49 protein-coding genes (1 of these 49 running past the window's edge) are annotated in these 56,264 nt (G+C 67.2%); 18 read left to right on the top strand and 31 right to left on the bottom strand.

Translation table 11 applies throughout. From position 1 onward, the window contains the following. Positions 1–48: 48 nt before the first annotated feature. From AC56DV_RS32055 to AC56DV_RS32045, 3 genes are all read right to left on the bottom strand, one after another. Entirely contained in the window at positions 49–1,428 is a 1,380-nt protein-coding gene (locus AC56DV_RS32055) for an aspartate aminotransferase family protein (RefSeq protein WP_496318241.1), read from the bottom strand. Between the two features lie 135 nt (positions 1,429–1,563). After that, on the bottom strand, positions 1,564–2,514 hold the full coding sequence (locus tag AC56DV_RS32050; RefSeq protein ID WP_496318240.1) for a 2-hydroxyacid dehydrogenase: 951 nt from the start codon (positions 2,512–2,514) through the stop codon (positions 1,564–1,566). Positions 2,515–2,516: 2 nt separating this feature from the next. Next, the gene (locus AC56DV_RS32045) at positions 2,517–3,377 is read right to left on the bottom strand and encodes a GNAT family N-acetyltransferase (RefSeq protein WP_496318239.1); all 861 of its coding nucleotides are present in this window, start codon (positions 3,375–3,377) and stop codon (positions 2,517–2,519) included. A 253-nt stretch (positions 3,378–3,630) separates the two neighbouring features. Here AC56DV_RS32045 and AC56DV_RS32040 point away from each other — a divergent pair, with 253 nt between their 5' ends. Then, a complete protein-coding gene (locus tag AC56DV_RS32040) occupies positions 3,631–4,032 on the top strand; it encodes a copper resistance CopC family protein (RefSeq protein ID WP_496318238.1) in 402 nt (133 codons plus the stop codon). A gap of 61 nt (positions 4,033–4,093) precedes the next feature. On the opposite strand, the gene AC56DV_RS32035 is transcribed toward AC56DV_RS32040, so the two are convergent. Beyond that, positions 4,094–4,867 carry a ferredoxin--NADP reductase gene (locus AC56DV_RS32035; RefSeq protein WP_496318237.1) on the bottom strand — a complete coding sequence of 258 codons (774 nt, stop codon included), beginning with the start codon at positions 4,865–4,867 and terminating at the stop codon, positions 4,094–4,096. A gap of 238 nt (positions 4,868–5,105) precedes the next feature. On the opposite strand from AC56DV_RS32035, the gene AC56DV_RS32030 reads away from it, so the two are divergent. Further along, positions 5,106–6,824 (top strand): mechanosensitive ion channel family protein, encoded by a 1,719-nt coding sequence (locus AC56DV_RS32030; RefSeq protein ID WP_496318236.1) that lies wholly within the window; start codon positions 5,106–5,108, stop codon positions 6,822–6,824. On the opposite strand, the gene AC56DV_RS32025 is transcribed toward AC56DV_RS32030, so the two are convergent. Beyond that, on the bottom strand, positions 6,821–8,185 hold the full coding sequence (locus AC56DV_RS32025) for an amino acid permease (RefSeq protein WP_496318235.1): 1,365 nt from the start codon (positions 8,183–8,185) through the stop codon (positions 6,821–6,823). The genes AC56DV_RS32030 and AC56DV_RS32025 overlap by 4 nt on opposite strands. 72 nt (positions 8,186–8,257) lie before the next feature. Then, a complete protein-coding gene (locus tag AC56DV_RS32020) occupies positions 8,258–9,193 on the bottom strand; it encodes a LysR family transcriptional regulator (RefSeq protein ID WP_496318234.1) in 936 nt (311 codons plus the stop codon). Between the two features lie 103 nt (positions 9,194–9,296). Here AC56DV_RS32020 and AC56DV_RS32015 point away from each other — a divergent pair, with 103 nt between their 5' ends. Together AC56DV_RS32015 and AC56DV_RS32010 are read left to right on the top strand one after the other, a co-directional pair. Beyond that, positions 9,297–10,157 carry a type 1 glutamine amidotransferase domain-containing protein gene (locus tag AC56DV_RS32015; protein WP_496318233.1) on the top strand — a complete coding sequence of 287 codons (861 nt, stop codon included), beginning with the start codon at positions 9,297–9,299 and terminating at the stop codon, positions 10,155–10,157. 152 nt (positions 10,158–10,309) lie between these two features. Next, positions 10,310–10,492, top strand: a complete 183-nt coding sequence (locus AC56DV_RS32010; protein ID WP_496318232.1) for a hypothetical protein — start codon at positions 10,310–10,312, stop codon at positions 10,490–10,492. 87 nt (positions 10,493–10,579) lie between these two features. Here the strand turns inward: AC56DV_RS32010 and AC56DV_RS32005 are convergent, their stop codons facing one another. Next, complete coding sequence (locus tag AC56DV_RS32005; protein WP_496318231.1) at positions 10,580–11,929, bottom strand: MFS transporter; 1,350 nt, start codon at positions 11,927–11,929, stop codon at positions 10,580–10,582. 128 nt (positions 11,930–12,057) lie between these two features. Here AC56DV_RS32005 and cyoA point away from each other — a divergent pair, with 128 nt between their 5' ends. Genes cyoA through AC56DV_RS31970 form a run of 7 tightly spaced genes read left to right on the top strand, consistent with a single transcriptional unit; the run spans position 12,058 to position 18,800 of the window. Continuing rightward, positions 12,058–13,059: a ubiquinol oxidase subunit II gene (gene cyoA / locus AC56DV_RS32000; RefSeq protein ID WP_496318230.1), complete on the top strand. Its 1,002-nt coding sequence runs from the start codon at positions 12,058–12,060 to the stop codon at positions 13,057–13,059. Next, complete coding sequence (gene cyoB / locus AC56DV_RS31995) at positions 13,043–15,037, top strand: cytochrome o ubiquinol oxidase subunit I (RefSeq protein WP_496318229.1); 1,995 nt, start codon at positions 13,043–13,045, stop codon at positions 15,035–15,037. Before cyoA ends, cyoB begins: the two co-directional genes overlap by 17 nt. Beyond that, complete coding sequence (gene cyoC / locus AC56DV_RS31990) at positions 15,030–15,641, top strand: cytochrome o ubiquinol oxidase subunit III (protein ID WP_057156436.1); 612 nt, start codon at positions 15,030–15,032, stop codon at positions 15,639–15,641. Before cyoB ends, cyoC begins: the two co-directional genes overlap by 8 nt. After that, positions 15,638–16,042: a cytochrome o ubiquinol oxidase subunit IV gene (gene cyoD / locus AC56DV_RS31985; RefSeq protein ID WP_496318228.1), complete on the top strand. Its 405-nt coding sequence runs from the start codon at positions 15,638–15,640 to the stop codon at positions 16,040–16,042. Before cyoC ends, cyoD begins: the two co-directional genes overlap by 4 nt. Further along, entirely contained in the window at positions 16,039–16,896 is an 858-nt protein-coding gene (locus AC56DV_RS31980) for an SURF1 family protein (protein ID WP_496318227.1), read from the top strand. The genes cyoD and AC56DV_RS31980 overlap by 4 nt, the downstream gene beginning before the upstream one ends. A gap of 15 nt (positions 16,897–16,911) precedes the next feature. Further along, complete coding sequence (locus AC56DV_RS31975) at positions 16,912–18,231, top strand: ATP-binding protein (protein ID WP_496318226.1); 1,320 nt, start codon at positions 16,912–16,914, stop codon at positions 18,229–18,231. Positions 18,232–18,233: 2 nt separating this feature from the next. Then, a complete protein-coding gene (locus tag AC56DV_RS31970) occupies positions 18,234–18,800 on the top strand; it encodes a response regulator transcription factor (protein ID WP_496318225.1) in 567 nt (188 codons plus the stop codon). 1 nt (position 18,801) lies between these two features. On the opposite strand, the gene AC56DV_RS31965 is transcribed toward AC56DV_RS31970, so the two are convergent. Together AC56DV_RS31965 and AC56DV_RS31960 are read right to left on the bottom strand one after the other, a co-directional pair. Beyond that, positions 18,802–19,299, bottom strand: coding sequence for a hypothetical protein (locus AC56DV_RS31965; protein WP_496318224.1), 498 nt, complete (start codon positions 19,297–19,299; stop codon positions 18,802–18,804). Between the two features lie 87 nt (positions 19,300–19,386). Further along, positions 19,387–20,028: a calcium-binding protein gene (locus tag AC56DV_RS31960; RefSeq protein WP_496318223.1), complete on the bottom strand. Its 642-nt coding sequence runs from the start codon at positions 20,026–20,028 to the stop codon at positions 19,387–19,389. A 286-nt stretch (positions 20,029–20,314) separates the two neighbouring features. Here AC56DV_RS31960 and AC56DV_RS31955 point away from each other — a divergent pair, with 286 nt between their 5' ends. Both AC56DV_RS31955 and AC56DV_RS31950 read left to right on the top strand, forming a co-directional pair. Further along, positions 20,315–20,734, top strand: a complete 420-nt coding sequence (locus AC56DV_RS31955; protein WP_496318222.1) for a glutaredoxin family protein — start codon at positions 20,315–20,317, stop codon at positions 20,732–20,734. Between the two features lie 48 nt (positions 20,735–20,782). Continuing rightward, positions 20,783–21,622, top strand: a complete 840-nt coding sequence (locus AC56DV_RS31950; RefSeq protein WP_496318221.1) for an arylamine N-acetyltransferase family protein — start codon at positions 20,783–20,785, stop codon at positions 21,620–21,622. Positions 21,623–21,667: 45 nt separating this feature from the next. Here the strand turns inward: AC56DV_RS31950 and AC56DV_RS31945 are convergent, their stop codons facing one another. The 16 genes from AC56DV_RS31945 to AC56DV_RS31870 all read right to left on the bottom strand — a co-directional run bounded on the left by AC56DV_RS31945 (position 21,668) and on the right by AC56DV_RS31870 (position 44,245). Further along, positions 21,668–22,435, bottom strand: coding sequence for a trypsin-like serine peptidase (locus AC56DV_RS31945; protein WP_496318220.1), 768 nt, complete (start codon positions 22,433–22,435; stop codon positions 21,668–21,670). A 41-nt stretch (positions 22,436–22,476) separates the two neighbouring features. Further along, positions 22,477–22,830 (bottom strand): hypothetical protein, encoded by a 354-nt coding sequence (locus AC56DV_RS31940; RefSeq protein ID WP_496318219.1) that lies wholly within the window; start codon positions 22,828–22,830, stop codon positions 22,477–22,479. Between the two features lie 270 nt (positions 22,831–23,100). Continuing rightward, positions 23,101–25,101, bottom strand: coding sequence for a TonB-dependent receptor plug domain-containing protein (locus AC56DV_RS31935; protein WP_496318218.1), 2,001 nt, complete (start codon positions 25,099–25,101; stop codon positions 23,101–23,103). Between the two features lie 247 nt (positions 25,102–25,348). Next, on the bottom strand, positions 25,349–26,203 hold the full coding sequence (locus AC56DV_RS31930; RefSeq protein WP_496318217.1) for a citrate synthase family protein: 855 nt from the start codon (positions 26,201–26,203) through the stop codon (positions 25,349–25,351). Next, the gene (locus AC56DV_RS31925; RefSeq protein ID WP_496318216.1) at positions 26,203–27,054 is read right to left on the bottom strand and encodes a citrate synthase family protein; all 852 of its coding nucleotides are present in this window, start codon (positions 27,052–27,054) and stop codon (positions 26,203–26,205) included. Before AC56DV_RS31925 ends, AC56DV_RS31930 begins: the two co-directional genes overlap by 1 nt. Before the next feature lie 11 nt (positions 27,055–27,065). After that, positions 27,066–27,818 (bottom strand): SDR family oxidoreductase, encoded by a 753-nt coding sequence (locus tag AC56DV_RS31920; protein ID WP_496318215.1) that lies wholly within the window; start codon positions 27,816–27,818, stop codon positions 27,066–27,068. A gap of 10 nt (positions 27,819–27,828) precedes the next feature. Then, entirely contained in the window at positions 27,829–29,715 is a 1,887-nt protein-coding gene (locus AC56DV_RS31915) for a thiamine pyrophosphate-binding protein (RefSeq protein WP_496318214.1), read from the bottom strand. A 222-nt stretch (positions 29,716–29,937) separates the two neighbouring features. Beyond that, a complete protein-coding gene (locus AC56DV_RS31910) occupies positions 29,938–32,067 on the bottom strand; it encodes a TonB-dependent receptor plug domain-containing protein (protein WP_496318213.1) in 2,130 nt (709 codons plus the stop codon). Positions 32,068–32,097: 30 nt separating this feature from the next. Further along, positions 32,098–36,600, bottom strand: a complete 4,503-nt coding sequence (locus tag AC56DV_RS31905; protein WP_496318212.1) for an EAL domain-containing protein — start codon at positions 36,598–36,600, stop codon at positions 32,098–32,100. Positions 36,601–36,648: 48 nt separating this feature from the next. After that, positions 36,649–37,800: an ABC transporter substrate-binding protein gene (locus tag AC56DV_RS31900; RefSeq protein WP_496318211.1), complete on the bottom strand. Its 1,152-nt coding sequence runs from the start codon at positions 37,798–37,800 to the stop codon at positions 36,649–36,651. A gap of 179 nt (positions 37,801–37,979) precedes the next feature. Then, positions 37,980–38,939 carry an ABC transporter substrate-binding protein gene (locus AC56DV_RS31895; protein ID WP_496318210.1) on the bottom strand — a complete coding sequence of 320 codons (960 nt, stop codon included), beginning with the start codon at positions 38,937–38,939 and terminating at the stop codon, positions 37,980–37,982. A gap of 157 nt (positions 38,940–39,096) precedes the next feature. Continuing rightward, positions 39,097–39,765: a hypothetical protein gene (locus tag AC56DV_RS31890; RefSeq protein ID WP_496318209.1), complete on the bottom strand. Its 669-nt coding sequence runs from the start codon at positions 39,763–39,765 to the stop codon at positions 39,097–39,099. A gap of 40 nt (positions 39,766–39,805) precedes the next feature. Next, the gene (locus AC56DV_RS31885) at positions 39,806–40,666 is read right to left on the bottom strand and encodes a DMT family transporter (RefSeq protein WP_496318208.1); all 861 of its coding nucleotides are present in this window, start codon (positions 40,664–40,666) and stop codon (positions 39,806–39,808) included. 74 nt (positions 40,667–40,740) lie between these two features. Next, positions 40,741–42,267, bottom strand: a complete 1,527-nt coding sequence (locus tag AC56DV_RS31880; protein ID WP_496318207.1) for a PA domain-containing protein — start codon at positions 42,265–42,267, stop codon at positions 40,741–40,743. Continuing rightward, complete coding sequence (locus tag AC56DV_RS31875; protein ID WP_496318206.1) at positions 42,254–43,297, bottom strand: choice-of-anchor J domain-containing protein; 1,044 nt, start codon at positions 43,295–43,297, stop codon at positions 42,254–42,256. Before AC56DV_RS31875 ends, AC56DV_RS31880 begins: the two co-directional genes overlap by 14 nt. Positions 43,298–43,420: 123 nt before the next feature. Further along, the gene (locus AC56DV_RS31870) at positions 43,421–44,245 is read right to left on the bottom strand and encodes a crotonase/enoyl-CoA hydratase family protein (protein WP_496318205.1); all 825 of its coding nucleotides are present in this window, start codon (positions 44,243–44,245) and stop codon (positions 43,421–43,423) included. A gap of 87 nt (positions 44,246–44,332) precedes the next feature. On the opposite strand from AC56DV_RS31870, the gene msbA reads away from it, so the two are divergent. Then, complete coding sequence (msbA, locus tag AC56DV_RS31865) at positions 44,333–46,177, top strand: lipid A export permease/ATP-binding protein MsbA (protein WP_496318204.1); 1,845 nt, start codon at positions 44,333–44,335, stop codon at positions 46,175–46,177. On the opposite strand, the gene AC56DV_RS31860 is transcribed toward msbA, so the two are convergent. Further along, positions 46,174–47,268, bottom strand: a complete 1,095-nt coding sequence (locus tag AC56DV_RS31860) for an AI-2E family transporter (RefSeq protein WP_496318203.1) — start codon at positions 47,266–47,268, stop codon at positions 46,174–46,176. The genes msbA and AC56DV_RS31860 overlap by 4 nt on opposite strands. Before the next feature lie 57 nt (positions 47,269–47,325). Then, positions 47,326–48,198, bottom strand: coding sequence for a c-type cytochrome (locus tag AC56DV_RS31855; protein ID WP_496318202.1), 873 nt, complete (start codon positions 48,196–48,198; stop codon positions 47,326–47,328). A 131-nt stretch (positions 48,199–48,329) separates the two neighbouring features. Between AC56DV_RS31855 and AC56DV_RS31850 the strand changes: the two genes are divergently transcribed. From AC56DV_RS31850 to AC56DV_RS31840, 3 genes are read left to right on the top strand one after another with little or no spacing between them, the layout of a single operon-like run. Further along, on the top strand, positions 48,330–48,677 hold the full coding sequence (locus tag AC56DV_RS31850; protein WP_496318201.1) for a c-type cytochrome: 348 nt from the start codon (positions 48,330–48,332) through the stop codon (positions 48,675–48,677). Between the two features lie 2 nt (positions 48,678–48,679). Then, positions 48,680–49,774 carry a cytochrome c oxidase subunit II gene (locus AC56DV_RS31845; protein WP_496318200.1) on the top strand — a complete coding sequence of 365 codons (1,095 nt, stop codon included), beginning with the start codon at positions 48,680–48,682 and terminating at the stop codon, positions 49,772–49,774. Continuing rightward, entirely contained in the window at positions 49,771–52,320 is a 2,550-nt protein-coding gene (locus AC56DV_RS31840) for a cbb3-type cytochrome c oxidase subunit I (RefSeq protein WP_496318199.1), read from the top strand. The genes AC56DV_RS31845 and AC56DV_RS31840 overlap by 4 nt, the downstream gene beginning before the upstream one ends. Here the strand turns inward: AC56DV_RS31840 and AC56DV_RS31835 are convergent. After that, positions 52,317–53,060, bottom strand: coding sequence for a DUF481 domain-containing protein (locus AC56DV_RS31835; RefSeq protein ID WP_496318198.1), 744 nt, complete (start codon positions 53,058–53,060; stop codon positions 52,317–52,319). The genes AC56DV_RS31840 and AC56DV_RS31835 overlap by 4 nt on opposite strands. 105 nt (positions 53,061–53,165) lie before the next feature. After that, positions 53,166–53,930: an SDR family oxidoreductase gene (locus AC56DV_RS31830; protein ID WP_496318197.1), complete on the bottom strand. Its 765-nt coding sequence runs from the start codon at positions 53,928–53,930 to the stop codon at positions 53,166–53,168. A gap of 109 nt (positions 53,931–54,039) precedes the next feature. Here AC56DV_RS31830 and AC56DV_RS31825 point away from each other — a divergent pair, with 109 nt between their 5' ends. Continuing rightward, positions 54,040–54,972: a LysR family transcriptional regulator gene (locus AC56DV_RS31825; protein WP_496318196.1), complete on the top strand. Its 933-nt coding sequence runs from the start codon at positions 54,040–54,042 to the stop codon at positions 54,970–54,972. Here AC56DV_RS31825 and AC56DV_RS31820 read toward each other — a convergent pair. Both AC56DV_RS31820 and AC56DV_RS31815 read right to left on the bottom strand, forming a co-directional pair. Beyond that, positions 54,969–55,439, bottom strand: coding sequence for an Lrp/AsnC family transcriptional regulator (locus AC56DV_RS31820; RefSeq protein ID WP_496318195.1), 471 nt, complete (start codon positions 55,437–55,439; stop codon positions 54,969–54,971). The genes AC56DV_RS31825 and AC56DV_RS31820 overlap by 4 nt on opposite strands. Before the next feature lie 364 nt (positions 55,440–55,803). Beyond that, on the bottom strand, positions 55,804–56,264 hold the 3' end of the coding sequence (locus AC56DV_RS31815) for an NCS2 family permease (protein ID WP_496318194.1). 838 nt of this gene lie beyond the right edge of the window; 461 of the gene's 1,299 nt are visible here — the last part of the coding sequence; the start codon falls outside the window, past its right edge — the gene reads right to left on this strand; its stop codon occupies positions 55,804–55,806.

The raw sequence follows: 56,264 nt of genomic DNA, 5'->3' as shown, positions 1-56,264 counted from the left end.
CTTTTCAATCGATTGTAGCACGCGGCCGTGCTGAAAACAGCGGCCGGCTCAGCCGAGCGCGCGCGCCACCTCCGGCTGCGCCAGCACCTGGTCCAGCGTGGCGCGCAGGCGGCCGAACAGCAGCTCGAATTCGGCTTCGGTGTAGCACAGCGCAGGGGCGAAGCCGAGGATGTTGTCGCCGAAGGCGCGGAACACCAGCCTCTGTTCATATGCCGCCTGGGCGATGCGTTCGTGCAACCGCAGCGCCGGGTCGAACTGGCGTTTGCTGTCCTTGTCAGCCACCAGTTCCAGCGCGCCGAGCAGGCCGCGGCTGCGGGCGTCGCCCACCAGCGGGTGCGCCAGCAGGTCGCGCAGGCCCTGTTCGAATTGCGGCGCGCGCGCCGCGCCGTTGGCCAGCAGGCCGCCTTCGTGGTACAGGCGCAGCACTTCGAGGCCGATGGCGGCGCTGACCGGGTGCGCGGAATAGGTTTGCCCGTGGCCCACGGCGATGTCGGGACCCGCGCCTTCGGCGATGGCCTGGTAGAGCGCGTCCGACATCATCAGTGCGCCCATGGGGGCGTAGCCGGCTGTCAGGCCTTTGGCCATCGTCATCATGTCCGGTTCCACGCCTTCGTCGGCGCAGGCGAACAGCGGCCCGGTGCGGCCGAAGCCGGTGATTACCTCATCGACCACGAACAGGATGCCCAGTTCGCGGCAGCAGTCGGCCATGGCTTTGAGCCAGCCGCGCGGCGGCACGATGACGCCGCCAGAACCCTGTATCGGCTCGCAGAAGAAGGCCGCCACCCGGTCCGCACCCAGCTGCGCCACCTTGGCGCGCAGCTCGGCCACCGAGGCCGCGATCAGCGCCCGCGGGTCGTTCCCGAGCGGGTTGCGGTAGGGGTAGGGCGACGGGATATAGTGCTGCGTGGGCAGCGGCAGGTTGAAGTGGCGCTGGAATACCGGCAGCGCGGTCAGCCCCGCGCCCACCGAGGACGAGCCGTGGTAGCCGCGCTGCAGCGAGATGTATTCAGTGCGCTGCGGCTGGCCGATGGCGTTGTAGTAGTAGGTGATGTAGCGCACCGCTGCGTCCACCGCGTCCGAGCCGCCGAGCGTGAAATAGACGTGGCGCAGCGAGGCGGGCGCCAGTTCCACCAGGCGCGCGGCCAGGCGGATGGCCGGCTCCGATCCGTAGCTGAAGTAGCCGGTGGCATAGGGCAGGATGCGCATCTGCTCGGCGGCGGCCTGCACGATGCTGTCCTGGCCATAGCCGGTGTTGACGCACCACAGGCCGGAGAAGGCGTCCAGCAGTTCGCGGCCGTCCGCATCGCGCAGGTAGGCGCCGTGGCCGGACTGCAGGATGGTGGCGCCGCGCTTTTCGTGGGCGCGGAAGTTGGTGACGGGGTGGATCAGGTGCTGGCGGTCCAGCTCAAGCAAGGTAGTTTGTGGCATGTTGGCGTCCATTTGTCCGTGTGATGGTCTGACACCATCTTAGGGCGGGAGCCGCAGCGGGTGCTTGCAAGTGGGGCGCCCCGAATCGGTGGAAATTGCGAATTTGGGGCGGGGGCGGCAGATTCTGCTGCGGCCCTAGTAGCCGCGCTGGCGCTCCACCAGCCCTTCCAGCGGCTGGCCGGCCTGGTGGCGGCGCAGGTTGCCCAGCACGGCGCGTACGGCGCCGGCGGGCTGCGTCATGCTGGCGATGTGTGGCGTGAGCACCACGGACGGGTGGCGCCACAGCGCGTGGCCGGGCGGCAGCGGCTCGGGCTCGCACACGTCCAGCACGGCCTGCGCCAGGCGGCCTTCGTCCAGCGCGGCCAGCAGGTCGTCCTGCACCAGGTGGCCGCCGCGCCCCACGTGCACCAGCGCGGCGCCGCGCGGCAATTGGCGGAACAGGTCGCGGTTCAGGATGCCGCGCGTGTCGTCCGTCAGAGGCAGCAGGCAGACCAGGATGTCGCAGCGCGACAGGAAGCCGGGCAGCGCGGCCGCGCCGGCGTAGCAGTCCACGCCGCCAACGTCGTGCTGCGAGCGGCTCCAGGCGGCGCAGGGAAAGCCCAGGCTGCCCAGCTGCGCCAGCACCGCGCGCGGCAGCACGCCCAGTCCCAGCACGCCGACGCTGCGCGTGGAGGCGGGCTGCACGCGCAGCGCGCGCCAGACTCCGGCGCGCTGCTGGGCGGCGTAGGCCTGCCATTCGCGGTGGATGGACAACACGGCCAGGGTCACGTATTCCACCATGCCGGCCACGATGCCCGGTTCCACCATGCGCACCAGCGGCAGGCGCGCCGGCAGGGCTTCCAGGTCGAATTGGTCGATGCCGGCGCCAACCGAGAACAGCACTTCCAGGCCGGTGTAGGCGTGCAGGTCTTCCGGCGGCAGCCAGGCGGCCAGGTAGCGCACGCGCGCGGGGTCGCCCACGTCGGGCCAGATGCGGAAGTCGATCTGCGGCGCCAGTTCGGCGAACAGCTGGCGCCATTCCGCGCCGCGCGCGGGATCGGCCTTGTAGACGAAGGTGCCGGGCGCCAGATCGTGCAGCGCGTCCACGTTCAGCCCAGCGCCTGGTTGATAATGGCGAACATGCGCACGCCCGGATCCGGCTGCGGCGCCTCGCCGCGGGCCATGGCCAGAACGCTATCCACCTGTACCAGCCCAAGTTCGGTGAGCCAGGGACTGAGGCCGCTGGCGCCGGTGACGTCGATGCGGATGAAGGCGCCGCCGTAGGTGCCGGTCCAGTGGCTGATGAGCGCCTTGGCGCGGTCGATGTCGGGTGCGATCACAGGGCCGATGGCGTAGCCGTGGCCGAAGCGGCGCAGCATGGCGCAGCCTATCACTTCGTCGTAGCGGTCTATCACCACGCCCTCGGCCACTTCCTGCATGGCAGCCAGCACGGTGGCGCGCGGCATCCCTGCTGCGCGCGCGGCCAGTGCGGCCAGGCGCGCGCCGTCGCGCGAACCGAGCGGACGTATGCGCTCGCCCGGCTGCAGCGGCATCAGCGGCGATTTGAACACCGTGCCCTGGTGCTGGTGGATCTGGCCGACCGCTTCGAAGCCGAGCTTCTGGTACAGCGGCTTGCCGGCTGCGGTGGCATGCAGCAGCACGGTGCGCTTGCCCAGTTCCGCCATCACCAGCGCCATCAGGTTGCGGCCCACGCCCTTGCCTTGCCATTCAGCGGCCACGATCACCATGCCCACCGACGCGAATTCCGGGCCATGGCTCCAGCACATCACCGTGCCCACCAGGCCGGTGCTGTCTTCGGCCACGTAGCCGGCGCCCAGGCGCTGCACGAAGCGCCAGTCGTCCAGGCGGTGCGGCCAGCGCACCGCAAGCGACAGCTTGTGCGCCGCTTCGATGTCGTCCTCGGTCATGCGCCGGTAGCGCAAGGCCGCTTCTGTTTTCAGCTCTGTCACGATTCCTCCGTGGTGATGCCGCGATTCGGAAGCGGCGTGCAGCCATGCTAACCCAGGCCGCACGGGCCGCGCCAGCGCCGGCGACAGAACGCTAGAAAGTCGCGGCGCAGCCCGTCGTTGCAGCACTTTGTGCCGAATCGGCGGGCGTTTTTTTCCATCCCTGTCAAGTGTGCGGAAAGCGGCAAAAAGCGTTTGCGCGGAGCGGCGAACAGGGCTTATCGTAACGCCAGCCAATTACACGAATGGAGCAAACATGAAACGAGTGCATACCCTGGCATCGGCCGCCGCCATGGCCGCAGCGCTGGCCGCCTCCGTGCTGGCCAGCCCGCTGGCTCACGCGCATGCCGCGCTGAAAGCTTCGCAGCCTGCCGCCAACGCCGTGCTGGAACAGGCGCCGCGTGACATCCAGCTGACTTTCAATGAAAAGGTGGAACCGGCTTTCAGTTCCATCGTGCTGCAGGATGCGGGCGGCAAGGATGTCGCCGCCGGCAAGGCGAAGGTGGACGCTGCCAATCCACTGCTGTTGAAGCTGGACCTGCCCGCGCTGGCGTCGGGGGCCTACAGCGTCCGCTGGGTGGCGGTGGGGCCGGACGGCCATCGCCGCAGCGGGCAGTTCGGCTTTACGGTGAAGTCAGCCGCGCCGGATCGGCATTGAGCAAAAAAAAGCCCCCGCGCAAGGCAGGGGCTTTCTGCAGGCCTGCAACGCAGGCTGCGGATTACTTCTCGGCGAAGGCGCGTTCGATGACGAAGTCGCCGGGCGTGGAGGTGTTGCCCTCCTTGAAGCCGCGCGCTTCCAGCATTTCCTTCAGGTCGCGCAGCATGTCGGAGCTGCCGCAGATCATCACGCGGTCTTCTTCCGGGTTCAGCTCAGGCACGCCCAGGTCTTCGAACAGCTTGCCGCTCTCGATCAGCGCGGTGACGCGGCCCATGTTCTTGTACTCTTCACGGGTCACGGTCGGATAGTAGCGCAGCTTGCTGGTCACCAGTTCGCCCAGGAACTCGTGGTTGGGCAAGTGCTCCACCAGCATGTCGTGGTAGGCCAGTTCGTCGACCTGGCGCACGCCGTGCACCAGGATCAGCTGGTCGAACTTGTCGTAGATTTCCGGATCGCGCACGATGCTCAGGAACGGCGCCAGGCCGGTGCCGGTCGACAGCATGTACAGGCGCTTGCCCGGCAGCAGGTAGTCGGACACCAGCGTGCCGGTCGGCTTGCGGCCGACGATCACGGTGTCGCCCACCTGCAGGTGCTGCAGGCGCGAGGTCAGCGGGCCGCCCGGGACCTTGATGCTGAAGAATTCGAGGTGGTCTTCGTAGTTGGCGCTGGCGATACTGTAGGCGCGCAGCAGCGGCTTGCCGTCGACGCGCAGGCCGATCATGGTGAAGTGGCCGTTGGAAAAGCGCAAGGCAGGGTCACGCGTGGTGGTAAAGGAGAACAGGGTGTCCGTCCAATGGTGCACGCTTAAAACCTTCTCCTCGTTCATGTTGCTCATTATCTGATCCCGATTGACTAAAAAGTGAAAGCACCAGGCCCCGCGCGGTGGGCGTTTGCTTGGCAATCGGCTGAGCAGGGGGACGGCGCCATAGAAAATTAGTGGCGTAACTGACATTGTAACGGATCACGGCCCATCCTGTCTTGCGGGGCTAGCGACAGCTTAATCATATGCTTATGCAGTGCAGCATGGCGTTTGCGTGGCATGATGGCGGTTTGACAACCATTGCTACTGTCCCATGCTCGCTCCTTTTCGTTTGCTGCATGCTCTTCTGCCCATTCTGCTGCTGTCGCTGCTGTCACTGCCGCCGGCGCTGCGTGCCGCCGAGCCGCCCCAGCCTGCTCCCGGCGCAGCCGCCCCCGCTGCTTCGGCCCCGGGCCCGGCTGCCGGTCCGGCGTCCACCGCCGCTCCCACCTCGGCGCTGACGTTCGTCAACCGCAGCGTGTTCGTATTCCGCGCGCCTCTGGCGGGTTATCCGCCGTCCGACCGCGCCACCGGCGCGCTGCGGCGCCTGGAGGCCGCCATGGCCAAGGGTGGGCCGCTGAAACCCGGCATCCGCAGCATCCCTGAAGGTACGCAAGTGCTGTTGGACGGCATCCAGCTGTTCGTGGTGACGCCCGCCGACATCAACCTGCTGGCCGGAGACAGCACCGACAGCGTGGCCGGCACCGCCGCCGCGCAACTGGGCATGGCGCTGGCCGAGCACCAGGAGCAGGGCAGCTTGCGCTACCTGGCCGTTGCCGCCGCTTACTGCGCCGGCGCCACGCTGGTGTATGCGCTGCTGCTGCGCGCCCTGGCGCTGCTGCACCGCTGGGCCGCGCGCCGCAGCGCCACGCTGCTCGGCATGCGCCTGCGCGACGTGCGCCTGAAAAATGTGCGCGTGCTGGACGCCGAACACTACATCGCCTTCGCGCGCCACCTGCTCAACGCCGCGCTATGGCTGCTGTTCCTGATGGCCACCTATCTGTGGCTGGCGTTCGTGCTGGGCCGCGTGCCTTTTACCCGCGCCTGGGGCGAGCGCCTGAGCGATTACCTGCTGGAGGTGGCGGGCGACGTCGGCCGCGCCGTGGCCGGCGCGCTGCCCGGCATGGTGCTGGTGCTGATCATCTTCGCCTTCGCGCGCCTGGTGGCGCTGACCGCCTCGTCCTTCTTCAAGCGCTTTGAAACCGGCGAACTGCAATTGGGCTGGCTGGACCGCGACACCGCGCTGCCCACGCGCCGCATCGCCAGCGTGGTGATCTGGCTGTTCGCGCTGGCCATGGCCTATCCCTACCTGCCGGGCGCGCACACGGCCGCGTTCCAGGGCTTGTCGGTGCTGGTGGGCCTGATGGTGTCGATCGGCGGCTCCAGCGTGGTGGGCCAGGGCGCCAGCGGGCTGATACTGATGTATACGCGCGCGCTGCGCAAGGGCGAGTACGTCAAGGTGGGCGACAGCGAAGGCACGGTGCTGGAGGTTGGCATGTTCGAAACCCGGCTGCGCACCGGCCTGGGCGAGGAAGTGGCGCTGCCCAATGCCTGGGTCATGGGCCAGACCACCAAGAACTACTCGCGCGCCCATGCCGGCACCGGCTTCGTGCTGGACGCCAGCGTCACCATCGGCTACAACACGCCGTGGCGCCAGGTGCACGCCATGCTGGAACTGGCGGCCGCCCGCACCGAGGACGTGGCGCCGGCGCCCAAGCCCTACGTGATGCAGGTGGCCTTGCATGACTACTATGTGGAGTACCGGCTGGTGGCGTATGCCAAGGCGGAATCGCCGCGCAAGCGGGTGGAAGTGCTGAACCAGCTGCACCAGCACATCATTGACGTGTTCAACGAGTTCGGCGTGCAGATGATGTCGCCGCACTACATGGCGGACCCGCCGGCGCCGATGGTGGTGCCGAAGCAGCACTGGCACCTGGCGCCTGCCAGGGGGCCGGACGACAATCCGTCCGGCGCCAGTCCCAGGAAGGATTAAGCGCTGGCAGCCTGGGTGCTGCGCTGCTTGCTCCAGTAGCCCACACCCAGCACCAGCAGCCAGGCCGGAATCAGGTAGACCGACAGGCGCAGGTCCGGCGTCAGGTACATCACCACCAGGATGGCGGCCAGGAAGGCCAGGCACAGGTAGTTGGTGAGCGGGTAGCCCAGGCTGCGGAAGCCGGTGACCTTGCCTTCCAGCTGCTTCTGCGCGCGGAAGCGCAGGTGGATCCAGCTGATCATGCCCCAGTTGATGATGAGCGCCGAGACCACCAGGCCCATCAGCATGCCGAAGGCCTGGCCCGGCAGGAAGTAGTTCACCACCACGCAGATGCCGGTGGCCACCGCCGACACGCCCAGCGCCGCCAGCGGCACGCCGCGCTTGTTCACCTTGAGCAGCGAGCGCGGCGCGTTGCCTTGCTTGGCCAGGCCGAACAGCATGCGGCTGTTGCAGTACACGCAGCTGTTATACACCGACAGCGCAGCCGTCAGCACCACGATATTGAGCACATTGGCCACCACGTTGCTGTTCAGCGCGTGGAAGATCAGCACGAAGGGGCTGCCGCCGGTGACCACCTTGGTCCACGGGTACAGCGACAGCAGCACGCCCAGCGCGCCGATGTAGAAGATCAGGATGCGGTAGATGGCCTGGTTGGTGGCCTTCGGGATGGTCTCGGACGGGTTGGCCGCTTCGGCGGCGGTGATGCCCACCAGCTCCAGCCCGCCGAACGAGAACATGATCACCGCCATGGCCATCACCAGCCCCGCAAATCCGTTCGGGAAGAAGCCGCCGTGCTGCCACAGGTTGGCCACGGTGGCTTCCGGGCCGGCGGTGCCGGACACCAGCAGGTAGACGCCGAAGCCGATCATGGCCACGATGGCGACCACCTTGATGATGGCGAACCAGAACTCCATCTCGCCGAAGGCCTTCACGTTGGCCAGGCTGATGCTGTTGATGATGATGAAGAAGGCCAGCGCCGACACCCAGGTCGGAATGGCGGGCCACCAGTACTGCACGTAGATGCCGACCGCGGTCAGCTCGGCCATGCTCACCAGCACATACAGCACCCAGTAATTCCAGCCCGCGACGAAGCCGGCCATGTTGCCGCAGTACTTGTCGGCGAAGTAGGAGAAGGAGCCGGCCACCGGCTCGTCCACCACCATCTCGCCCAGCTGGCGCATGATCAGGAACGCGATAAAGCCCGCCACCGCATAGCCCAGCAGCACCGAGGGACCGGCCATCTGGATGGTCTGCGCAATGCCCAGGAACAGGCCGGTGCCGATGGCCCCGCCCAGCGCGATCAGCTGGATGTGGCGGCTCTTCAGGCCGCGTTTCAGTTCATTCTTCCCGTCTTCAATCATGTCTCATGGTCCCTGATCGTTTTAAAGGCGTGTTGATGTGGATATTCATGCAACACGCGGAAGCCTGTGATTCTAAAGCATAGGGGGCGGGGCGTGGGGCGGCAAAATGGCCGCATTGGCGGTAAGTGTGTCTATCAGCGCACGGGATGCGGCGGAAAGGCCACGGTGCGGCGGGTAGATCAGGGAAAACGGCCGGGTGCAGCCCCAGTGCTGCTGCAGCACCGGCGCCAGTTGGCCGCTGCGCAGGCGCTCGTCGGCGATGAAGCGGTAGGTCTGGCAGATCCCCAATCCCTGCTGCGCCAGCGTGACCACGCCCAGCACGTCGTCCATGATGCGCATGCGCGCGGCGGGCAGCCATTCCACATCCCGGCCGCCGTCGCGCAGCTGCCACGGCGCCGGCTTGCCGGTGCTGGGCATGGTGAACGGCAGGCAGGCGTGCCCGGCCAGGTCGGCGATGGTGGCCGGCGTGCCGGCGCGGGCCAGGTAGGCGGGCGCGGCCACCAGGCATAGCTGGGCGTCCTCCAGCGGCCGGGCGATCAGGCTGCTGTCCGGCAGCGCGCCCTGGCGGATGGCCATGTCGTAGCCCTCCTGCACCAGGTCGACATTGCGGTTGGCGATGCTCAGCTCCACCATCACTTTCGGGTGCTGCTCCATGAAGGACTGCAGCAGCGGCGGCAGGCGGTAGTGGCCGTAGGTGGTGGGCGCGCTCAGGCGCACCGTGCCGGACAGCTCGCCGCCCTGGTCGCGCAGCGAGCGTTCGGCGTCCGCCATCAGGGTGAAGGCGCTGCGGGCCTGGTCCAGGTAGGCCTTGCCGGCGTCGGTCAGGCTCAGGCGGCGGGTGGTGCGGCGCATCAGCTGCACGCCCAGGCGGGCTTCCAGGCGCGCCACCGCGCGGCTCAGCACGGACGCGGTGGTGCCCAGGGCCACGGCGGCGGCGCTGATGGTGCCCTTGTCGGCGATGACGAGGAAGGCTTCCACGTCGCCCAGGTAGTCGAATTGGCGCGGCATTATGCTCTTTCGGGAACAAATGATTTGAGATGGTGGTTATTTATTGTCGCCATCGATGCGAATAGAGTAGCGGCTATCAACCTAGCCCACAAGGAGTTTTGCCATGAAACCATCGATTCGTACCGCCGTTGCCGCCGCCATGCTCGGCCTGTCCGCCGCCGGCGCGCACGCGGCCAACGTGCTGGTCGTGCTGTCGGACGCGTCCCAGCTGGACCTGCGCGGCCAGCGCGTCTATGAAACCGGCTTTTACGCCAACGAGCTGATGCAGCCTGTCAAAAAGCTGCTGGACGCCGGCCACACCATCACCTTCGCCACGCCGCTGGGCAAGGCGCCCGCCGTGGACCGCAATTCGCTGGACGCCTCGCTGTTCGGCGGCGAGGCCGCCATGCAGGAGCACCTGGCGCTGCTGGAAAAGCTGAAGCTGACCTCGGTGTCGGCCTCGCCGGTGGTCAGCCTGGCGCGCGTGGAGCAGGGCGGGTACGCGCAGTATGACGCGGTCTATATCCCGGGCGGGCACGCGCCGATGCAGGATTTGATCCGCAGCCCGGCCGTGGGCCGCTTGCTGGCCTACTTCCACAAGGCAGCCAAGCCGACCGCACTGGTCTGCCACGGCCCGGCCGCGCTGGTGGCCGCGCTGGACCAGCCGGAAGCGTTCGTCGGCAAGCTGGAAGCCGGCGCCAAGGTTGCCGGCAAGGACTGGATCTACGCCGGCTACCGCATGACGGTCATCAGCAACGCGGAAGAGGAGGCCGGCAAGGGCTATCTGAACGGCGGCGTGATGAAGCTGACGCCCCAGACGGCGCTGGAGCGCGCGGGCGGCAAGTACAGCAGCGGCCCGAACTGGGCGCCGCACATCGTGTCGGACCGCGAGCTGATCACCGGCCAGAACCCGGCCTCGGCGGTGGGCGTGGCCGATTTGCTGCTGGCCCGCCTGCCAACTGCCGCACTCAGCCACACTAAATAGCGAATTGGTATTAACACCTTGGTCTGGGGCGTGCTACTATTTCCAGCACTGTCCCAGAACAGCGTACCAAGCGCCCAAACCGCAGCGCGTCCTCCGTGCAGAGCAAGCACATGCCTACCCAGCTCCGTAGGCAGCCCGAGGGAGTCAGTACCATGAGCAGCTGCAAAAGAAGCAACCACGACCTTGCCAAGGTGATCGAAGAAGCCCGGCGCATCGACGCCGCCAAAGGCGCCGCCAACGCCTGGGCCTATCTGCTGGCTCATTCCGTGGATCCCCAAACCATACTGCGCGTCCTGTCCGGCAACGCTGTGCGCCGCAATAGCAGCTTGCATTAAGCCGCGTTGTAATTTAAGCAGCGCTTAAACAGAGAACGGGCTCGCGACTTTCGTCGGGAGCCCGTCTTTTTTCTCAATCAACAACGCTTAGTCGCGAATCTCCAGCGCACGGTTCAGGCTCAGGGCGGCCAGGGAGCCGACCGCGCCGGACAGCAGGTACAGGCTGACGTAGGCCAGGCCGAAGTTGGCCGACAGGCCCAGCGCCACCAGCGGGGCGAAGCCGGCGCCGACCAGCCAGGCCAGGTCGGACGTCAGCGCCGCGCCGGTGTAGCGGTACTTGGTCTGGAAGTTGGCCGTCACGGCGCCGGCGGCTTGGCCATACGACAGGCCCAGCAGCAGGAAGCCCACCATCAGGAAGGTGTTCTGGCCGGCCTCGCCGCCGTCCATCAGCATCGGCACGAAGCCGCTGAACACGGCGATCAGCGCGGCCAGGGTGCCCAGCGTGGTGCGGCGGCCGAAACGGTCGGCCAGCAGGCCGGAGACGATGATGCCGAGCGCCGCCAGCACCGCGCCTATCATCTGCAGGCCCAGGAAGTCGCTCAGCGAACGGGTGGAGTACAGGTTGATCCACGACAGCGGGAACACCGTCACCAGGTGGAACAGCGCGTAGCTGGCCAGCGCAGCCAGCGCGCCGATCAGCACGTTGCGGCCTTGCGACCGCGCCAGTTCCATTACCGGGGTCGGGTCCAGCTCGTGCTCGTCCAGCAGCTTGGTGTATTCAGTGGTGGACACCAGGCGCAGGCGGGCGAACAGGGCCACCACGTTGATGGCGAAGGCCACGTAGAACGGATAGCGCCAGCCCCAGTCGAGGAATTCCAGCGTGTTCAGCTCGGCCAGCAGGAAGGAGAACAGGCCGGCCGCCAGGATGAAGCCGACCGGCGCTCCCAGCTGGCCCAGCATGGCGTACCAGCCGCGCTTGTTCTGCGGCGCGCTCAGCGCCAGCAGCGACGGCAGGCCGTCCCACGAGCCGCCCTGGGCCACGCCCTGGCCGATGCGCAGCACCGACAGCATGATGATGGCCGTCATGCCCCAGTCCGCGTATTCGGGCAGGAAGGCGATGCCGGCGGTGGAGGTGCCTAATAAGAACAGCGCGCCGGTCAGCTTGGCTTCGCGGCCGAAGTGCCGCTGTAGTGCCATAAACAACACGGAACCGAGGGGGCGCGCGATAAAGGCGAACGAGAAGATGACAAACGAGTAGAGTGTGCCGTCGAGGCGGCTTTCGAAGGGGAAGAAGACCTGCGGGAAGACCAGCACCGAGGCGATGGCGTAGACGAAGAAGTCGAAGTATTCGGATGCCCGGCCTATCACAACCCCGATCGCTATTTCTCCGGGTTCGATGTGCCCATCCCTGGCATTAATATTCCGCGCCCCCTGACTGGTTTGACGCGATGGATGTTCGGCGGGAAGATCGCCGTTGAATGTTGTCGTCGTGGCCATATTCCTTGTCTCGCTTATTAGTTGTACAACGGTCCATTCCCGGGGGTAGGACAAAGTGTCCAATGTCCAGGAGCAGCCGTTGTGGTTACAGTACCATGTTATTCATTTTATGTAACGTACATAACCGCATGAAATCTCCCTTGAACCATCGTGGATTGGCTCTTTTGCCACTGTTGTTGCTCGCAGGCTGCAACACCGTGGTAATGAACCCGTCCGGCGATATCGCCGCGCAGCAGGCCCGCCTTGTGGTGGTGTCCACCTTGCTGATGCTGCTGATTGTCGTCCCAGTCATCGCACTGACCCTGTTCTTTGCGTGGAAGTATCGCCAAAGCAACACTAAAGCCAAATATGAACCCGATTGGGATCATTCCACCAAGCTCGAACTCGTGATCTGGGGCGCACCGCTGCTGATCATCATCGTGCTGGGCCTGCTGACCTGGATCAGCACCCACAAGCTGGACCCGTACCGTCCGCTGGACCGCATCGACGAGAAGCGTCCGCTGGCCGCCGGCGTCAAACCGCTGGAAGTGCAGGTGGTGGCGCTGGACTGGAAATGGCTGTTCATTTATCCGGAGCAGGGCATCGCCACCGTGAATGAGCTGGTGACGCCGGTCGACGTGCCTGTACGTTTCAAAATCACCGCCTCGAACGTGATGAATGCCTTCTACGTGCCAGCCCTGGCCGGCATGATCTACGCGATGCCCAGCATGGAAACGCAGCTGAACGCCATCATCAACAAGGCCGGCGTGTACGACGGCTTCTCGGCCAACTACAGCGGCCACGGCTTCTCGCACATGCGCTTCAAGTACCACGGCGTCAGTAACGGCGACTTCGACGCCTGGGTGGCCAAGGTCAAGGCGTCCGGTTCCAGCGGCGCCGTGGCGCTGGACCGCGCCAATTACCAGGTGCTGGAGAAACCGAGCGAAAAAGAGCCGGTGCGCTACTACCCGACCGTTTCGGCCGACCTGTACGACGCGATCCTGAACCGCTGCGTCGGCGACGGCACCACCTGCATGAACAAGATGATGGCGGATGACATCGTGCGCGCGAAAACCGCGGCCGAGCTGTGCAATACGCCGACTCCCGTGCCCAATCTTTCCATGAAGAGCAATAATGCAACACAATACTGACCTCATCTTCGGACGGCTAAGCTGGGACGCGATTCCCCTGCATGATCCGATCCTGCTGGCGACTTTCGTCGGCGTCGTGCTGGGCGGCACCGCGCTGCTCGGCGGCTTGACCTACTTCCGCCTGTGGGGCACCTTGTGGCGCGACTGGATCACCAGTATCGACCACAAGAAAATCGGCATCATGTACATGATCCTCGGTTTGATCATGCTGCTGCGCGGCTTCGCCGACGCGCTGATGATGCGCGCCCAGCAAGCGTTCGCCTTCGGCGACTCGACCGGCTTCCTGCCGCCGCACCACTACGACCAGATCTTCACCGCCCACGGCGTGATCATGATCTTCTTCGTGGCAATGCCGTTCGTGACCGGCCTGATGAACTACGTGGTGCCGCTGCAGATCGGCGCGCGCGACGTGGCCTTCCCGTTCCTGAACAACTTCTCCTTCTGGATGACCGCCTTCGGCGCCGTGCTGGTGATGGCTTCGCTGTTCGTGGGCGAATTCGCCCGCACCGGCTGGCTGGCCTACCCGCCGCTGTCCGGCATCCTGGCGTCCCCTGACGTGGGGGTGGACTACTACATCTGGTCATTACAGGTGGCCGGGGTCGGCACACTGCTGTCCGGCGTCAACCTGGTGGTCACCATCGTGAAAATGCGCGCGCCCGGCATGGACATGATGAAGATGCCGGTGTTCACCTGGACCGCCCTGTGCACCAACGCGCTGATCGTGGCCGTGTTCCCTGTGCTGACCGCCGTGCTGGGCATGCTGTCGCTGGACCGTACCTTCGGCACCAACTTCTTCACCAACGAGCTGGGCGGCAACCCCATGCTGTACGTGAACCTGATCTGGATCTGGGGCCACCCCGAGGTGTACATCCTGGTGCTGCCGGTGTTCGGCGTGTTCTCGGAAATCGTCTCGACCTACTGCGGCAAGCGCCTGTTCGGCTACACCTCGATGGTGTACGCCACCGTCGTGATCACCATCCTGTCCTACCTGGTATGGCTGCACCACTTCTTCACCATGGGCTCCGGCGCCAGCGTGAACTCGTTCTTCGGCATTACCACGATGATTATCTCGATCCCGACCGGGGCCAAGATCTTCAACTGGCTGTTTACCATGTACCGCGGCCGCATCCGCTTTGAAGTGCCGATGCTGTGGACCATTGGTTTCATCATCACCTTCGTGATCGGCGGTATGACCGGCGTGCTGCTGGCCGTTCCTCCAGCGGACTTCGTGCTGCACAACTCGCTGTTCCTGATCGCGCACTTCCACAACGTCATCATCGGCGGCGTGGTGTTCGGCGTGTTCGCCGCCATCAACTACTGGTTCCCGAAAGCGTTCGGCTACAAGCTCAACGAGTACTGGGGCAAGTGGTCGTTCTGGCTGTGGTTCGTGGGCTTCTACTTCGCCTTCATGCCGCTGTACGTGCTGGGCCTGATGGGCGTAACCCGCCGCATGAGCCACTTCGACGATCCATCGCTGCAGATCTGGTTCCAGATCGCCGCCGTGGGCGCGGTGATGATCGCCGGCGGTATCGGCGCCATGCTGATGCAGTTCTGGGTCTCGTTCCGCGACCGCAAGCAAAACCTGGACGTCACCGGCGACCCATGGAACGGCCGCACGCTGGAATGGTCGACCTCGTCGCCACCGCCGGACTACAACTTCGCGTTCACCCCGCGCGTGCACGACAACGACACCTGGGCCGACATGAAGAAGAACGGCTACCAGCGTCCGCTGAAGGACTACGTGGCGATCCACATGCCCAAGAACACCTGGGCCGGCTTCGTGATCGCCGCGATCAGCGGCCTGGTGGGCTTCGCGCTGATCTGGCAGATGTGGATCCTGGCCGGCCTGTCGTTCGCCGCCATGATGGCCGCCATCATTGTTCACACGTTTAACTACAAACGCGATTACTACATTCCTGCGGAAGAAGTGGTCCGCACCGAAAATGCTCGCACCCAACTGCTGAATGCCCATGTCTGACGCTACTTTGAACCCGAGCTCGCGCTACTTCGTGCGCGAGCACCATCCGGAAAACGGCACCCTGCTGGGTTTCTGGATCTACCTGATGAGCGATTGCCTGATCTTCGCCGTCCTGTTCGCAACCTACGCCGTGCTGGGCCGCAACTACGCGGGCGGCCCGACCGGCGCCGAGCTGTTCGACCTGAAGCTGGTGGCATTGAATACCTCGATGCTGCTGCTGTCGTCGATCACCTACGGCTTCGCCATGCTGGAAGCGGGCCGCAAGCGCCTGGGCGCCACCATGGGCTGGCTGATCGTCACCGGCCTGTTCGGCGCGGCCTTCATCTCGCTGGAACTGTACGAATTCATGCACCTGCTGCATGAAAACGCCGGTCCGCAGCGCAGCGCCTTCCTGACCTCGTTCTGGGCGCTGGTGGCCACCCACGGCTTGCACGTGACCTTCGGCATCGTCTGGCTGGTGACGCTGCTGTTCCAGCTGAAGAAGCACGGCCTGACGCATGAAAACATGCGCCGCATGACCTGCCTGTCGATGTTCTGGCACTTCCTGGACGTGGTCTGGATCGGCGTGTTCACCTTTGTTTACCTGATGGGAGTTCTGCCATGAGCGATCACAATCACGACCACCATGGCCATGACGATCACGGCCACGGCCACCACGGCCATGACGACCACAACCACGGCAGCCTGAAGTCCTACACCATCGGCTTCATCCTGTCGGTGATCCTGACCGCCATTCCGTTCTGGCTGGTGATGGGCAACGTGTTCGCCAACCCGGCCACCACCGCCTTCACCATCCTCGGCTTCGCCGCCGTGCAGATCGTGGTCCACATGGTCTACTTCCTGCACATGAACGCGAAAGTGGAGGGCGGCTGGTCGATGCTGGCCATGATGTTCACGCTGATCCTGGTGGTCATCGTGCTGGCCGGTTCGATCTGGGTCATGTACCACATGAACGCCAACATGATGCCAAGCATGGACGCGCACCAAATGCGCAACATGCCATGATGTCCGCACCGCGCTCCGCCGCTGCGCCGCGCCTGCGATCGGCAGGCCTGCGCTACACGCTGGCGGGCTGCGCGGTGCTGGTGATTGCAGTACTGCTCGCGCTGGGCACGTGGCAAGTCCAGCGCCTGCAATGGAAACTGGCCCTGGTGGAACGCGTCAATGCGCGCGTGCACGCCGAGCCGGTTCCCGCCCCCGGCCCGCAGGACTGGGCCAAGGTCTCCGCAGAGACCGATGAATACCGCCATGTCCACCTGACCGGCGTGCTGCTCCCCGAATACTCCACCAAAGCGCAGGCGACCACCGAACGTGGCCCTGGCTATTGGCTGCTCACGCCGCTGTGCCTGGCGGACGGCAGCAACGGCGTCAGCGTCGTCATGATCAACCGCGGCTTCCTGCCGCTGGACGCTGCCGCCAAACTCGAATCCAGCCTGTCCAACAGCGTGCCGGCCGGCACCGACGCCTGCGCCGCCGCCGCCCTGGCCGGCCGCGCCCCGGTGCGCCTGAACGGCCTGCTGCGCATCAGCGAAGTGGGCAAGGGCCCGCTGGGCCTGCGCGCCAACGAACCGGCGCAGAACCGCTGGTATGCGCGCGACGTGCACGCCATGGCCGCCGCGCGCGGCCTGCACACGGCGCGCGTGGCGCCATACTTCGTCGACGCCGGCGCCGGCCAGTACGTGGCCGACCTGGACCCGGCCGCGCGCCCCTACGGCGGCATGACGGTTATTTCTTTCCCGAACAACCACCTGGTTTATGCTCTCACCTGGTACGCGCTGGCTGTTATGATGGCGGCCGCGCTGGCGTGGGTGATCCGCGACGAGCGCCGCCGCGCGCGCAAGGACGACGCGGACGCATAAACCGGGCGAGGGACCATGTCGGGCCAAATACTTTCGATAGCAAAATTACCTTCCTTCCTGGCCAAGGCCAGCGCGGGTCAGGCGGCGGGACACCAGAACATGCAGCAGCTGATCCAGCTGCGCTGGATCGCCGTGGTCGGCCAGGTGACCACCATCGCGGTGGTGGCCTGGGGCTTCGGCATCAAGCTGCCGCTGGTCTACATGCTGGAAGTGCTGGCCTGCCTGATCGCCTTCAACGTGGCCAGCCAGCTGCGCTGGCACGAGGAATGGGCGGTCTCGAACGCCGAACTGTTCATCGCCATGCTGGTGGACGTGGCCAGCCTCACGGCCCAGCTCTACCTGAGCGGCGGCACCTCCAATCCCTTCGTCTACCTCTACCTGTTGCAGGTGATCCTGAGCGCCGTGCTGCTGGAGGCCTGGTCCACCTGGACCATCGTCGCCATCGCCAGCGCCTGCCTGGCCGGGCTGTCGGTGTGGTCCAAGCCGATCGCGCTGCCGCTGTTCCACGAGCGCGGCTACTTCAGCCTGTACATCCAGGGCATGCTGATCTGCTTCGCGCTGAACGCGGCGCTGCTGGTGGTGTTCATCACCCGCATCATGAGCAATCTGCGGGCCGGCGACGCCATGCTGGCCAGCATGCGCCAGCGCGCCGCCGAGGAAGAGCACATTGTCCGCATGGGCCTGCTCGCCTCGGGCGCCGCGCACGAACTGGGCACGCCGCTGGCGACCTTATCGGTCATACTGGGGGACTGGCGCCGCATGCCGGAATTCAGCAAGAACCCGGAGCTGCTGGAGGAAATCGGCGAAATGCAGGCCCAGCTGGCGCGCTGCAAAGCCATCGTCAGCGGCATTTTGCTGTCGGCGGGCGAGGCGCGCGGCGAATCGTCGGCCCGCACCACCATCAACACCTTCCTTGACGAGCTGGTGGCGGAGTGGCGCGACAGCCGGCCGGTGGCCGCGTTCGAGTACGACAACCGGATTGCCGACATGCCGGTGGTGTTCGACTCGGCGCTGAAGCAAATGATCTGCAACGTGCTGGACAATGCGCTGGAAGCGTCGCCGGAATCGATCCGGCTGGAAGCGACGTGCGAAGACGGGGCGCTGAAGCTGCTGGTCAGCGACAACGGCCCCGGCTTCGCGCCCGAGATCCTGGAACAGTTCGGCAAGCCCTACAATTCAAGCAAGGGCAAGCCGGGCCGTGGCCTGGGCTTGTTCCTGACGGTGAACGTGGCGCGCACCCTGGGCGGCACGGTCACGGCCAGCAACCGCCCCGAAGGCGGCGCCGCCGTGCTGCTGAGCTTGCCGCTCACGGCCATTGCAGTGGAAGAGGAATAGGAATGACCGCAGACGAAGTACAAGAAGAAGTACCAGAAGAAGTCCGCCAGCTCATCATCATCGAAGACGATGCCGCCTTCGCGCGCACGCTCGGCCGTTCGTTCGAGCGGCGCGGCTACCAGGTGCTGCTGGCGGCCAGCCTGGAGGAGGCCGAAGCGCTGCTGGAGGACAATTCGCCCGGCTACGCGGTGGTGGATCTCAAGCTCAAGAACAACACTTCCGGCCTGCTGTGCGTGCAAATGCTGCACGCGCACGACCCGGACATGCTGATCGTGGTGCTGACCGGCTTCGCCAGCATCAACACGGCGGTCGAGGCGATCAAGCTGGGCGCCTGCCAGTACCTGGCCAAGCCGTCCAACACGGACGACATCGAAGCGGCCTTCGCCCACGTGGCCGGCAGTGCGGAAGTGGAAATGACCAACCGTTCCACCTCCATCAAGACGCTGGAATGGGAACGCATCCACGAAGTGCTGGCCGAGACCGACTTCAACATCTCCGAGGCGGCGCGCCGCCTCGGCATGCATCGCCGCACCCTGGCGCGCAAGCTGGAAAAGCAGCGCGTCAAATAGTTTATTCGGCCATGCGTGCGCGGGCCAGCGCCCAGTCCATGTCGCGCACCATCTCGTTCAGGCCGCGCGCCGTTACTTGCGGCAAGGCCGGCTCCAGCAGCGGCGCGGGCGCTTTCACCGGGCCTTGCGCGTACACCACTTCGCCCTTGATCGCCTTGGAAAGCTCGGCCAGCCGCGTCTGCGCCAGCGCCAGGCCCTCGCCATCCTCCGTCAGCTTGAGGTTGAGGTTCTGCTGGGTGCTGGCACTGCCCGACGCATACACGGTGGCCAGAACCTGGCCGTTCGAGACGATTTGCGCATAGACAGGGTCCGGGTTGTTCTGCGCATGGCGGACGGCAGCGGCTTCGCGAGCCTGCATCTGCTCGTCGCGCAGTTTTAATTCTGCTATTTGTTCTGCGCTGGCGGGAATAACGAAGCCTGGTTTCTTTTGCGCCAACTCGGCGATGGACGTGACACTGCCTTGCACGCGGTAAGGACTGGCGGAATCGATGCGGGACATGTGGTCGCCTCCTGGATTAACTACGGTTTAAATAGCGTCTTAAAACAAACGGCGCCGGCGGAAATAAATGCCGGCGCTTGGCCTGATTTAAATCAGCTGCATCAGGTCAACCCACTGATTGTCGGCAGTGTACACCCATTCAATGAAAGTGTTGGCGTCGCCGGCATAGAAATCCTGGATAATCACGCCGTCATCCATCACGCCGTCGGCAAAATCGGCGGTGCTGCCCAGCCACAGCTCATTCGTGCCGGCCGGGCGGTAAGCGGCCAGCTGGGCCAGGGTAATGCCGGTGAACTGGAGAACGTCCGAACCGCCGCCATAGCCCGGGTTCAGCGCTTCGGAAGCGCCGTCGTTGATGGTGTCGACGCCGCTGTTCAGGGTGTGGACATACAGGTCGTCGCCCAGCCCGCCGTGCATGCGGTCATTGCCGGCACCGCCGTTCAGCACGTCCGAACCGGCATCTACGCTGCCGCCGTGGATAAAGTCGTCGCCGTCGCCGCCGTACAGGGTGTCGCTGCCGGCCTGGCCGACCAGAGTATCGTCGCCGGCATAGCCGTAGAGAATATCGTCGCCCGTGCCACCTTGAATAATGTCGACATAGGAGCTGCCATAGACCGTGTCATTGCCGCCCAGTGCATTATATCCGTGTGCGGTGGCCGGATAAACCGGGGCGCCGAAGGTGCTCATGTAAAAAGTGTCGGCCGAGTTGGTTCCAGTGCCAGATGCCATGTTTTATCCTGTCGGTTAAATTGTTGGAATTAATGCGCTTATTAATCAAGCGGATGAATATTGACGCAAGGAATTATTGCCTGTCAATATATTTTTATATTGATAATTAATAGTTTATTGCAAGCCGCCCACGCTCCCACCTGGCGGCGTTTCCCTTGCCTTGCAGACGCGCGAACTGGTTCGCCGGCAGGCGCAGGTTCGCCTGTTCGCGACGCAAGTAGGTGCGGGCCGGCGATTACGCGGGAAAGTAAGACACTTCGGGCAAAAGTTGAGATAACATAAAGGGATGAAAGACATCGAATACACCTTTTGCCCGAAGGCCAGCAAGGTGCCTTGGTTCGCAGTGGCGGCTGCATGCTTGCTGCTGGCTTTCATATTCTTTGGCGGTGTCGGCAAGTTGCGCAACCTGGCGAGCAATGAAGTCTCGCCCGCGCAGATCGCCGCTCTGGCCGGGCAGGTGCGGCCGGGCGAGGTGACGATGTACACCACAGACGGCTGCCTGTACTGCAACTTGGCCACGAAATGGCTGACGCAGCGCAGCTTCGCCTACACCGAGTGCAATATCAGCGCCAGCGGCGCGTGCGCCAGGGCCTTCAAGGCCTACGGCGCCAGGGGCACGCCCTTCCTGGTGGTGCGCGGCGAGCAGATGCGCGAAGGCTTCCAGCCCGACGTGTTCCTGAACATACTGCGCCAGCGGCCGGGCTGACCGGAAAGTGCTATCCTTTTCGCCATATTGTTAAATGGAGCGAAATCGATGCAACAGTTCCTGGATTCCTACTGCGCGCGCATAGGCTACACCGGCGAGCGCGCGCCCACGCTGGGCGCGCTGCGTGCCTTGCAGCAACTGCACCCGGCCGCCATCCCCTTTGAAGCCCTCGACCCGCTGCTGCACCTGCCGGTGGACCTGGCGCCGCAGGCGGTGGACGCCAAGCTGATCGCGGCCGGGCGCGGTGGCTATTGCTTCGAGCAGAACAGCCTGTTCCAGCGGGTGCTGGAAGCCATGGGTTTCAGCGTGGAGGGCTTGATTGCGCAGGTGCGCTGGCAGCTCGGCCCGGAAGCGGCGCTGCGGCCGCGCACGCACATGGTGCTGCGGGTGACCATCGACGGCACGCCGTGGCTGGCCGACGTCGGCTTCGGCAGCTGCGTGCTGACGGCGCCGGTGCGCTTCGATCTGGCCGGGCCGCAGGAAACGCCGCACGAGCGCTTCCGCCTGAGCGCGGCCGGCAACGAGCAGTTGCTGGAAGTGGAGATCGGCGCTGGCGACGGCGCCGCGTGGCAGCCGGTGTACCGGATCTCACCGGCGCTGCAGACGGCGGGCGACTACGACATGGCCAACTATTACACGGCCACGCACCCGGATTCGCATTTCCGGCACAAGCTGATCGTGGCGCGCACCACGCCGCAGGCGCGCTACGCGCTGCTGCAGAACCGCCTCAGCATACGCGGCGGCGATGGCAGCCTCGCGCGCAGCTATCTCGACGCGGATGGACTCGAGCAGGCGCTGCGCGAGCTGTTCCTGCTGCCAGTGGCGCCGGCCTGGCGGCCGGTGCTGGAAGCGGCTGCCGCCACCGCCTGGGACGACGCCGCGCGCTGAGCCGGCGGGGGCCGGGGCCTGAGGCGAGCGCCCGGGGCGGCGCCGTCAGCAGCCTTGCGCGGTGCACAGCGCGGCGATATTGCCGCTGGTGAAGCGCGGGCCGTTGAAGGTCTGGCCGAAGGTGCCGGTGCAAGTGGTGCCGTCGTAGCCGTGCACCACGGAGTCGACGTGGTTGCCGCCCCGGTAGTCGCGCAGCCATGGCCCGCCGCTGGAACCGAAGGTCATCGAGCAGCCGGTGTTGAGTACCGAGGTGCCGCCGCAGCTGCCGCTGGGGTTGAAGCTCTCCGAGGCGCACAGCTGCAGCGTGTGGCCGCCGCCCAGGTTGCCCGGATAGCCGAGCGCGTGCTGGCTGAGCACGCTGCCGTAATTCCACGAGCGCCCCAGCCAGCCGGTGTAGTAGGTGACGCCGCGCCCGGCCGAGTCGTTCTGCAGCGCGATCAGGCACACGTCGGACGCCACGTCGCCGTTGTTGATCCAGCTGGTGAGGATGCGCGCCTGCGACCAGGTGAACACGCCGAACGGCGCGTTGCCGCTGTTGTAGGCCGGCGCGAAGGCCCAGCCGCCGATCCAGTTGTTGGTGGAGCGATTGTAGCAGCAGTGCGCGGCCGTGACGATGATGTTGTTGCCGCTGATGACGGAGGCGGAGCAGCTGCCGGCGTTGGTGAACAGCTTGCCGATCGCGCGCGGCGTATTGCTGTTGTTGGTTTCCTGGTATTGCGTGAAGATGTCGGCCGTGGCCTGCGCCGGCCCGGCGAGCGCGAACGCGGCAATCCCGGCCAGCGCCGCGAACGCCATGATGGTGTGCTTGTCCATATCAGATCTCCCTGTCGAGTTTGGCTTGGCGTGCGATGGGCTTAGCGCTGATTCCGGTCGGGCGCTTTCCAGTCGTCCGGGTGCAGGCGCCGGGCCTCCTCGTCGGCTTTGGGATCGGGCGCGCCGCCTTCGGCGTGCTCGGTCTTGGCGCCGGCCAGCGCTTTTTTCTCCGCCGCCGTCTGGGCCTTGCGCTTGGGTTTGCCCTTGGTGGCGTTCCAGTCCAGCGGCTTGGCGTTCAGCCTTTCCTCGCGCGTCTGGTAGGACGGCTCGGCCAGGGCGCGGGCCGGGTCGGTGTCGCGCTTGATGCTGGTGGTGGGGTCTTGCGGCGCTGCGAGGGCGGGGCCGGCCATGAACAGGGCGGTCAGGGCAGCGAGGGATGATGATGTCGTCGACATATACGCCTCCTTTAGGTGAAGCGGGCGGTCCGGCCCCGCTTGCTAAGGTTCAGCGTACGCCGTTGTGGCGGATATTCAATCGTTTGTCTCGGTCGGATTGACGCAGGTCATGGCGCGTCCAGTTCGCCGATGGCCGCCTTCAGCGCCTCGAAGGTGTCACGGCGCACCGTGCGCGACAAACGGCAGCGCAAACTGGCAACGTTTGGGATGGCCGCACAGGCGGTCGCTGATCCGGCCGCGGCAGGCCGCCGGATCAGGGGCAGGGGAGGCTTACAGCTTGTAGCTGGCCTGCAGCGAGAAGCTGCGGCCGGCCAGCGGCAGGTCGAACGGCAGCGCCAGGCCCGGCGCCAGGGTGGGTTCACGGGCGTCGGCGTCGAACAGGTTGCGCACGGCGGCCGAGAAGTTCCAGTGATTCTTGCCGCGCCGGGTGGACAAGGTCAGGTCCAGCGTGTGGTAGTTGTCGATGGGCTTGCGCAGGTCGCCGGCGGCGCGCTTGCGGTCGGCCACCCAGTTCAGCTGCGGCGACAGGGTGTAGCCGCCGGCAAACTGCCAGTCGGCGCGGGCGAACACGTGGTGGTGCGGCGCGTAGCCGGCGTCGGTGTCGGTGGCCTTGTCGACCGAGCGCTGCCAGGCGTAGTTGCCCACCACGCGCAGTTCGCGGTTCACATTCCAGTTGCCTTCCAGTTCCAGGCCGTGGCCCACCTGGCTGCCGGTGTTGGCAAAGGTGGAGCCGGTGCCGGCCACCGCATTGGGCACCAGGCGGATGATGTTGCCCATGGCGTAGCGGTACAGGGTCAGGTTGACCTGCGCGTCGGACTGGGCTTGCCAGGAGAAGGCGGCCTCCAGCGTGCGGTCGGTCTCGGGTTTTAGGTTTGCGTTGCCGCGCGCAACCGGGTTGGCCAGGCTGTACGCTTCGTTAAAGGACGGTGCGCGGAAGGCGCGGCCGTACAGCAGCTTGGCGGTCAGGTCGAACGTGGCATCCCATACCAGCGCCATGCGCGGGTTGGTGGCGCCGCCGAAATCGGAATAACGGTCGTGGCGCACGCCGGCGGTCAGGGTCCAGTCGGTGGCCATGCGCCATTCGTCCTGCGCGTAAATATAGTCGATGCGGCGGAGATGAGGACGCATGAAGGGGTTGCTTTCGCTGAAGTCGGCCAGCGCTGGCAGCGGTACCGGCGTACCGTTCGCCGTGTACGTGAAGTTGCGCCGCTCCTGCGTGCGGTAGAGGTCCAGCTCGTCGTGGCCCACGCCGATGCGCACGTGATGGCCGGTAAAGCCGCTGTAGTCGGCGTAGCCGGTCAGGCGGGTGGCGCGCTCCCAGGTTTCGGGCGCGCCTATCATTCCGTTGGGGAATGCCCCGGTGGGGAAGCGCGTGCCGGGCGGCAGCAGTACATAACCCTTGAGTTCCTGCACGTACGACTGCGTGCTGATACTCACGCCCAGGCCCCAATCGCGCGTGAACTGTGGGTTGGCCCAGGCCAGGCTGGTGTTGATGCGTTCGCTGCGGCCTGTGCCGACCGGGTCGAGCGCGGAGGCGATGCCGGCTCCGCTGCCTTGCTTGTCGCGCAGCTTGTAGCCGAAGCGTGCGCGCCATTGGCCATAGGTCGCTTCCAGGTTCAGATCGACTGCATCGCCGCCCACATTGACGCCGCCGGGCGCCAGGCTTGCGCGGGTGCCGAGCAGCGTGTCGTTGCGGGTTTGGGCGTCGGCTTCGATGATTCGGTGCTGCCCGTCGGTGGTGCCGGTGCGCAGGAAGGCGGCGACCTCGACCGGGCCGACTTTGCCGCCGTGCTGTACCCAGGCGTCGCGCGACTGGAAGGAGCCAAGCCGCGCACCGACCTCGGTGCCGGCCGCTTCGGCCGGGCCCTTGGTGATGATGTTGATGACGCCGGAGAACGCGTCCGATCCGTACAGCGCGGAGCCCGGACCACGGATGATTTCAATGCGCGAAATGTGTTCTACCGGGAAGCTGCCCCAAACATTGCCTTTGTTGCCGATGTAGAGCGTGGTGACCGGCACGCCGTTCTGCAGCACCAGCACTTGCGGCGCGTACTGGCTGAACACGCCGCGCATGATGTACAGCGGCGTATAGCTGTTGGGGCTGCGCGAAATGTGCAGGCCCGCCACGGTTTCCAGCACGTGGTCGAGGTCGGTTGCGCCCATGGCGGCGATGTCGGCCGCCGTCACGACCGAGGCCACGGCCGGCGCGCGGCGCAGCGACTGCAGGTTGCCGGTGGCGATGCTGACGCTGTCGGCGTCGCCGTAGACCATAGTCAGTTCGTCCTCTTCGCTACTGGGGCCTGCTTGGGCATGCGCCTGGGATTGGGCCGCCAGGGCAGGCAGGGCCAGGGCCACTGCCAGCCAGCAACGGGATAGGCGGGACGATAAGCGGGATGCGCGCACAGACTTCAAATCCAATCTCCAGATTGTGATATTTTTCCCATTGTAGCGTGGCACTCTTTCCTCATGGGACAAAACAGCAAGAACTGTTGCAAGCTTGCAGCTTGCAAGTAGACCACTAGGCCGCTGCTTGCATCCGCTCCGGTTTCCAGGCGCGCGGCGCCGGTCCCGTATAGTCGACCGCGCTGCACGGCGTGGCGAACAGCACCCGTTCCGGCTTTTCGGCCGCTTCCACCACGCACGGCGCCATGCCGGCGATGAAGATCGGCATGCGCAGCAGTTGCAGCTCGCGCACCGACATGCCCATGTCGGCGATGATGGCCGCGTGCAGGCCCGAATAGTTCATGTGCAGTTGCCCGTAACGGCTCAGCAGCACCTGCTCCACCTGCCAGGCCAGCGCCAGGTGCGGGCCGTTGTGCAAGCCGAGGCGCTCGGCCAGCGCCATGATAAAGGGAATCCGCTCGTCGTGGGAGTTGATCGGACGGCCAAAACCGTAGATCTTGCTGCGTTCGGTCTCGGCCCACACCACGTCGGCCAGCGGCGCGCCGGCCTGCACCTGGCGCAGGGCGTTCTGCAGGAAAGTCATGCACAGCATGGTGGCCTGCCCGCCGTAGGTGGTCGCCTCCGATACCGCCATGCCGGCCACGATGCCCAGCGAGGCGCTGCTGCGCGCGCTGCCCGCCAGCGCCGCCACGCGGTTGTTCCACAGGCGCGCGTCCGGATAGGAGGTGTGGGTCCACATCGCCTGCACCAATTCGGCCTGGGCTTCGGTAAGGTGGCGGCCGGTGATGCCGTAGGCATACAGCTGCACCCACTGCAGGTCGCACAGTTCGCGGTGCAGGTCGTGGCCGCGGAACACCGCGTGGCTGCCGGGGAAGGCGGCGCCGACCTTGGTATGCAGCTGGCCGGCGTGGTGCTGCAGCAGCGCCGGGCCGCTCAGCACTTCATTAATGTGGCTGTGATTGCGCGGCATTATGCGGCCTCCCTCAGGGCTGGGGCTGCGGGCACCGGCGGCGTGGCGGCCGGGTCGAGCTCCAGTTTGTAGAACGGGAACTGCTTGAAGCCGACCGCCTTCTGTTCCAGCGCGTGGGCGGCGGCGCCGGGCAGGCGCAGCAGCAGGTACAGCATTTCGCCCTCGTCCGGGCTGAAGCCCAGGTCGCCGAACACGCAGGCGGCCACGCCGCACATGGCCAGCGGCAGGCCGGCGGCGGTGCGGGCCTGCTCCAGGCCGGCGTGCAGCCAAGCCGTTTGCGGTCCCGCGCCCATGCGGTCCAGCGCGGCGAGCAGCTGGCGCACCGGCAGCGGCGTGGAGACGCCGTGCGGATCGAAGCCGGGAAGATGGGCTTGCTCCGGCCAGACGTCGACCGGATCGTTGGCGCTGGCGGCGTGGTGGGCGCGCCATGCGTCCAGATCGGCGCCGCAGCGGCGCCACATGGTCATGGCGTCGTGCACCTCGCGCGCGCCGCCGGAGCGGCCGGCGCCCACGGCCAGCGCGGCCATCAGGGACGAGGCGGCGGTCGAGCCGCCCGCGCCGCCGCACATGGCGGCGTGCACCGAGCCGTCGCGCGGACCAGGATTGGCCAGCGCCACGGCCAGCGCCTCCAGGATGTCCAGTTCCGCGCCGGCCGGCAGTTCGCTGCGCAGCAGCAGCCACAGCATCTCTATCCAGCGCGCCTGGCCGGCCATGGCGCCATAGACGTCGTAGCCGCGGCAATAGGCGGCGCGGGTGGCGAAGGGATTATCCGCCTCCGGCACTTCCTGCCAAATGGTGGTGTGGATCAGGTCTTTGGGCGAAGGCACAGCGGCCTTTTGATGGGTAGTCAAGTCGTTCTCCCTCACAGCAGACTCATGCCGCCGTCGACCACGATCTCGTCGCCCACCATATAGGACGAGTCGTCGCAGGCCAGGAACAGCGCGGCCTTGGCCACTTCATCCGCCGTGCCGAAGCGGCGGCTGGGCGATTTCTCGGCGATGGCCTGCTTCTTTGCGGCCGCCACTTCGGGCGGCAGGCCCAGGCGGTCGAACATGGGCGTGGCGATCGGTCCGGGGCTGATGGCGTTCACGCGGATGCGGCGCCCCACCAGTTCGAGTGCCAGCGACTTCACCAGCGAACGCAGGCCGGCCTTGGCGGCGCCGTACACGCTGAACATCGGCGAGCCGAGTTGGTTCGTGATGGAAGTGGTCACGATGATGCTGCCGCCGCCCGCGCCGAACAGGGGCAGCGCTTTCTGTATGGTGAAGAACACGCCTTTCAGGTTGACGCCGATCTGCTCGTCGAAGGCGGCTTCGCTGGTGTGTTCGATCGGTGCCGGTTTGGCGACGCCGGCGTTGATGAACAGCACGTCCAAGCGGCCGTAGTGCGCGCGGACCCGCGCCATCACATCATCGATGGCGGCCAACTGGCCGGCATCGCTGCGTATCAGCAGGGCCTTGCCGCCCAGTGCGGCACCGGCCTGCTCGAGCGCTTGCTCGTCGCGTCCGGTAATGGCCACTTGCGCTCCCTGGGCCTGGAACAGCTGCGCGCTGGCCAGGCCGATGCCGCTGCTGCCGCCGGTAATTAGGACGATTTTGTCTTGTAGTTTTTGCATGGCGTCCTCCTTATTGTCCATCGTCCATCAGCACGCGCAGGCGGCTGCCCATGGGGGGCACTTCCTCCGGGTCGATGTAGACGTCCAGCAGGGTCGGGCCAGGGTAGTTGCAGATGCCTTTGATATCCAGCGCCTGCAGGTCCTTGGCCGAACGGATGGTGTGGCCGCGGCCGCCCAGCGCGCGCGACAGGGCGGCGAAATCGGTGGGCGGCAGTTCGTAGCCGATCTGCTCGGCGCCGCCGAGACGCTGGCCGTGCTTGACCATGCCCAGCGCGCGGTCGTTGAGGACCACGAAAATCACGCACTGCTGCTCGGCCACGGCCACCGACAATTCCTGGCCGCTCATCAGCATGCTGCCGTCGCCGGTGATGCACACCACCGGCGCGTGCGGGTTGCCGGCCGCCGTGCCGATGGCCGCGCCGATGGCCCAGCCCATGGGGGCGAAGTGGCTGGTCAGGCGCAGCCAGCCGCCGGTGCTGCGGCGCTTGCCCAGGTCGCGCGGGCGTTCGCCGTCGGCGCTGCGGCGCTCACCCATGCGGCGGTCCTGCGGCTGCAGGTAGTGCGCGGCCCAGGCGATGCTGTTGCCGGCGTCGGCCAGGAAGCGGGTGCTGTGCGGGAACAGGTCGCCCAGCTCCTTCATCAGGCGCTGCGGCTTGATCGGGCTGGCGTCGCTGAAGTAGGCGTGCGGCGCTTCCAGCATGTCCGAGGTGCGCCAGGCCTTGAAGGACAGCTCGCGCATGGCGCGGCGGTGCGCCGTGGCCTGCTCGTCCTGCGGATTTTCCTGCTGGATGTGGCCGACCAGGCGGTCGAACACCAGGCCCAGGCTGCCGCGCAGGTGCAGGCGCGCCATCGGCGTGCGCGCCAGGTGCTCTTCCGATTCGTCGATGTGGACCAGGCGGTTGTTCAGCAGGCTCTCGCACCAGCCGCCGGTGTTCCATTCGCCCATGCTGGTGCCGGCGGCCATGATCAAGTCCACCGACGGATCGCGCAGGGCCGCTTCGGCCGTGGCGTGGCCGCCGAAGCCGAACACGCCGCGGTACAGCGGGTGCTGCGGACTGACCAGGCCCTTGGCGTCCGGCGTGGTGACGAAGGTGGCGCCCTTCAGGGTGGCGAACTGCAGGATGGAATGGATCGACTCGCCGCAGCCGGAACCGACCAGCACCACCACGTTGCGGGCGCGCGCCAGCAGGGCGCGCAGGCGCTCGACGCCGGCTTCGTCCATCAGGGCGGCCGGCTCCAGCAGGCTGTTCATGTCGTAGCTCGGCACCCGCACATTGCTGGGGGCGCGGAACACGTCGACCGGCACGCTCAGGTGCACCGGGCCGGACGGCGCGCGGCTTGCATGCTGCAATGCGGTAATCAGCTTCCATTCCAGCTGCATGGGATGGGACACCAGGGAGTTGTAGCGGGTGCAGTGGCGGAACATGCCCAGCACGTCGATGCCGGTGCAGGACGACTCCTGCAGCGTGTGCTTGCCGAACGAGGGCAGGGCCGGCTGGCCGGAAATCACCAGCATCGGCACGCCGTTGGCGTAGGCGGTGGCGACGGCGGTCAGCATATTGGTGGCGCCGGGGCCGGAGGTGGCCACGCAGACGCCGAGCTTGCCGGTCTCGCGGGCATAGCCGTCGGCCATGAAGGCGGCGCCGGCTTCGTGGCGCGCCACGATATGGCTCAGATTGCCGCCCCTGCGCTGGTTGCGGGCGATCGCGTCGTACAGGGGTTCGATGGCGCCGCCGGGCACGCCGAACACATAATCGACACCCATTTGTTCCAGGTAGGCGACCAGCAGGTCGGCCATGTCCATGGCCTTGGCGGCGGTATTGGCGGTTTTGGCGATCTTGCCAGGGGCGGCAGGACGTGACTTCTCCTGTCGTTCATAGTCGACATTGTCAAACATATAAGCTCCTCAATATGGGCGAATCGGCTTCTCCGATAAGCCGATATTAACTAGCAGTTTTGCAACATTGTGTTCCGAAAGGCAATAAATGTTGCAGCGCGAGATAATAGCTTAAAAAGCAGGCAATGTGTGAGTTTTGGAGAGAATTAGTGAAAATATTCTATTGCCCCTTTCGTAAGAAGGGTTGCTGCAGTGGAATTGCGGGCGGAACTGCAAGCGGAATTACAGCGTGAACAAGGCGCGCACGTGGAGGGCGCGCGGCGCCATCGGCAAGTCGTTCGGGATGGCGCCGGGCGCGAGGCTGGGCTCGCGCACGTCGGCGTTGAAGGCGTTGCGCAGCGCGAACGACAGTTCGCAGCGCGGCAGCAGGCGGCCGGTGCTGAAGGCCAGGTCGAAGGTGGTGTAGTCCGGCACGGCGGGACGCGTGTCGCCGGGCGCGCGGCTGCGCCTCTCCACCCGGTTCAGCTGCGGGCTGAAGACGCCGAGGCCGGGCAGGCGCAGGTCGGCGCGGGCATGCAGGTGGTGGCGCGGGGCATAGCCGGCGTCGCGCCCGGTGGCGGCGTCGATCGAGCGCTGCCAAGCGTAGCTGCCGGTGACCTGCACCATGCGCGACGCTTCCCACACCGCTTCCAGTTCCAGTCCCTTGCCGCGCTGGTTGCCGGTGTTGCGGAACATGGCGCCGGTGCCGGCTTGCTGGTTCGGCACGCTGCGGATGATGTGCTGCATGGCATGGCGGTACAGGTTCAGGTTCAGCTGCAGCCGCTGGCTGGCCTGCCAGGCCAGCGCCGCTTCCAGCGTACCGATGCGCTCCGGCTGCAAGTCCGGGTTGCCGCGCTGGACCGGGTTGTTGATGCCGTATTCCTCGTTGAAGGAGGGCGCGCGGAAGGCGCGGCCGTACAGCAGCTTGGCGGTCAGGTCCAGCGCCGCGTCCCACACCACGGCCACGCGCGGATTGGTGGTGCCGCCGAAATCGGAATAGCGGTCGTGGCGCACGCCGGCCGTCAAGGTCCAGTCGCGCGCGAACTGCCATTCGTCCTGCAGGTTGAGGTAGCTCACCATGCGCCGCTGCGGCAGCAGGAAGGGCTGGATCTGCGAGTAGTCGATCACCGGGCCGGTGGGCACCGGCACCCCGGCCGGGTTGAAGATGTAGTTCTTGAAGGTGGCGGTGTGGTACATGTCCAGGTCGTCATGCCCGACGCCGATGCGCAGCTTGTGGCCGGTCCAGCCGTGGTACAGCGCGTACGCCGACAGGCGCAGCTGGCGCTCGGAGGTGTCCGGGTGGCCGATGAAGCCGTCCGGGAACAGGCCGGTCGGAAAGCGCGTGCCTGGCGGCGACAGCCGCAGGTCGGTGGTGATGCGCTGCTTGAACTGCAGCACGCTGGCGGTGGCGCCCACGCTCCAGTCGGCGGAAAAATCGGGGTCGGTCCAGCCCAGCTCGGCGTGCATGCGCTCGCCGCGCCCCTTGCCCACCGGGTCCAGCGACGAGGCCACGCCGGCCCCGGTGCCGAGGTTGGCGCGCAGCAGGTAGCCGGCCCGCAGGCGCCATTGCGGCCACTGCGGCAGCGCCAGGTCGAGATGGGCGTCCACCGCGTCGTAGCCGGTGTTGACCGGCCCCGGCGCCAGCGAGGCGTGGGTTCCAAAAAGCTTGTCGCGCGCGCTTTGTGCGTCGGCCGTGACCAGCGAGCGGAAGCCGTCCGTGCTGCCCAGGCGCAGGTAGGCCGCCACTTCCAGCGCTCCCAGCTTGCCGCCGTGCTGCACCCAGGCCTCGCGCGTGCGGAAGGAGCCGCCGCCGGCGGCCATCTGCGTGCCGGGCGTGTCGGCCGCGCCCTTGGTGATGAGGTTGATCACGCCGCTGTAGGCGTCGGCGCCGTACAGCGCCGAGCCGGGGCCGCGGATGATTTCGATGCGGGCGATATGGTCGACCGGAAAGCCGCCCCACAGCGTGCCCCGGCTGCCGGTGAGCAGCGTGGTCATCGGCACGCCGTTCTGCAGCATCAGCATTTGCGGGTTGTTCACGCTGTAGATGCCGCGCGCGATGTACAGCGGCTCGTAGTTGATGGCCGAGCGCGACACATGCATGCCGGGCACGGTTTCCAGCACCTGGTCCAGGTCGGTCGCGCCCATGGCGGCGATGTCGGCGGCCGTGATCACGGTGGCCACGGCCGGCGCCCGGCGCAGCGGCTGCGCGCTGCCGGTGGCGATGCTGACGGAGGCCTTGTCGCCGTACACCAGCGCCAGTTCATCCTCCTCGCTCAGGTCCGGCGGGCCGGCGGACGCCGCGGTGGAAGCGGAGAGCGCCGCCAGCGGCTGGATGGCGAGCAGGATCGCGGACAGGCAAGTGGACAAACGCATGGCGGGCCTCTGGGGTCGGATGGGGGCGGATCAGCGCAGTGCCGCGCCTTCCCGCTGCCGGATCAGGGCGGCGAACTGGTCGGCCGGAATGGCCGGGCTCAGGTGGTAGCCTTGCATCAGGTCGCAGTTGCGGCCCTTCAGGAAGTTCAGCTGGGCTTCGGTCTCCACGCCCTCTGCCACCACTTCCAGGCGCAGGCTGTGGGCCAGCGCGATGATGGCGGTGACGATGGCCACGTCGTCCGCGTCCATCGGCACGTCGCGCACGAAGGAGCGGTCGATCTTGATGATGTCGACCGGGAAGCGCTTCAGGTAGGACAGCGAGGAGTAGCCGGTGCCGAAGTCGTCGATCGACAGGCGCACGCCCAGGCCGCGCAGGCGGTGCAGCGCTTTCAGCGTGTCCTGTGCGTTTTCCATCAGCGTGCTCTCGGTGATCTCCAGCTCCAGCAGGTGCGGCGGCAGGCCGGTGTCGGCCAGCACCGCTTCCACCGAGGCGGCGAACTCCTTCTGCAGCAGCTGGCGCACCGACAGGTTGACCGCCACGCGCAGCGGCGGCAGGCCTTGCTGTATCCAGCTGCGCAGCTGGGCGCAGGCGGTGCGCAGCACCCAGTCGCCGAGCGGGTTGATCAAGCCGGTTTCCTCGGCCAGCGGAATGAACTCGCCGGGCGGCACCATGCCGCGCGTCGGATGGCGCCAGCGCACCAGTGCCTCCATGGCGATGATCTGGCCGTCTTCCAGGCTGGCCTGCGGCTGGTAGTACACCTCCAGCTGCTCCTGCTCCAGCGCACGCCGCAGGTCGCTCTCCAGGCGCACGTGCTCGGAGATCGACTGCTCCATCGACGCTTCATAGAACTGGAAGCCGGTGTTGGTCTTCTTGGCGCGGTACATGGCGCTGTCGGCGTGCTTGACCAGGGTGGCGACGTCGCTGCCGTCGTGCGGGTACATGGCGATGCCGACGCTGCTGGTGACGAAAATGTCGTGGCCGTCGATCTGGAACGGCGCGGCCAGCACGCGGCAGATGTTGTGCGCGGCGGTGGCGGCGGCGGCCGGGCCGTCCAGGTCGCTCAGCACCACGGTGAACTCGTCGCCGCCCAGGCGGGCCACAGTGTCCACGGTGCGCACGCTGTGGCGCACGCGCTGGGCCACCGCCACCAGCAGGCGGTCGCCCACGTCGTGGCCCAGGTTGTCGTTCACGTACTTGAAGCGGTCCAGGTCCATGAACAGCACGCCGAGCAGCTTGTTGTCGTTGTTGGCCTGCTGGATGCCCTGCGCCAGCAGCTCGAAGAACAGGGTGCGGTTCGGCAGCCCGGTCAGCAGGTCGTTATAGGCCAGGTGGCGGATGCGTTTCTCGGCGCGGTTCGCTTCGATGATGCGGCGCACGCGCTGCGACAGCACGGCGTAGTGGATCGGTTTCGGGATATAGTCGCTGGCGCCGGCGGCGAAGGCGCGCTCCACCGAGGAATTGTCCTGCAGCGCGGTGATCATCAGCACCGGGATGGCGCTGCCGCCCGGCAGTTCCTGCAGGCGCGCGCAGGCGGTGAAGCCGTCCATCACCGGCATCACGGCGTCCATCAGGATCACGTCCGGGTGGAAGCGCTTGAGCATGGCCAGCGCCTGCACGCCGTCGGCCGCTTCCTCCACCTGGAAACCGTCGCGCTGCAGCGTGTAGCGCAGGGTGCTGCGGGTGCTGCGGTCGTCGTCGACGATCAGCACCGAGGCCAGTTCTTCCCGCGGCGCGTCGGTTTCCTGGTCGTCCGCGCTCATTTCGGCGCTGAGGAAGGCGGCCACGCTGCCGTATTCGGCGCGCAGCGCCGGCAGCAGCGGGGCAATGTGCGCCAGGCGGCGCTCGATGGCCAGCGCTTCGATCTGTTGCGCCAGCAGCGCCAGGGCGTTGGCGCCCAGGTTGCCGGACGAGCCTTTCAGCGCATGGGCGCGGGCGCGCGCGGTGTCGCTGTCGCCGGTGTGCACGGCCTGTTCCAGCTCGTTCAGGTAGACCGGCGAATCTTCCAGGAAGGGCGAGACGGCGTGCGGCAGCGCCGCGCCCAGGATCTCGCGCAGCTTCTCGAACACTTCCATGTCGATCGGCGCCGGGTCATGCGCTCCGGGATGCGCACCGGAGTGCGGGCCGGCATTCGGGCCGGCCGGCAGGGCAGGCGCCGCCGGTGCGGGCGCCGCATGCGCGCCGCCGGCGGCCTGGGCGTCGCCGCCGTGCGGCAGCCATTTCTGCAGCTTGTGGCGCAGTTCCACCAGCGTGATCGGCTTGGCCAGGTAGTCGTCCATGCCGGCCGCCATGCACTTCTCGGCGTCGCCGCGCTGGGTGTTGGCGGTCATGGCCACCAGCGGCGTGCGCAGGCCTTCGGCCTCCTCGGCCACGCGGATGTGGGCGGTGGCTTCGTAGCCGTCCATTTCCGGCATGCTGCAATCCATCAGGATCAGGTCGAAGCGGCTGCGCTTGGCCGCTTCCACCGCTTCGCGGCCGTTGGCGGCGAACTCGCACACGCAGTTGTTCATGGCCAGCATGCCGGCCGCCACCATCTGGTTGGTGCGGTTGTCCTCGGCCACCAGCACGCGGAACTGGCGTGCGGGCAGGGCGCCACCCGGCTGCGCGTGCGGCGGCTCGGCGTGGCTGCGGCCGGCCAGCAGTTCGTGCAAGGCGTTCAGCAGGCGCGACTGGCGCAGCGGCTTGGGCAGCACGGCGTGGCTGCTGGCGTGGGCGTCGGGCGGCGAACCGGTGCCGCCGTGGCGGTCCATCAGCAGCAGGTGCGGCGACAGCCCGGCGGCGGCGATGCGCTCGGCGATGCCGCTGCCCTGGTCGTCCGTGGCGCCGATGTTCATGATGACCACGTGGTAGGGCTGGCCGGCTTCGGCCGCCTCTTTCAGCTCCACCATGGCTTCGCGGCCGCAGCCGCTCAGGTAGCAGGTCATGCCGTGGCGGGTGAGCGCGTCCTTGATGAAGGCCAGCACGGTGGCGCTGTCGTCCAGCGCCAGCACGCGCGCATTGGCCAGCGCCGGGTCGGCCTGGAAGGAGAGCTGGGTTGGCGCGGCCTGGCAGCGCACGGCGACCACGAAGGCGGTGCCGCTGCCCAGCGTGCTGTCGACGCGGATGTCGCCGCCCATCAGGTTGACCAGCTGCCGGCAGATCGCCAGGCCGAGGCCGGTGCCGCCGTAGCGGCGGGTGGTGGACGGGTCGGGCTGGACGTAGGACTCGAACAAATGCTGCTGCACCTCGCGCGTCATGCCGATGCCGGTGTCGCGCACTTCGAATTCGAGGGCGATGCCGGCCGCGCCGGCGTCCGGGGAGGTGGCCAACGAGGTTGCCAATGAGACCCGCAGCGTCACCTCGCCCTTTTCGGTGAACTTGACGGCGTTGCCCATCAGGTTGATCAGGATCTGGCGCAGGCGCAGCGCGTCGCCGGTGATGCGTTCGGGGATGCCGGGCGCCACCAGGTAGGCCAGCTCCAGGCCCTTCTGCTGCGCCGGGCGCGCCACCAGCTCGATCACTTCCTCCAGCAGCTTGCGCAGTTCGAAATCGGTTTCCTCCAGCGTCAGCTTGCCGGCGTCCATCTTGGAGAAGTCCAGCACGTTGTTGATCAGGTCGATCAGCGTGCGCGAGGAATTCCAGGCCACGTCCACGCATTCCTGTTGGCGCTGCGTGAGCCGCATTTCCTTCAGCATGTCCAGCATGCCGACCACGCCGTTGAGCGGCGTGCGCACTTCGTGGCTGACGGTGGCGGCGAACTGCGCCTTCATCTCGGCCATGTTGACGGCCGCGTCGCGCGATTCCTTCAGCTCGGCCTCGCGCTGCTCGAGCACGTTCATCATCTTGTTGAAGGCCTGCGCCATGTCGATCAGGTCGCGTGGACCGGCCGGGGCGGCGCGCATGCCCGATTCGCCCGCTTCGGCGCGGCGCATCAGGTTCGACAGCGCGTTGAGCGGATTGATCATGTGGCGCGTCAGCAGGCGCACCAGGGCCAGCAGGATGACGGCGAAGGACAGGGTCAGCGCCATGTTCCCCACCAGCAGCGACCAGGTCAGGCGGTTCAGCGTGTCCTTGCCGACCTGCACATGGACGTAGCCCAGCAGCTGCGGCTTCTGGTCCTGCATGTCGAACGGCGACGCTTCGCTCTGGCCGCCGTAGACGGGGGCGCCGAACAGCCACGCTTCGGAGCTCTCGCCCACCAGGCTGGCGTTGGCCGGGCCGGCCTGGGCCGCGCTCATGGCGGACAGGCGGGCGCTCAGCGGGCCTTGCAGCAGCAGCGGCTTGTGCTTGGCGTCGCTGATCTGCACGCCCACCACGTCCGGGAAGGCCAGCGTGGTGCTGACCACGTCGCGCGCATTCTCGGCCGAGTGGAACAGCAGCGCCAGCGTGCTCTGGCGGGCCAGGTTGTCGGCGATGCGCTGCCCTTGCTCGGTGAAGTGGTCGCGCATGCGGCCGCGCGCTTCCCAGGAGTTCATCAGCGACGAGAACAGCGCCAGGCCGAGAATGGCGGCCGAGACGATGACGGTCAGCTGACGGCGGAATCCTGTACGGCGCAAATAATTATGAAACATAGTCCACCGGAAGTAGGCTGCAAAAATACATCGTCAAGGCTGCGGGAATACGTAGTCGAAATTGCGTTGCTGCTGGTGGCCCAGGTTCAGGCCCATGTGGCTGGCGGTGCGCAGGTTGATGGCCGTCTGCAGCTCGCGCAGCGGGGTCAGGCTGCGGCGCTTTCCGTCGCCGGCGATCACGCCCAGCGCGGAGCTGGCCAGCGTGCGGCCCAGCTCCACGTTGTTCGGCGCCATGGCGAACAGCGCGCCTTTTTTCACGTGCAGCATGTTCGACGAGAACACCGGCACGCCGCTGTTCCACGATTCGCGCAGCACCAGCGGCAGGATGGTGCTTTCCTCCACCGTGGTGCTGTCGTGCGGCAGCCAGAGCGCATCGCGCCGGTTGTCGGCCGCGCCGATCACTTGCGGGTAGAGCTGGGCCGCGCGCGCCAGGTCGGTGGCCACGTGCGCCACCAGCTCCAGCCCCTGGACTCGGGCGGCGTCGCGCGCCAGCCGGATCAGCCAGTCGCTCTTGGCCGGGTCGTACACCACCACCACGCGGCGCAGGTCCGGCAGCAGCGCGCGCAGGCGCGCGAACAGCACCGCCGGGTCGGGCGTGAGGCTGATGCCGGCCACGTTTTCGGCATCCGACAGCAGCAGCACGCCGCCCACCAGCACGGTGATCTCGCGGTCCAGCCCGGCGGTCGCGTTCAGGCCCTGGCGGCCCAGCGCGATGACGACCTTGGTGCCGTTGTGCTTGAGCGTGGCGTTCAGCTCGGCGATGTCCACCTTGGGATCGACCGGGTAGCTGCGCACGCGCAGCTTGGTGCGCTCTTCGATGCCCTGGATGATGCTGGTGAAGGCGTGGCGGAACTGCGCCTCCACGTTGGGATAGAGCACGGCGATGGTGCCCTTGCCGATCGAGGCCTGCACTTCGGGGCGGCGCAGCTGGTCTTCCAGCTGGGCCAGGGTGATGGGGCGGATGACGCTGCGCGGAACTTCGCGCGGCAGGCCGGATTCGATGCGCGCCATCACCTCGCCGACCGAGGTGCGCGCGGCGGCGCCGGCGCCGGGGAGTTCGATATAGCTGTCCGCATCGTCCAGTTCGGCGGTGGCGGCCGGCGCGGCGAAGCATGTCCCTAATGCCAGCAGCAGCGCGGCGCTGACGCGCAGGCGGCGGCCGGCTTCAATTGTCATTTTGATCATTATGCTATCCAGTGCGGCCTCGGCGGGTCTCATACAGCTAGCGCCATACTTCGGCCAAATTACTGCCGGTAGTATATTCCACTTACTTGGCGGATTAGAAAGAAATTTAATTTCCAGCGGAAACAATTAACAAATCGTTAAAATTGTGTCGCGGGCGCGCCCGGGCGGCCCAGCAGCCATCAAGGTTCGGGGAAAATCGCGTCGTAGGTGCGCTGTTGTCCGAGGGCAACAGAGAGTCCGAAGTGGCTGGCCGAGCGCCAGTTGAACGCGGTGCGGACAGCGCGCAGCGGCATCATGCCGGGGCGCGGATTGTCGCCGTTGAGCACGCCGAGCGCCAGCGTGGCCAGGTCGCGTCCCAGCTCGTAATTGTTGGGGTAGAGCGCGAACAGGGCGCCTTTTTTCACATGCAGGATGCTGCTGGAAAAAATCGGCACGCTGCGGTTCCACGACTCCTTCAGCACCAGCGGCACGATGGTCTGCTCGTCCACCGTCACCGGGTCGGGCGGCAGCCACAGCGCGTCGGAGCGCCCGTCGGCGGAGGAGAAGGCGCTTTCGTAGCGGCGCGCGGCGGTGGCCAGGTCGGCCGCCTCCAGCCCCACCAGTTCCAGCGACTGGCCGCGCGCCGCCTCGCGCGCCAGCCGTATCATGGCGGCGCTGGCTTGCGGGCTGTAGACCACGATCACGCGCCGCACCTGGGGCATCATGCTTTTCAGGTAGCTGAACAGCAGGGCCGGGTCGGGCAGCAGCGTGATGCCGCGCAGGCGCTCGCCGTCCGGCGCCGAACTGACGCCGCCCACCACGATGCCGGTGGAGCCGTCGAAGGCGTTGGCCGCCTGCAGGCCCTGGCGGCCGAGCGCGATCACCACTTTGCCGCCGTTGCGCTTGAGCGTGGCTTGCAGTTCGGCGAAGTCGGCATTGGCGGCCACCGGGTAGCCGCGCACGCGCAGCTTGGCCTGCTCTTCGATGCCTTCGATGATCTCGGTGAAGATCTTGCGGTGGGGCTGGCCGATGTCCGGATAGATGACGGCGAGCGCATCCGGCGCAGGCGCGCCCAGCGCGCGCTCGCAGAGGAGCACGGTGCACAGCGCGGGCAGCACGGCAATCAGCGAACGTCGGTGGCTAGAGTCCAGGTCGGGCAAGGGGTGGTCGTACCGGTATATAGGTTGTTTTGAACAAAAATGTACCACGGCGCGGGCTATTGCTCAAAAACATCTTGTTGCTCCCCTGGTATAGACAGCCATGGCGCCCTGGGCTAGGTGCAGGCCAAGCATCGGCTGAACATCGGTCAAGCATGGGCTACCACTTGCAGCCGGAGTCCTTTTTATCGGTCAGTATCATCACCGGCAGGATCACCAAGGCAAGGATGCCGGTGCCGGACGCTATGCTCTTGCAATCCGCGCGGGCGGTCTTGCCGACGGCGCTGCCCAGCGGCGTGTCGGACGGCAGGCCGTACAGCGGCTTGTCGTAGATCTGCGCGACCGGCGGATCGTCCTTGGTGGACTTGGCGGTGGCCAGCTTGCGGGCCGACTTCATGGCGGCGTTCACGTCGAACTTGCCCTGGACAGGCGCGGCTGCGGGCGCGAACGGGTCGGCGGGCGGGCTGGGGGCGGCCTGCGCTGGGGTGTGCTCCGCTGCCGCCGTAGCGGGGGCGGCGGGCAGGACGGCCATGGAAGGCTGCGGTTCAGCCTCGGCGGCTGGATTGGCTGCGCCGGGCTGCCGGGGGCGGTTCGGCGGTGGCGGCGCAGGGCGCCTGGCGGCGGCCGCCACCGGGGGGGCCGCAGCGTTGGCAGACACGGCAACGGGCGGCGGTGCGGGCGCGACGGCGCGCGGCGTCAGCCACACCATCATGCGGCGCGTGTCGGGCTGCGGCGCGGGGCGGCCGGGCGCGGCGAGCAAGGCGATCAGCCCCGCATGCAGCAGCAGCGTAACGGCGAGGCCGGGCAGCAGTGTCCGATTTTTAGGCATGGTCCGGATGCATCATGGCGAATAAACAATATTTTATCATTCAGGCCAGCTTTCTGGGCTGCAATGTCGACAGCAGTACCGCGCCGATGACCAGCGCCCCGCCCAGCAGCACGGAGGCGCCGGGCGCGATGCCGAACACCAGCCAGGCCAGTGCGATCGCGTACACCGGCTCCATGCAGATGACGATGGCAGCCGTCTGCGCCTTCACCTGTTCCAGCGCGTGGATCAGCATGGTGTAGGCCAGCCCGGTGCACACCGCGCCAAGGCAGGCCAGCAGCAGCCATTCGCCGGCATCGAGCGCGGCGGCTTCGCGCCAGCCGAACGGGGCCAGCACGCAGGCCGCCGCCAGGCATTGCCACCAGCACGATTGCGTGCCGCTGGCCGCGCTGGACAAGTAGCGGTTGAAGACGGCGATGCAGGCGTAGATGGCGCCCGACAGGATGCCCCACAGCAGGCCTGCCGTGGAGGCGTTGCGCAGGTCGAAGGCGGGCGTGATCAACACCAGCCCGGCCAGCACCAGCAGCAGGACCGCCACGTCCCTGGGACGCAGGCGTTCGCCGAGGATGGCCAGTTCCAGCAGCGCCACGAACACCGGGAAGGAGGCGAAGCCCAGCGTGGCCAGCGCCACGCCGCCGCTGCGCACGGCCATGAAGAAGGTGACCCAGTGCAGCGCCAGCACCACGCCGGCTCCCATCAGCTTGCCGATCTCGCGCGCCGCCAGGGCCTGCCACGGGGCGCGCCTGCTATAGAGCGCAAACAGCCCGAGCGCCAGCACGGCGAACGCGGTGCGGCCCAGCACGATCATGGTCGGGCTGGCGCTCATGGCATGACCGAACAGCGCGGTGCTGCCGAACAGCAGGGCGGCGAAATGAAGTTTGAACAGGGCGCCGGATCGGGACATGGATGCAGGGCAATGAAAACCCCATTAGACCCGATGGCGACCGGCTTGCCTACTTCTTTTGCTTGTCCTTGCTTCTACCAGCCGATGTCCTTCAGCAGCGGCAGGCTCAGGTCGCGCGGCGGGGCGAGGTCGTGCGTCAGGTCGCCGCTGATGGCCGGTTCCATCAGCTGGTTGGGCTTGGCCGACGTGCTGTAGTGCGACACGGACGATCCCGGCTGCAGCGGATTGGGCGCATACATCAGGATGCGCCGTTCGGCGTCCGCCCCGGCCAGCTTGAGCGGATTCACGCCCAGGCTGGCGCTCACGCCGGAGCGGGTGCGCGAGCGCCGCTGCAGCTGGGCGCGGATGGCGTTGCCGTCGTCCTGCGTGACGCGTACGGCGGGGATGACGATGGCCGGGTCCGCGCCGCCCAGCCCCGTCACCGGCCCGGGCGCGTTGTCCACCACGATCATGGCGATGGCGCCCGCGTTCTGCAGATTGAGCGCTTTCTGCACGAAGGTGCAGCTGCCGCGGTCCACCAGGGCCACGTTGCCGTACACGGCCAGCGCGTTCTGCGGCGACAGGGGATCGCAGGCCAGGCCCCGTCCGTCGGGCTGGTCCACCACCGGCATCACCTGCCCGGCCAGCGGCGGGTTGGCCAGCGGCGGGCCGAAGGAGGCGTCGCCCACTTCGTAGTCGCGCGCGGCCGGGCCGGCGGCCGGGCCCGCCACGGTGAGGCGGGACACCGGATCCAGCACGGCCGGCACCGCCGCCGTGACCAGCGGACCGTTCCACGACAGGCCGTCGTTGCTGATGGCCGAGGCGGCGCGCTGGGCCGGGGTCAGCTCCACCCATTCATGGCCCAGGCGGTTGTCCAGCAGGTAGTGGTCCCAGATCGAGGGCTTGCCGGCGTAATACTGGCCGTTGGCTTCGTCGGTGAAGGTCTGGAAACCGAGGCCGTGCCCCATTTCGTGCAGCAGCACGGTGACGAAGTCGGTGCCGGTGCCGAAGTTGCCGTCCAGGCCCAGGTAGAAGCCGCCGCCGGGCAGGCAGTCCGCCGCCAGGCCGAGGCGCGAGTTGAAGGTGGCGCCGATGTGCGGGTCGGCCGGAGCGGACAGGTCGGCGCCGTGCAGCTTGTTGGCCAGCGCGGCGGGGTACCAGGTGTCGGGCTTGGGCGCGCCGGTGAAGTCGCTGAACACGTCCCAGGCGCCTGCCGAGCCCAGCACGCCGCTGTTGGCGCTGCACGGCAGCGGATCGAATGCGGCGCGGATGCGGATCGGCACCGCGCTGGTGAGCTGGCTGCCCCAGATGTTGGCGGCGTGGGTGAAGGCGATCAGGCGCTGCTCGCCCAGCGTGGTGCCGGTGTTGCCGCCGACCGGCGCGGCTGGGGTGGGATCGTTGAAGCCTTCGCCGGGACCGTCGCCGACGATGATGACGATGGGCACGGCGGCCCACGCTGCACCCCAGCCTGCGCCCAGCCCGGCGCAGCAGAGCAGGGCGGCGGCCGCAGTTGCCCGCAACATGCGCGAGGCTGCCATGGCGGCCGTGGCGCTGCGCAGCCGGCGCAAGTGCTGGGCGGGTGTGGCCCAAATGGGGGCGGGGCGACGTTTAACGGCGTTCATGGCTGTGCTCCTCGCCGGTGTTGGCGCCACGGGCGTGGACTCCTTGGCGCAGAGCGGCTTCGGCCGCCTGTTCGCCCTGCACGCAGGTGCTGGCCTGCGTGCCGTCCGCGCCGCGCGTGGCCACCGCGTAGACCTGGCGCGTGCTGACGCGCGACTGGCGCGTGCCGTCCGGCCGCTGGAATACTTGCGGCGCCGCTGCGGGCGGGCGCACCTGCCGCGCCTGCAGGGCCGCGAACTCGGCCGCCGTCGGGGCGCGCAGCGCGCCGGTTTCAGCGTCGCGCACCAGTATCATGCCGTCCTGCCCGGCGGCCGTGGCGCCTTGCGCACCGGCCAGCAGCGCGGCCATGGCGAGCAGGCGCGCTACGGATGGGCGCGCCCGCCGCGCACGCCGCGCGCGCCACAGCACCAGCAGCAGGCCCGCCGCCAGCATCAGCCACTCGGACGGCTCCGGCACGGCATTCACCACCACCGTGTCCAGGCCGATGTAGTCGGCATTGTCCGCCGTGCCGGTGTAGCGGAAGGCGAAGCGGACGCTGCTGCCGGGATCGGCGTTCAGCGTGTATTGCTGCCAGTCCGCCGGATAGGGCCCGCCGCCGCCGACGGTCAGCAGCACGTTGCTAAAGTCGCCAATGGCCGAGCCGCCGGTCGAGTAGCGCACTTCCATGTGGTCGCTGAAGCCGGCCGTGCCCGCGCTGCGCGTGTAGAAGCTGAGGGTGGCTGCGCCCGGCAAACTCAGTTCGGGAGTGATGAGCCAGTTGTCGATGGTGCCGCTGCCCTGGGCCGCGCTGAGGAAATTGGCCGCGATGTAGGCGTTGCCGCCGCCGGCCTGTGCCGGGAAGATGCCGCCGTTGCCCTGGAACCAGGGCGAACCGGCCGGCGTGCTCTGGTTGACAAACAGCCAGCCGCCCAGCGCGCCGACGTCGTCAAACCCGGTATTCAGTACGGTTACGTCGGCCTGCGCGTGCGGGGCGGCGGAGACGAGCAGGGCCGCCGCCAGCACCGCGTACAAAGTTCTTGCTGGAGTTCTCATGATGCACTCTCCTTTTCACTGAGAAAGTCAGCGCAGCGCAAGATGCGCCGCGCAGTTTCAGTGTATGGAAAGACAACATTGAGATATTGATATTTGTTCTATATCAAGCGATTAAGGTTGAAACTAATCGCTGAACTTGGGTACCTGCTTGCTCATATTGGCCATCATGGCCGCTTGCAAGTCGTTCGACATCAGCATCGCGGCGTTCCAGGTGGCAATATAATTCAGGCCGTCGGCCACGCTGTGGTCGCGCGCGTAGCTGATCATTTCCTTGGTGCCGCGCACCGCCAGCGGCGACTTGGCGGCAATGCCGGCGGCGATCTCGCGCACGCCCGCAGCCAGCGCTTCGGGCGACTCGAACACGCGGTTCACCAGGCGCATCTCGCGCGCTTCCGCCGCGTCCACCTTGCGGGCGGTGTAGGCCAGTTCGCGCGCCATGCCTTCGCCGATCAGGCGCGGCAGGCGCTGCAGGGTGCCCACGTCGGCCGTCATGCCGATGTCGATCTCCTTCACGCTGAACCAGGCGTCGGCCGAGCAGTAGCGCATGTCGGCGCAGGTGATCAGGTCGATGCCGCCGCCGATGCAGGCACCGTGGATGGCGGCCAGCACCGGCTTGCGGCAGCGCTCCAGGCTGCTCAGGCAGTCCTGCAGGTCGAGGATGGTGCGGCGCAGGTTTTCGCGGGTGCGGCCATCGCAGTCGTTGCGGATCGAGGCCGCCAGGCCCATCATCATCTGCAGATCGATGCCGGACGTGAACAGCTTGCCTTCGCCCTCCAGCACCACGGCGCGTACTTCCGGCGTGCTGTCGGCCCATTCGAAGGCGGTGCGGATCTCGTGCCACATGGCCAGGTTCATGGCGTTGGCTTTGTCCGGTCGGTTAAGGCGGATCACGGCGACATGCGCTTCCAGGCTCACTTGCAAAGTTTCGTAACTGGTCTCGTAACTCATAGCGGTCTCTTTTATTAGGGTGATGGGGTGCCGTGGGCATTTTATGCGATTACAATGCAGGCTTCCGTAATTAGAAACAGTGTTCTAGTGCAAAGCCGCCAACTCTACTTCCGCCTGCTCGGGCAGTTCCGTCCCTATCTAGGCGCCATGCTCGCCACGCTGATCGCAGTGGGCATTGCTGCGGCCACCGATGTCATGCTGATCCGCCAGCTGCAGAACGTGGTGGACGCCTTGCAGCCGGCCGGCTCGGCGGCCGGGCCGCTGGGCGCCATCCAGGGCGCCACCGGCGGCATGATGGTGACAGTGCAGGGCTGGCTGGACTCCCTGCTGCCCGGCAATCCGGCCGAGGCGGCGCTGTGGAGCATCCCGCTGGTCATCACCAGCCTGGCGCTGCTGCGCATGGTGAGCAGTTTTTCCGCCGATTACGGTTCGGCCTGGCTCACCAGCCGCGTGCAGGCCAATATGCGCGAAGCCATGTTCGCGCGCCTGCTGCGCCTGCCGAACAAGTATTACGATCAGACTTCCACCGGCGCCACCCTGTCGCGCGTGGCATATGACGCGGCCCAGGTGGCCCAGGCCGGCCTGAACGTGCTGAACGTGTTCGTGCGCGATTCGGTGGCCACCATCGGCTACCTGATCCTGCTGATCACCATCGACTGGCAACTGGCCTGCTTCTGCTTCGGCCTGCTGCCCCTGGTGGCGGTGGTGGTGACGGTGGCGGGGCGCCGCATGCGCCGCCTGGCCGAGGATGCGCAGGCCGCCATGGGTGAATTGAGCAGCGTGCTGGACGAGAGTATCGGCGGCCAGCGCGTGGTGAAGATTTTCGGCGGCGAGAAGTACGAGCAGCGCCGCTTCCACGACGTGGTCAAGCACAACCGTCACCTGGCGGTGAAGCACGCGGCTACCGCCGCACTCAATTCCGGCGCCATCATGATGCTGGTCGGGATGACGCTGTCGGCGGTGATCTACTTTGCGCTGCTGCGTGCCCGCGCCGGCCATCTGTCGCCGGGCGCCTTCGTCGCCTTCATGGTGTCGCTGATGGCCATGCAGTCGCCGATCAAGAACCTGACCAAGATTAACGAGCCGCTGCAGCGCGGCTTGGCGGCTGCCAAGTCGGTGTTCGGGTTGATCGACGCGCCGGCCGAAGTGGACGAGGGCACCCGCGAGCTGAAGCGCGCCACCGGCAGTATTTCGCTGCAAAACGTGGGCTTCCAGTACAACGCTGCCGACCCGGACGCAGCGCCGGCCCTGCGCGACGTGTCGCTGGACATCGCGGCCGGCGAGACGGTGGCGCTGGTGGGCGGTTCGGGCAGCGGCAAAACCACGCTGGCCGGCCTGCTGCCGCGCTTCTACGACGTGGGCCAGGGCCGCATCCTGCTCGACGGCCACGACCTGCGCGACTACCGCCTGGCCGAGCTGCGCTCGCAGATCGCGCTGGTGAGCCAGGACGTGGTGCTGTTCAACGACACGCTGGCCTCCAACATCGCCTACGGCGACCCGGCGCCGGACCAGGCCCGCATCGAAGCGGCGGCGCGCGCGGCCTACGCGCACGATTTCATCATGAAACAGCCGCAGGGCTACCAGACGCAGGTGGGCGAGAACGGTTCGCGCCTGTCCGGCGGCCAGCGCCAGCGCCTGGCGATCGCGCGCGCGCTGTACAAGAATGCCCCCATCCTGATCCTGGACGAAGCCACCAGCGCGCTGGACACCGAGTCCGAACGCCAGGTGCAGGCAGCGCTGGAAGTGCTGATGCAGGGCCGCACCACGGTGGTCATTGCGCACCGCCTGTCCACCATCGAGAAGGCGGACCGCATCGTGGTGATGGAGTCCGGCCGCATCGCGGAGTCGGGCAGCCACGACGCGCTGCTGGAACGCGGCGGCCACTATGCCCGCCTGTACCAGACGCAAAAGCAGGCGCCGGTGCCGGGCTAATCCTTTTTCGCCATCTGCGCGGGCGGCTTGGCATCGTCGCCCAGCACGTCCTGCACGTACAGCATCACCACCAGCACCATCAGCACCGCCGTCATCGGCGTGGCCAGCGCCACACCGGCCATGCCGAACACCGCGCCGAACGTCACCTGCATGGCGATGGTGAGCGCTGGCGGCAGCGCCACCGTGTGCTGGTCGATCAGCGGTTCCAGCAGATAGCCCTGCACCACCTGTATGCCGCCGAACAGCAGCAGCACGTACAGGGCTTGCGTGGGGCTGTCCGAGAAGGCGATCAGCAGCGCCGGCACCCCCGCCATCAGCGGCCCCACGTAGGGGATGAAGTCCAGCAGGCCCGCGATTATCCCCAGCAGCAGCGCCATCGGCACGCCCAGCAGGCTGAGGCCCACGGCGGTCATCACGCCGGCCGCCACCATCGAGCAGGCTTTCCCCACCAGCCATTTGGACAGCGTGTCGCCGATTTCGTCCAGCACGGCGCGCGCGCGCGGGCGGCGGCTGGGCGGCACCAGCGTGACGATGCCGTTCACGTAGAACTGCGGGCGTATGGCGAAATAGATGCCCACCGCGAGGATGATGAGCGCATTGCCCAGCGCGCCGAGCACGCCCGAGAAGAACAGGCCGGCGTTCGGCACCAGGGCGGACATCTGGCGCGTGATTTCCTTGTTGGTGGGGATTTCGTTGAGCAGGCTGCGCAGCCTGGGGTAGCGCGCCAGTTCGGCGCGCACCTGGTCGAGCGAGGTGGGCACCACCTGCGCCAGGTGGCTGGCCTGTTCCGACAGCTGCGGCGCCATCAGCCAGCCTCCCACGCCGAACAGCGCCGCCAGCAGGACCAGCACCAGCGCCAGCCCCAGGCGGCGCGACGGCAAGTGCAGGCGCCGGTGGGCGATGCCGGCCAGCGCGTTGAGCAGGATGGCGAACAGGATGCAGGCGAAGATGAGCAGCAGCGCGTCCGCCGCGAACCACAGCGCGGCAAGCGTCAGCAGGAACAGGGCGGCGATGCCGTCCATCAGCACAACGCGGTGCAGGAAACCGCGCTGGCCGGTGTCGGCCGCCTGCGGGGTATGGTCGTCGCTCATCGGTACATGATTGCGCATTTCGCGAATGCGTGACGCACGGCGTGCCTGCTGTCGCGTTCAGTGCAGCGTTTGCAGGTAGGCGGCGATGTCCAGCGCGTCCTGCTCGGATACGCCCAGCACGGGCATGGCGGTGTTCGGCTCCACGTGGCGCGGGTCGCGCACCCAGAGCGCCATGTTGGCGCTGGAATTGGGCAGCCGCCCGGCGATCAGGGCGCGGTCCGCGATGCCCTCCAGCGGCGGCCCGACCCAGACCCGCGATCCGCTCACGCCGGGAATCATGTGGCAGGCATGGCAGGCATACTGCGTCAGTGCGGCGCGCCCGCGCGCGGGCCGGCCGGGCCGTGTGCCTGGCGGCGCAGCGCCGGCGGTGGGCGCCGAGGCTCCGCCGGCGCGCGCGCCAGCAGCCAGCGGGCCGTTTGCCACAGCCTGCGCCATCCAGTCGTTATAGGCGGCAGGCGTCATCCGGGGCATCTCGGCCAGGAACGCCACCGTGGCCCACAAGTCCTGTTCGGCCATGTGGTATTCCCACGCCGGCATGCCGCTCATCTTGATGCCGTGCCGGACGATCCAGTACATCTCAGAGTGACTCCAGCGCCGCGCCGCGTCCACCAGCGGCCCGGGCACGGGCTGCATGCTTTGCCCGAATTTTTCCTGCGCGATGCCCGGGCCGCCGTGGCAGACCACGCAATGGCTGCGGTAAAGGGCAGCGCCGCGCCGTATCAGTTCCGGCTCGTCCAACGGCGGCGCGGAGATCGCGCCGGCATTGCGCCGCACGGACGCGTGCATGGCCCGTTCCAGCATGGTGTGCACCGGCTGCCAGTGCTGGCGGTTGGCGGCCACGTCATACCAGCCGCCTTCCACCACGGCGTAAGCGGTCAGCGCGCCGAGCGCAGCCAGCCCGGCCGCTGTCGCAGCCACGGTTTTGAGCATCAGCCGGCGCCGGTTTGATGACATTGTTATCAGTCAATAGAAATTAGCCAATTTTTGCATTCTTGTATTATAACTACTGGCCTCATCAGCACAGGAGTTCAGCGGTGCGCACCTATTGGACAGTCAGCTGCATGGCTCTGCCCCTGGCTTTGCTGGCCGGGTGCGGCGACGACGGTCCGGCGCCCATCCCCGTACCCGGCGGCCATGCCGGCGCCGGGCGGCTCCTGCTGGAGCGCTACCACTGCGCGGCCTGCCACAGCATTCCCGGCGTGGAAGGCGCGCAGGGCAGGAGAGGCCCGGCGCTCGATACCTTCGGCCGCGCCAGCTATATCGCCGGCCATTTGCCCAATTCCCCCGACCTGCTGCAGCGCTGGATTGCCGACCCGGCGGCGGTCAAGCCTGGCACGCTGATGCCGGCCATGGGCGTGTCGCCGGAGGACGCGCGCGACATGGCGGCCTATCTCTATACGCTGCGCTGAACATGGACGCCGTCTTCGCCCCCGCCAGCGCCGACGCGGCCATCATCTCGCAGATGGCGTGGGTCCTGATCGCGGGCGCGGCGCTGATCTTCGGCGGCGTGATGCTGCTGCTGGGCCTGGGCTTGCGACGGCGCGGGCAGGACGGCAGGCCGGGACAAGGCGGGCGGCCGCTGCGCCCGGGCCTGTGGATCATCGGCGGCGGCCTGCTGCTGCCGGTTGCCGTGCTGTCGGCGCTGATGGCCTATAACGTTTGGCGTAGCGCGCAGCTCGACCCACAAACCTCGCGCGGCGCGCTGGTGGTATCGGTGACGGCCAAGATGTGGTGGTGGGAAGTGCGCTACAGCGATCCGGCGGGCGGCGCGGACATCGTGCTGGCCAACGAGCTGCATCTGCCGGCGGACCGGCCGGTGTACCTGGCGCTCACCAGCATGGACGTGATCCACAGCTTCTGGGTTCCTGCGCTGGCGGGCAAGATGGACATGGTGCCGGGCCGGATGACCGGGCTTTCGCTGCGTCCGGTGAAGGCCGGCGTGTACCGAGGCCAGTGCGCCGAATACTGCGGCATCCAGCACGCGAAGATGGCGCTGCACGTGGTCGTCGAGCCGCCTGCCGCCTTTGCCGCGTGGCTGGCGCACCAGGCGCGCCCGCAGCCGCCAGCCGCCGAATCGCCCGCACGCCCGGGCGGCGGGACGCTGCCGGCTGCGGCCGACGCATCCCGCGCGGACGGCGCCATGGCCGCCCCGGTGCGGCTTGCCCTCGGCCGCAGCGTATTCCAGCAGCACTGCGCCGCCTGTCACGTAGTCCGCACCGCCGACGGGCAGGCGGGTCTCGCCGGCGGCCCGCCGCAGCCTGGCGCGGGGCAGGGGCCGGCGGCCGTCGCCGCGCCCTTGCCGCTATCCGGCGCGGGCCCGGACCTGACCCACGTGGCCAGCCGCTTGTACCTGGCCGCCGGCACGCTGCGCAACGAACCCGGCGCGCTGGCGGCCTGGATCGCCGATCCGAACGCACACAAGCCCGGCGTGCGCATGCCCGGCGCCGCCGGCATCGACCCGGCGTCGCTGCAAGCACTGACCGCCTACCTGGAGCAACTGAAATGAGCCAGCCCCCGAGCGAGCTCCCCAACAGCCTGCCGCGCCCGCCGGACGAGCTGGAGCAGCTGGAAAAGGTGTGGCGCACACCCACCGGCTGGCGCCACTTCAGCACCGTCAACAACACCAACATCGGCCGCCTGTACCTCGCCACCGCGCTGCTGTTCTTCCTGCTGGCCGGCGTGCTTGGCCTGTTGATGCGCCTCCAGCTCGCGGTGCCGGACAACACCCTGCTGGACGCCGCCACCTACAACCAGGTCTTCACCATGCACGGCACGGTGATGATGTTCCTGTTCGCCATCCCGGTGGTGGAAGCGTTCGCCGTCTACCTGCTGCCCAACATGCTGGGCGCGCGCGACCTGCCGTTCCCGCGCCTGTCCGCTTATGCCTACTGGGCCTACGCCATCGGCGGCCTGGCTTTCTTCTGCACGCTGTTCGCGGGCCTGGCGCCGGACGGCGGCTGGTTCATGTATCCGCCGCTCACCGGCAAGGCATGGTCGCCCGGCCTGGGCGCGGACTTCTGGCTGCTGGGCATAGGCTTCATCGAAATCTCCGCCATCGCAGGGGCCATCGAACTGGTGGTCGGCATCCTGTTCACGCGCGCGCCGGGCATGACGCTGGCGCGCATGCCGGTCTTTGCCTGGGCCATGCTGATCGTCGGGCTGATGATCGTGTTCGCCTTCCCGGCGGTGATCGCGGGCACCGCGCTGCTGGAGCTGGAACGCGCCTGGGACTGGCCCTTCTTCATCCCCGACCGTGGCGGCGACCCGGCCCTGTGGCAGCACCTGTTCTGGTTCTTCGGCCACCCGGAGGTGTACATCATCTTCCTGCCCGCCGCCGGGCTGGTCTCCACCATGCTGCCCGCCATTGCCGGCACGCCGCTGGTAGGGCGGCGCGCGGTGATCTGGTCGATGGCCGTCACCGGCATCGTCAGCTTCGCGCTGTGGGCGCACCATATGTTCACCGGCGGCCTCACGCTGCTGTCGGCCAGCCTGGTGTCGGCTGCCAGCATGGTGGTGGCGATTCCGGCCTCGGTGCAGGTGTTCGCGTGGCTCGCCACGATATGGCGGGGCGGCGTGCGGCGCGATGCGCATGGCGGCCGCATGAACGGCCCCACCTTGTTCATGCTCGGCTTCCTGTCCATCTTCGCGCTCGGCGGGCTGACCGGTGTGATGGTGGCCGTGCTGCCCTTCGACTGGCAGGCGCACGACAGCTACTTCATCGTCGCGCACCTGCACTATGTGCTGGTGGGCGGCATGCTGTTCCCGGTGTTCGCCGGCATCTGCTACTGGCTGCCGCTGCTGAACGGGCACACCATGTCCGAGCGCTGGAACCGCTGGGCCTTCTGGCTGATGTTCGGCGGCTTCAACCTGGGCTTCTTCACCATGCACATCACGGGCCTGCAAGGCATGCCGCGCCGGGTCTACACCTATGCGCCGGACCTGGGCTGGAATGGCCTGAACATGGTCTCCACCATCGGCGCTTTCGTGTTCGCCGCCGGGGTGCTGCTGTTCACGGTGGAGGTGGTGCGCACGCTGTGCCGCCCCGAGCAGGACAAGGGCAACCCCTGGGGCGCGGCCACCATGGAGTGGCTGCCCGATGAGGAATACGGCCCGCGCAGCATACCGCTGGTGACGTCGGCCGAGCCGCTGTGGGAGCAGGAGGGGCTGGCGGAACAGGTGCAGCGCGGCGCGCACTTCCTGCCCGGCACAGTCACCGGACGGCGCGAAACCATCTTCACCAGCTGGCGGGATGCCAGCCCGCGCTACCTGCTGATACTGGCGGGCGACAGCTGGTGGCCGCTGGTGGCGGCGGCCGGCACCGCAGGCTACTTCCTGCTGCTCACCGTGAAATGGACCGTGTCCGCCTGGCTGTGCGGCGTGCTGGCCGTGGCCTCCGTGCTGGCCTGGCTGTGGCAGACCGACCGCGTGCCGCCCATGGCAAGCGCGAAAGTGGCGGACCGGCTGCAGCTTCCCGTGGGGGAGCGCGGAAGCAGAGGCCATTCGTGGTGGGCCTGCGTGATCATGCTGGTGGTGGACGGCTGTATCTTCGCCTCGTTCGCGTTCACGCACATCCATCTGTCGATGAAGCTGGCCGTGTGTCCGCCGCCGGGCGCCAGCCTGCCGGCGGCGCAATGGTCATGGCTGGCGAGCTTATTGTGGGTGGCCGGGGCTGGACTGATTGCGCTGGCGTGCCGGCCGGCGCGGCTGGGCGGGATGCCTGGAGACTCGCAGCGCGGCCTGCGCCTGCTGGTGATGGCGGCGCTGGCGTGTACGCTGGCTGCGGTGGGCTGCGACATTGCGAGCCAGACGCTGGCCGGATTGTCGCCGAAGAGGGATGCGTGGAGCGCGTCGGTGGCGGTGCTGAGTGCCTACCAGGCGCTGCATGTGGTGCTGCTGGCGCTGGCCGCGCCGTACCTGTGCGCGCGTTCCTGGCGCCGCCACCTTACCGCAGACAGCCGGGCTACGCTGAACAACGTGGCGCTGATCTGGTACTACACGGCGGTGCAGGGCGTGCTGGCAGCCTGGCTGCCGCACATCATGGGCGCGGTTTAGAAGGAATACACCAGCGTCAGCGAGGTTTGCGTATCGGTGTTCTTCTTGTCGTCCGGGACATTGGTGTCGCTGCGGGCGCTGAAGGCGGCCTTCATCTGCATGGTGCCGTTGATCTTGGTGCTGAGCGCCGTTTCGGCCTGCGAGTGCAGGTTCGAGGTGCCGCGCTCCATGCTGACCGTCTGCGTGAACAGCGCCGAAGGGCTGAGCTGCCAGCGCATCGAGGCCGCGCCGCGCACGGTAACGCCATTCTCGGATTCGCCGGTGGCGCGCGTGCCTGTGAAGTAGCCCGGACCCAGCTCCACGTCCAGCGTCTTGTCGCGCGACTTGAGTACGCGCGAGCTGTGACCGACCGATAAGGAGCTGTACGTGGTGTAGGCGCCGAACTTGTCGTCCACGTGGGAGCCGAGCACGAACAGTTTCTTGTTTTCGTCCAGCAGCTTGTACGCGGCCTTGGCGGACAGCGCGAAACGTTCCGCCGAGCGCTCGCGCACCTTGTCGCCATTGTCGGCGTGGGTTTCGTCTTCCTTGAAGTAGCCGCTCAGGATGTACTCGTTGCTCCAGCTGTCCAGCTCCTGGCGCGCATCGATCTTGCCGGTGACTGAAGTGCCGACGGTATTGCCGGTGGTGGTGATGGCGCCCAGTTCGGCCGAGGTGGTCCAAGTGCGTTCGGGGATATCTTGCGCGGCAGCGCCGCCGTGCGCGACGGCCAGCGTCAGCGCGAATAGGGGGATCAGTTTCATGTGCGAGGGCCCGCGCCGGCAGGCCGGTCTGAATACGGTGAGCCAGCATTGTACCCGATTGATACCGGCCCAGCCGCACGTGTCACAATTCTTACAATTTGCACATCATGCCGCGAAACCGCCGTCGATGTGCAGGCTGGAGCCGGTGACGAACGCCGCTTCCGGGCTGGCCACGTACGCCACCATGCCGGCAATTTCCTCCGGGCGGCCGTGGCGCGGAATCGCCATCAGGCCGTGCAGGGCGGTGGCGAAGTCGCCGCTGCCGGGGTTCATGTCGGTGTCCACCGGGCCTGGCTGCACGTTGTTGATGGTGATGCCGCGCGGCGCCAGGTCGCGCGACAGGCCTTGCACCAGGCCGAGCAGGGCCGACTTGCTCATGGCGTAGGCGGCGGCGCCGGCGAACGGCATGCGCACGGCGTTGGTGCTGCCGATGTTGATGATGCGGCCGCCCTTGTCCATGAACGGCAGCACCGCTTGCGTGGCCACGAACACGGCGCGGATGTTGACGGCCACGGTGTCGTCGAAGTCCTTCAGCGAGAACTCGCCCACGTCGCCCATGCGCAGCACGCCGGCATTGTTGACCAGGATGTCGATCTTGCCGAATTGCGCCGCAGCCTTGCCGATGGCGGCGATGACGGCGTCCGCGTCGGCGGCGTCGGCTTTCAGCGCCAGCGCGCGGCCACCCGCCGCCACGATGCCCGCCGCCAGCGCGTCGGCCACCTCGGCCGAGGACTGGTAGGTGAAGGCGACGGCGGCGCCGTCCGCCGCCAGGCGGCGCACGACCGCCGCGCCGATGCCGCGCGCGCCGCCGGTGACGAAGGCGACTTTGTTGGCGAAGGGGGCGGCGGTGGTGTTGATGTTGGTGGTCATTTTGAATCTCCTTGGGGTTGGTTGATGAGTCCAGTATGTCCCAGGCATTCACTGCGCACTAGCCGGTAATCAGCCATATCAGTTTCAACTGTTGATATAAAATGGGACGATGGAACCGCTCAACTACCTTGAATCCTTCATCCAGGCCGCGGAAACCGGCAGCTTTTCGGCAGCGGCGCGGCGCCTGGGCCTGACGCCGGCCGCCGTCAGCAAGAACGTGGCGCGGCTGGAGGCCAGCCTGGGCTTGCGGCTGTTCCAGCGCAGCACGCGCAGCCTCACGCTCACCGGCGGCGGCGAGCGCTTCCTGCAGCAGGTGGGCGGCGCCTTCTCCACCGTGCAGGACGCCATCGCCAATGCGGCGGCGGACGAGGGCCAGCCGTCGGGCGTGCTGAAGGTGGGCATGGCGCCGGCGTTCGGCCGCGAATACCTGCTGCCGCTGCTGGACGGTTTCCTGCAGCGCTATCCGGCGGTGCTGCCGGACTGGCACTTCGACAACCGCCAGGTGGACCTGGTGGGCGCGGGCTTCGACGCGGCCATCGGCGGCGGCATCGAGCTGACGCCCGGCGTGGTGGCGCGCGAGCTGACCAAGGTGAGTATCGTGGCGGTGGCCTCGCCGGCATATATGGAAGGCCGCGACTGGCCGGGCCATCCGGCCGACCTGGCGCAGTTCGACGGCATCATGCGCCGCTCGGCCGGCAGCGGGCGCGCCAGGACCTGGACGCTGGTGAACGACAGCGGCGGCGAAGGACTGGCCGCCAGCCGCCCGCGCATGATCTTCGACGACCCTGAGGCGATGGCGCACGCCGCCATGCGCGGGCTGGGCGTGGCGCTGCTGCCGATGGCGCATGCGGCGCCCGGCTTGAAAAGCGGCGCGCTGGTGCGGCTGCTGCCCGGCTGGCGCGCGGACGCCGGGCCGGTGTCGATCTACTATCCCAGCAAGAAGCTGTTGCCGGCGAAGACGCGCGTCTTCGTCGACTACGTGGTGGAGCACTTCCGGCGGCCGGAAGTGGAGGCCGTCTTCGACAGCCGCCGTTACGACTAGGGTTCCACCGAGTGTGCCCGCTTCAGGCAGCGCAGCACGAAGGTGGAGCGGCTGTGGCGCAGGCCGGGCAGCTTGTACAGTTTGCGGCGCAGGAATTCCTCGTAGCCGGCGGTGCCCGCCACCGCCACTTTGATCAGGTAGTCGTACTCGCCGGTGAGCAGGTAGGCTTCGATCACTTCCGGCAGCTCTGCAAGCGCCTGGCCGAATTTCTCGAAAATCTCGTCGTCATGGCGGTCCAGCGTCACTTCGATGATGACCGTGTCCGGCAGGCCGAGCGCCTGCTGGTTCAGCACCGCCGTGTAGCTTTCGATCACGCCGCTTTCCTCCAGCGCCCGCACGCGGTTCCAGCACGGGGTGGTGGACAGGCCCACCTGTTCCGCCAGCTTGGTGTTGCTCAGGCGGCCTTCGCGCCGCAGGGCGCGCAGGATGCGGCGGTCGGTTTCGTCGATGTTTGGTGGGGAATTCATGATGGTGGCCTGGATGAAGAAGAATATTCTTCATTCTAGCGAAAACAGCGCAAGATCAGGAAGCCTATTTTCGCGGCCCGGCCGTACACTTCCTAGCATGAACACACATACCATCACCTCCCGGAAAAGCCTGCGCTTCACCATCGAAGCAGATGCAGCCCTGTCCACGCTCGAAAATGCGCTGGCGATTGTGCGCCGGGCAGGAATCGATCTGGAGGGGATGCGAATTAGCCAGTGCCCGCAGGGCATGGAGCTCTGGATGCGGCTGGCGGCGCAGGAGGAGGATCTTCTGACGTTGTGCCGCATGCGGCTGCACAACGTCGTCGGCATCCTGGCGATCAAGGAATCGCCCGTGGTTCAGCCATCAGCCCGGAAGGTAGGCGTACTTGAACGTGAAGACGGCGGCGATAATCCAGACGATCGGTTTCACTTCGCGCGCGCGGCCGGTCAGCAGCTTGAGCACGGCGTAGGTGATGAAACCGAAGGCGATGCCGTGCGCAATCGAGTACGTGAACGGAATCAGCATGGCGGTGATACCGGCCGGTACGCTTTCCGTGGTATCGCTCCAGTCAATGTCCGCCAGGTCGCGCAGCATCAGGCACGCCACGAATAACAAGGCGGGCGCGGTGGCGTAGGCCGGCACGGCGCCGGCCAGCGGGGCGATGAACAGACAGGCCAGGAACAGCACCGCCACCACCAGTGCGGTGAGGCCGGTGCGGCCGCCCGCCTGCACGCCCGATGCGCTTTCCACGTAGGCGGTGGTGCTGGAAGTGCCCAGCAGCGAACCGGCCACGATGGCGGCGCTGTCGGCCAGCAGGGCCTTGT

It is taken from the genome of Massilia sp. BGA-UO-ETr-WB1 (genome assembly GCF_059567845.1).
The sequence above is the reverse complement of the archived record's forward strand: the minus strand, read 5'-3'. Positions and strand labels throughout refer to the sequence as shown.

Bases quoted from the DNA above. Each gene is read 5' to 3' on its own strand.
- AC56DV_RS32055 (WP_496318241.1), bottom strand. From the start codon at position 1,428: ATGCCACAAACTACCTTGCTTGAGCTGGACCGCCAGCACCTGATCCAC.
- AC56DV_RS32040 (WP_496318238.1), top strand. From the start codon at position 3,631: ATGAAACGAGTGCATACCCTGGCATCGGCCGCCGCCATGGCCGCAGCG.
- AC56DV_RS32035 (WP_496318237.1), bottom strand. From the start codon at position 4,867: ATGAGCAACATGAACGAGGAGAAGGTTTTAAGCGTGCACCATTGGACG.
- AC56DV_RS32030 (WP_496318236.1), top strand. From the start codon at position 5,106: ATGCTCGCTCCTTTTCGTTTGCTGCATGCTCTTCTGCCCATTCTGCTG.
- AC56DV_RS32025 (WP_496318235.1), bottom strand. From the start codon at position 8,185: ATGATTGAAGACGGGAAGAATGAACTGAAACGCGGCCTGAAGAGCCGC.
- AC56DV_RS32020 (WP_496318234.1), bottom strand. From the start codon at position 9,193: ATGCCGCGCCAATTCGACTACCTGGGCGACGTGGAAGCCTTCCTCGTC.
- AC56DV_RS32015 (WP_496318233.1), top strand. From the start codon at position 9,297: ATGAAACCATCGATTCGTACCGCCGTTGCCGCCGCCATGCTCGGCCTG.
- AC56DV_RS32010 (WP_496318232.1), top strand. From the start codon at position 10,310: ATGAGCAGCTGCAAAAGAAGCAACCACGACCTTGCCAAGGTGATCGAA.
- AC56DV_RS32005 (WP_496318231.1), bottom strand. From the start codon at position 11,929: ATGGCCACGACGACAACATTCAACGGCGATCTTCCCGCCGAACATCCA.
- cyoA (WP_496318230.1), top strand. From the start codon at position 12,058: ATGAAATCTCCCTTGAACCATCGTGGATTGGCTCTTTTGCCACTGTTG.
- cyoB (WP_496318229.1), top strand. From the start codon at position 13,043: ATGCAACACAATACTGACCTCATCTTCGGACGGCTAAGCTGGGACGCG.
- cyoC (WP_057156436.1), top strand. From the start codon at position 15,030: ATGTCTGACGCTACTTTGAACCCGAGCTCGCGCTACTTCGTGCGCGAG.
- cyoD (WP_496318228.1), top strand. From the start codon at position 15,638: ATGAGCGATCACAATCACGACCACCATGGCCATGACGATCACGGCCAC.
- AC56DV_RS31980 (WP_496318227.1), top strand. From the start codon at position 16,039: ATGATGTCCGCACCGCGCTCCGCCGCTGCGCCGCGCCTGCGATCGGCA.
- AC56DV_RS31975 (WP_496318226.1), top strand. From the start codon at position 16,912: ATGTCGGGCCAAATACTTTCGATAGCAAAATTACCTTCCTTCCTGGCC.
- AC56DV_RS31970 (WP_496318225.1), top strand. From the start codon at position 18,234: ATGACCGCAGACGAAGTACAAGAAGAAGTACCAGAAGAAGTCCGCCAG.
- AC56DV_RS31965 (WP_496318224.1), bottom strand. From the start codon at position 19,299: ATGTCCCGCATCGATTCCGCCAGTCCTTACCGCGTGCAAGGCAGTGTC.
- AC56DV_RS31960 (WP_496318223.1), bottom strand. From the start codon at position 20,028: ATGGCATCTGGCACTGGAACCAACTCGGCCGACACTTTTTACATGAGC.
- AC56DV_RS31955 (WP_496318222.1), top strand. From the start codon at position 20,315: ATGAAAGACATCGAATACACCTTTTGCCCGAAGGCCAGCAAGGTGCCT.
- AC56DV_RS31950 (WP_496318221.1), top strand. From the start codon at position 20,783: ATGCAACAGTTCCTGGATTCCTACTGCGCGCGCATAGGCTACACCGGC.
- AC56DV_RS31945 (WP_496318220.1), bottom strand. From the start codon at position 22,435: ATGGACAAGCACACCATCATGGCGTTCGCGGCGCTGGCCGGGATTGCC.
- AC56DV_RS31940 (WP_496318219.1), bottom strand. From the start codon at position 22,830: ATGTCGACGACATCATCATCCCTCGCTGCCCTGACCGCCCTGTTCATG.
- AC56DV_RS31935 (WP_496318218.1), bottom strand. From the start codon at position 25,101: ATGGTCTACGGCGACGCCGACAGCGTCAGCATCGCCACCGGCAACCTG.
- AC56DV_RS31930 (WP_496318217.1), bottom strand. From the start codon at position 26,203: ATGCCGCGCAATCACAGCCACATTAATGAAGTGCTGAGCGGCCCGGCG.
- AC56DV_RS31920 (WP_496318215.1), bottom strand. From the start codon at position 27,818: ATGCAAAAACTACAAGACAAAATCGTCCTAATTACCGGCGGCAGCAGC.
- AC56DV_RS31915 (WP_496318214.1), bottom strand. From the start codon at position 29,715: ATGTTTGACAATGTCGACTATGAACGACAGGAGAAGTCACGTCCTGCC.
- AC56DV_RS31910 (WP_496318213.1), bottom strand. From the start codon at position 32,067: ATGCGTTTGTCCACTTGCCTGTCCGCGATCCTGCTCGCCATCCAGCCG.
- AC56DV_RS31900 (WP_496318211.1), bottom strand. From the start codon at position 37,800: ATGATCAAAATGACAATTGAAGCCGGCCGCCGCCTGCGCGTCAGCGCC.
- AC56DV_RS31890 (WP_496318209.1), bottom strand. From the start codon at position 39,765: ATGCCTAAAAATCGGACACTGCTGCCCGGCCTCGCCGTTACGCTGCTG.
- AC56DV_RS31885 (WP_496318208.1), bottom strand. From the start codon at position 40,666: ATGTCCCGATCCGGCGCCCTGTTCAAACTTCATTTCGCCGCCCTGCTG.
- AC56DV_RS31880 (WP_496318207.1), bottom strand. From the start codon at position 42,267: ATGAACGCCGTTAAACGTCGCCCCGCCCCCATTTGGGCCACACCCGCC.
- AC56DV_RS31875 (WP_496318206.1), bottom strand. From the start codon at position 43,297: ATGAGAACTCCAGCAAGAACTTTGTACGCGGTGCTGGCGGCGGCCCTG.
- AC56DV_RS31870 (WP_496318205.1), bottom strand. From the start codon at position 44,245: ATGAGTTACGAGACCAGTTACGAAACTTTGCAAGTGAGCCTGGAAGCG.
- AC56DV_RS31860 (WP_496318203.1), bottom strand. From the start codon at position 47,268: ATGAGCGACGACCATACCCCGCAGGCGGCCGACACCGGCCAGCGCGGT.
- AC56DV_RS31855 (WP_496318202.1), bottom strand. From the start codon at position 48,198: ATGCTCAAAACCGTGGCTGCGACAGCGGCCGGGCTGGCTGCGCTCGGC.
- AC56DV_RS31850 (WP_496318201.1), top strand. From the start codon at position 48,330: ATGGCTCTGCCCCTGGCTTTGCTGGCCGGGTGCGGCGACGACGGTCCG.
- AC56DV_RS31845 (WP_496318200.1), top strand. From the start codon at position 48,680: ATGGACGCCGTCTTCGCCCCCGCCAGCGCCGACGCGGCCATCATCTCG.
- AC56DV_RS31840 (WP_496318199.1), top strand. From the start codon at position 49,771: ATGAGCCAGCCCCCGAGCGAGCTCCCCAACAGCCTGCCGCGCCCGCCG.
- AC56DV_RS31835 (WP_496318198.1), bottom strand. From the start codon at position 53,060: ATGAAACTGATCCCCCTATTCGCGCTGACGCTGGCCGTCGCGCACGGC.
- AC56DV_RS31830 (WP_496318197.1), bottom strand. From the start codon at position 53,930: ATGACCACCAACATCAACACCACCGCCGCCCCCTTCGCCAACAAAGTC.
- AC56DV_RS31825 (WP_496318196.1), top strand. From the start codon at position 54,040: ATGGAACCGCTCAACTACCTTGAATCCTTCATCCAGGCCGCGGAAACC.
- AC56DV_RS31820 (WP_496318195.1), bottom strand. From the start codon at position 55,439: ATGAATTCCCCACCAAACATCGACGAAACCGACCGCCGCATCCTGCGC.